Source organism: Alphaproteobacteria bacterium SS10, from assembly GCA_019192455.1.
GTDB lineage: Bacteria > Pseudomonadota > Alphaproteobacteria > TMED2 > TMED2 > TMED2.
Window position 1 is genome coordinate 1 of the sequence record JAHCML010000007.1, and the last position, 57,671, is coordinate 57,671.

Genomic DNA, 57,671 nt, shown 5'->3' on the forward strand with positions numbered 1-57,671 from the left:
CCTCAACCTCCTGGCCACGTTGGACCAAGTCTTCGGGGCTGGAGGCGTGGTTGATGCGTTCCGCGTCCTGCTCGATGATTGGCCCCTCATCCAGATCCGCCGTCACATAATGGGCGGTGGCGCCGATCATTTTCACGCCGCGCTCATGGGCGCGGTGATATGGCTTCGCCCCCTTAAATGCTGGTAGGAATGAGTGGTGGATGTTGATGATCTGGCCGAAATACTTGCTGGCGAAATCATCACTCAAAATCTGCATATAGCGGGCGAGGACCAACAGTTCGGTGCTGGTGCGTTCCATCAACTCAGACAGCCGGGCCTCTTGCTCGGCCTTGTTGTCCTTATTCACCGGGGCCAGGTGGAATGGGATGCCCAGACGCTCAACATCCCCGCGCGTATCCGGGTGGTTGGAGACAACCGCCTGAATATCGAGGGGCAGCACACCGGTCCGCACGCGGTACAGAATGTCCTGCAGGCAGTGATCGAATTTTGAGACCATGATGATGGTCTTCAAAGGTTGGCGCCGCACATAGACATTGATGTCGGCGCTGAACTCTTCGGCGAAACCGGATAGCAGCTTGGCCATGTCGTCTGGTGTCATGCCCTCCGGCACGGCGCATTCAACCCGCAGGAAAAACTTCCCCACGCCATCATCGCGATGTGTACCGGGATCGGGCTGGAAGAACTGTGAGCTCTCCAGGATGTTGCAGTCATGGCCGGCCAAGGTGGTGCTGACGGCCATCACGATGCCTTTGCGGTCCGGGCAGGTGATATTGACGATAAGAGACATGGGCATGTGCTGGTTCGGGTTGCTGGCCGATGGGGACCCATTGGCCAAAAGCGCGGAATACAAGGCGATAACTAATAACTGACGGCGGGCCAAGAAGAATGAGGTCCCGATGCCTGAGATAAGTCGAGGGCAGGCCCCGTCCAGCATCAGTTGAACAGTGCTCTACCTGGGCTGTGACCGGGTTAACGGCTTGTACAGGCCGGATCGTCAGACTGGCTATTCTAGCTGATTTTCCTGTCTGCCCGTTTTCAGCGTATGCTTGTCGTGCGCTGGGGTTTGCCTAATTGGGGAAGGCAACAAGAGTATGAGTAGTTTTTCCGATGGTCAGGCGCGCGTCGCTGTGCCGACCAATGATCCGTTTGATCAATCCTATGTGGTACAGCCGGGCACTGGCTTTGACGCCGTGGTTGGTGTGTTCACCGATGCCAGCCGGGGCACCGGCGCCGTTCTAAGCAATAACCAATATGTGCTGACCGCTGCCCATGTGGTGTTCGGTGAGGCGGTAGGCCCGATGCAGATTGCGGTCGACCTAACCTCTGGTCGACAGTTTGTTGATGTGGTGGAGGTGTTCATCCACCCGGATTACGCACCAGATTCCACGGGCTACAGCTCTGCAAATGATATTGCCATCTTGCGCCTCGCCACACCTGCACCAGTTGCGGGTTATGAGATTTATCGCGGTAGTGATGAGGTCGGCTCTACCTTTACCCTGACGGGCTATGGCGTTGCCGGTACTGGTAGTAATGGCACCGTCACCAATGACCCGGGCGATGGGGTCACCAAGCGTACTGGCCAGAACCAGTATGAAGCCGTGGATGGTGAGACGGTCTTTGGCCTGGATGATTTCCTCGGCGACCCGACGCCCGATGGCTCCTTGCTATTCTATGATTTCGACAATGGCTTCTCCAGCGGCGATGCGCTGGGTCAGGAGTTTGGGCTGTTTGGCATCGGCCTTGGATCGGCGGAGGTGAACTCAACCCCTGGCGATAGTGGTGGCCCCAGCTTTATCAATGGCCAGATTGCCGGTGTTGTGTCCGGTGGTACCGACTCCTTCGTTGATGTATCGCCCAGTATCGATTCCTCCTTCGGGGAGATTTCCTTTGATACCCGTGTGTCATTCTATCAAAGCTGGATCGATGGGATTGTCGGCACCTCGACCCCGGTAGACCCGACACCCGATCCAACACCCGTGAACCCGGGTGATGATCTGTTATTTGCTGATCTGTATGGCGGGGTGATTATCGCTGGCGACGGTAATGACACCGTCTTTGGTGATATCGGCAATGATATTGTCTATGGCAATCAGGCGAATGACGTCATCTATGGTGGCGGCGGTGCCGATATTCTCTATGGCGGCAAGGACGTTGATGTTCTCTTTGGTGGTGACGCCGGTGACGTCCTTTACGGGAATAAGGAAGCCGACCAAGTTTATGGCAATCAGGGGGACGATACCTTCTTCGGTGGCCAACTCTCCGACACCATGTTTGGTGGCCAGGGTAATGACGTCCTGAACGGGAATAAGGGCGATGACTTCCTGATCGGTAATCTCGGTGCCGACCTCTTCGTCTTTGGCCGCAATGGCAGCTTTGACGTCATTATCGATTATAACGCGTCTGAAGGTGATGCGATTACCGGTTCGGCCTTCACCTCGGCAACGCCAATCACCGCCACCGCTGACGGCCTGATCTTAAGCAATGGGGCGGAGGGTGTATTACTGCTCGGCCTGCAAGTAGGCGATACGGTGGTTGTTCTTTAGACCGGGCGTCTGTGCCTAGCCCTTAGATGCTGCCGCGCCAGGGGCAGGCATGATCATGCAGGTGGTGTTGGCATGGGCATAAAGCTTGTCATCATCACCAAACAGCTTTGCCTCAGATGTCGCCATGCGGCGGCCCCGATGGATTATATTGCCAATGGCCCGAACGCGGGTCAGTTTTGATGTGATACCCCGCACATAATTCACCTTCAGCTCAAGCGTTGTATAGACCTCATCGGCGCCAAGGGTTGTGTGGATACAGCAAGCTACTGCCGTGTCCAGAAGCGTGGCGGCGATCCCGCCATGGACGGTGCCAATCGGGTTGTACTGGTACTCCCGCACTAGCATTGAGACTTCAACCTTACCAGCCTCAATCATATCGAACTGTATCTCCAATAGATCGAAGACTGGCGGCTTCGGGCTATCCGGATCCAACGCGCGCTTAAGGAAAGTCAGGCCATCCTCAGCCATGGCATGGGCGGCGAGGGGGGCGGGGTCGTGCCAGGTCAGCAGCCGCTCACGTTGTTGATCACTCATCTGTTCTGTTTCCCCTGGGTTGCCGACACATGGTTGGTGGTCACCGATGCGCGCGGGCCACGTTCCCGGGCATAGGTGCAATCAATCTTCGGTCCGATCTGGTGATCGGAGCGGCACCATGACAGGATGGGTATTGTCATGCAACTAAGTGACAGTGTTTTCAGCAACCGACATCAACAAAGATAACGCCATGCAACGGACCAGCTTTGCCGAACTTGATTGCCCGATCGCCCAATGCCTCGAGGCCGTGGGGGATTGGTGGTCGATGATGATCATCCGTGATGCCATGCTGGGAGTGCAGCGGTTTGAGGATTTTCAGGATCGCCTCGGCATTGCCCGCAACATCCTCTCACAACGCCTTAAGAAGCTGGTATCGGAGGGGGTGCTTCGCCGCCGGGAGTATCAGCAGCGGCCACGCCGGGTTGAGTATGTGCTGACCGGCAAGGGTCGCGACCTGTTTCCCCTAATCGTTGCGATGATTGAGTGGGGGCGGAAATGGGGTAAGGATGATCTGGGCAAGACCCAACAGCTGGCCTTCCCAGACACCGGCAATCTGGTGCGCGCCATGTTCGTTGATAAGGATGATCAGCGGCCGATTGATCTATCTAGCGTGGTCTTGATGGATACGACCGAAGGCAAGCCAGTGCGCCCGGCAACCCGGCGCTAGCTCACGATCTAACTGGTAAAGGGATCTGACTATGGGCCGCCAACGGCACGGCGTGGTGGTTCATCACCTGGCGCTGCTTTGCCCAGATCGGCCTTCTTAGCGCGCTGTTCCGCGAGCCAGGCCAAAACACCTTCGGTGCTAACCACATGCTGATCGGCGCCGTAATCCCCTTCATTAGCGGCGGCACCTGGATCAATCTTTGGTGCTGCACCTGGGCGCATCTTGCTTGCGGCCTCAACCACAACATCAACACCGATGCGATCTTTAAACGCCTTCTCAACGGCTGTGTCTTGCTCCATCTCCGCCAGTAGACCGGCTAGCTGGACCTGCTTGGGGTCGCCGCTATTGATCATCTCTTCCCGCTTTTGAACGGCAAGTTCGGTCAGGCTGCTGAGATAGGCATCGCCGTTCTGCGCGTCCTCAAGGTTGATTGAGGTCATCGCCAGATATTCAAGATCGGTTTTACCGATCCGGCCTTCTGGGCGGGTACGCTTGGCGTAGTCGTTGTTTGGAATACCGTAAGAGCTGGCGATCTGTGCCGCCTTTTCATCTTTAGACAGGCTCTGCCCGACATAGAGGGCGCTCTCAGGGTTGGCCATATAGGCCATGGCCGGCACGCTCTTACCGCGGCCGATATTGGTCTCAACGATTTGGGGGCGATAGATGTCTTCCATGCCCTTCGGCGTTTCTTGCCGATGCACCTCATCCAACATCTTATCGGCGCTGCTCTCTGGCGCGAAATAGACGGCACCCGGAACGACGGTGCCTTCGGACACGTCTAGGCCAAGGGTCAGGCCGGGCTTTTCCTCAGTGCCGCGATAGAAGATGTCTTGAACGGCAAAATCACGACGGAACCCGGTAATCGCTGTTTCGTAGCGATTGGTCTGGCCTGGTGGTGGATTTGCGCAGAGGGAGCCGTAGGCGAAAATAAAAATACCACGCTCACCGGTCACAGGGTGCGTGGTCATTAGGTCGTTCAGGTCAGGCTTTTCGCCGCCAGCCCAGCTGCGTCCGATCGCCGGGCCATCTGTCCCGTTATCGCCGCCGCCACCTGGTGCCAAATCCTTCGCCATGAACTGCCTCAAACCTCGTTAATCTCATGATCTAGGGTAGGTTGCTTTTAAGAAAGCGCGAATTTGCATTGCTAATATGCGTGCATCGCATAGATCAAACGAGGTTTCTGATGGGTCTTAGCGCGCTGAAATCACTGAAAAACAGCCAACACTTGATCCTTACCGGCACCTAGCCTATAAGCCTGCGGTCCCATGCAGCTTAGCTGTATCAGGGATATCAACCGGATCACGGGCGAGAGGCGGCAGCATAATCCATGCTGTAGCGCCTGGGCATGCCTCGTAATCCTTGAATTTCAACCGTTTAGCACGGAGATCGAAATGCCCAAAATGAAGACGCGAAGCAGCACGAAAGGCCGCTTCAAGATCACGGGTAGTGGTAAGGTTAAGGCGCGCGCCGCCTTCCGTCGCCACATGATGGAAAACAAATCCAAGAAGATGAAGCGCCAATCACGGTCGCCTTTCATCCTCGAAGACGGCGATGCGCGCCCTGTGAAGCGCCACATGATGCCGTACGGCAAAAAGTTTCAATAAGGAGCGCTGAGACATGGCACGTGTAAAACGCGGCGTGACGACTCACGCTCGTCACCGCAAGATCATTAAGGCTGCTAAAGGCACCCGTGGTCGTCAGAACAACACCTTCCGCGCAGCTAACCAGCGCGTGGAGAAGAACGGGCAATACGCCTATCGCGACCGGCGCCAGAAGAAGCGTCAGTTCCGCGCCCTGTGGATCCAACGGATCAACGCTGGCGCCCGCGCGAATGGCCTAACCTATTCCCGCCTCATGGACGGCTTGAACAAGGCTGGTATCGAGCTGGACCGTAAGGTTCTCTCTGATATCGCTATCCGCGACGCCGCGGCGTTTACCGCCCTGGTCGAGCAGGCGAAGGCTGCCCTCGGCCAGGCCGCATAAGCCTAAGATCGCCGAGCATTCGGTTGCGGTGCGGGTTTAGATGCCCGCCTGCCCGAAACAAACATGGGAGCAATCCCGATTTTAAGGGTCTCGGCCACCGCCGAGGCCCTTATTCTTTGCCTTAAATCACACCCAACAGATGCGTTGACGCCATGCTTGATGAAGCCCAGGCCCTAAAGTCCGACCTCCTTACCAAGATCGATGAAGCCGCCGATCTTGCCTCGCTTGAAGATGTGCGGATTACCGCCCTCGGTAAAAAGGGCAAGCTAACCGAACTGATGAAGGGTTTGGGCAAGCTCGACCCCGAGACGCGCAAGGAAACCGGCCAAGCGCTGAATCAGATTAAGAATGCCATCGCCGAGGCGCTGGAAACCCGGCAGGAGAGCCTGAAGGGTGCTGAGCTTGAAGCACGGCTTAAGTCTGAGACGCTCGACATGACCTTGCCGATCCGTCCGGAGAGCCAGGGCCATATCCACCCGATCAGCCAGACCATCGAAGAATGCGTCGCGATCTTCGCTGAGATGGGCTTCGTCGTTGGTGAGGGGCCAGAGATTGAGAATGATTGGCTGAACTTTGGCGCGCTCAATATCCCGCCAGAGCACCCGGCCCGTCAGATGCACGACACCTTCTACATGCCACCTGAGGAGGGGGCTGCCCCGGGTGAGGAAGGCATGGAGCGTGTCCTGCGCACCCATACCTCGCCGGTGCAGATCCGGTCCATGAACTCAATGAAGCCGCCGATCCGCGTGGTGGCCCCGGGCCGGACCTATCGCTCTGATTACGACATGACCCACACGCCCATGTTCCACCAGATCGAAGGTCTGGTGATCGATAAGGCAACCCATATGGGGCACCTCAAGGGCTGCCTGGAAGAGTTCTGCCGAACCTTCTTTGAGATCGATGATCTGCCCTTGCGCTTCCGCCCAAGCTACTTCCCGTTCACCGAACCGTCTGCCGAGGTGGATATCGGCTGTAAGCGTGGCGGCGGGAAGCTTGAGCTGGGTCCCTATGGAGACTGGCTAGAGATCCTTGGCTGCGGGATGGTCAATCCCAAGGTGCTTGAGAATTGCGACCTCGACCCTAACGAGTATCAGGGTTTTGCCTTCGGTATGGGGATCGAGCGGATTGCCATGCTGAAATACGGCATCCCCGATCTTCGCACCTTCTTTGAGAGCGATCTCCGCTGGCTGAAGCATTACGGCTTTGTCCCGCTCGCACGCCCTAATGTCGCCTTCGGTTTGTCCGGTTAAGTTGCCGGTTTAAGGACTAGATCAAATGAAATTCCCCGTTTCCTGGCTGAAACAGCATCTCGATACCGATGCGACCCTGGATGAATTATCGGTCGCCCTGACCTCCCTCGGGCTGGAAGTCGATGGCATCGACAACCCAGCTGAGAAGCTGGAGCCATTCCGCATCGCCTATGTGGAAGAGGCCACCCAGCACCCGGACGCTGACAAGCTGAAGGTTTGTAAGGTGAACACCGGCGATGAGGTGGTGCAGGTTGTCTGTGGCGCGCCTAATGCGCGGACCGGGATGAAGGGTGTGTTCGCCCCATCCGGCACCCATGTACCCGGTACTGGCCTCGACTTGAAGCCAACCAAGATCCGGGGTGTTGAGAGCAATGGCATGCTCTGCTCTGAGCGCGAGCTTGAGCTGTCCGACGATCATGAGGGCATTATCGACCTGCCAGAGGATGCGCCGGTTGGTGCCGCCTATGCCCCTTATGCAGGTCTAGACGACGCGGTGATTGAGATTGGCCTGACGCCGAACCGTGGTGATTGCGCCGGCATCTACGGCATCGCCCGCGACCTGGCCGCCAAGGGCATCGGCAAGCTAAAGCCCCTGGATCAGGAACCAGTCAGAGGCGCGTTCCTAAACCCGATCAGCATCACCATCCGCGATGATGCGAAGCACGGTTGCCCAGCCTTCGCTGGTCGTTTGATCAAGGGTGTGAAAAACGGCCCGTCCCCGGATTGGGTTCAGGCTTGGTTGAAGTCGGTTGGCCTTCGCCCGATTTCGGCACTGGTCGACATCACCAACTTCTTCACCATGGCGCTGGCCCGCCCGCTCCACGTCTATGACGCGAGTAAGCTCAATGGCGGCATCATTGTCGGCATGACCGATGGTAGCGAGAAGTTCGATGCCCTGAATGATAAGAGCTACGAAGTGCCGGCCGACCTGGTCAGCATCAATGATGAGGCTGGTTTCCTCGGCCTTGGTGGCATTGTTGGCGGCGTCTCCTCCGGTGTGGATGAGAACACCACCGATGTGCTGCTCGAATGCGCACTGTTTGACCCGATTAAAATTGCCGAGGCCGGTCGCGCCTTACAGATCGACAGTGATGCCCGCTACCGGTTTGAGCGTGGTGTTGATCCAGCAACCTTGGCGCTGGGCACTGAGCTTGCCACTAAGATGATCATGGAAATCTGTGGTGGTGAGCCGAGTGAGGTCACCATCGCTGGCGCGATCCCGGCCGATGACCGGGTGGTTAGCTATCGCCCCAGCCGCACCGAGACCCTCGGCGGCTTGGCGGTTGATGAGGCCGAACAGAAATCCATCCTCGCCGTTCTCGGCTTCACCGTCGATGACAGTGGTGCCCAATGGTCGATCAAGCCGCCAAGCTGGCGCCCAGACATCCATGGCGAGGCTGATATTGTTGAGGAAGTGCTGCGGGTTCACAGCTTCGACAGCATCCCGCCGGTTCCGATGGATCGGGATAAGGTCGTGGCCCCCATCGCCGTCGGCTTAGAGCGTCAACGCGCCGGTAAGGTTCGCCGCACCCTCGCCACCCGTGGCATGGATGAGGCTGTTACCTGGTCCTTCATGGCGCCCGCCCATGCCGATCTGTTCGGTGGTGTTGGTGATGACCTTAAAATCGTCAACCCGATCTCAACCGACCTCGCGGTCATGCGCCCCTCTGCCCTGCCGAACCTGATTGAGGCAGCCGGCCGTAATGCCGATCGCGGCATGGGTGATGTCTCAATCTTTGAGGTTGGTCCCGCCTTTGAAACAGCGGATGAGAAGGGGCAGCGCCTGGTCGCCGCCGGCGTTCGCCTTGGCCATGGCCGTCCGCGCCATTGGGCCGATGCGCCGCGTCCGGTTGATGCCTTTGATGCCAAGGCTGATGCCCTGGCCGCCCTGATTGCTGGTGGCCTGCCGACCGACAACCCGCAAATGACTGCGGATGCCAGTGCCTGGTACCACCCCGGCCGCTCCGGCGTGTTCCGCCTGGGCAAGAATGTGCTGGCTGAGTTTGGTGAGGTGCACCCAAAGGTAGCTGAGGCGTTCGATATCGATGGCCCGCTGGTCGCCTTTGAGGTTTATATCGATGCGATCCCGCAGCCGAAGAAGTCATCTGGCCCGGCGCGCCCGCTCTTACAGCGGTCAGCGTTCCAACCAGTGGCCCGCGACTTCGCCTTTGTGGTCGCCGAGGATGTCAGTGCCGATGCCGTTCTGCGCGCCGCACAATCTGCGGATAAGAAGCTGATCACGGGCGCTGAGCTGTTCGACGTCTATACCGGCAAGGGTGTGCCAGACGGTCATAAATCCCTCGCTATCTCCGTCACCCTGCAACCGGTTGAGGCAACCCTGACCGATGCAGAGATTGAGGCGGTGGCCAAGGCCGTCGTTGATCGGGTGACCGAGAAGACGGGTGCGGCCCTACGCTAGGCCCATCGAAACGATACTCGCCAAGGTTGCAGGCTTTCGCTGGGACCCGATGGGGTTTTGACGCTAAACTGTTGCCGTAACGGTTGCTGGACCCATTAGACACGCCTACGCCATTTGTGATGACGAAGGATAAGCCCGACAATTTGCCGGATGAGACGGATAGTCTGTTCGACAGCTTGCGTCGTATGGGCAGCCGACCCGCGCCCGGCAAAGCCACGTCCACGCCGCCTGAGAAGCCAGCCCGGCCGAAACGACCATCCAAACCAGTTAAGGATGAGGATGTGATCGACCCGCCAGCGGGGCTGGATCGGCCTGTCTTTAACCAGGTTCGAAGCAGCGAAACTGTTAAGAAAAAGCGGCGCCCCGAAGCGTTCGATGAAGACCAGGCGGGCAAGACGTTAAGCCGTCGAAAGGTCGACCGCGACGGCACGGAGCGGCGCCATGCCAGCCAGGTGATCCCACCGGATGAGAGTGCCCACACCAGACGCTCTCGCCTGATCCGTGAGTTGGAAGCAGGGCGCGAGGCTGAGTTTGATGACGATGCCGAGGCAAACCCACTCGCCGACCTGATCCGTGCCACGCCAAAGTTGCCCGATGCCGCAAAGAAGGGTGAGGACGCGCCGAAGGAGAAAGCGGCGCCTAAAAAGGCGAAGGATCATGACAGCCTGATGGACCTGGCCCAGGCCCGCACGCCGATTGAAGAGTATAAGCGCCGCCGCAAGCTGCTGACCTATGATTTGGAGCTGACCCCAGAGGGGTTGGACAGCCGTTATGTGAAATATGACCGCAAGAACCTGGCCAAGGTTTTTGCCGAGATGCTGGCCGCCCGGCAGTTTGACACCTTCTCAACCGATCGGGTGTGGCGTGCCTCTCGGATGGAGAGCCGCATCACCTTCCTGAACGCGGTGATGGCCATTCATTCAAAGATCTATGGCTATCAACCGGCGAAGCTTGATGACCGGTTCTATGAGGACATCACCAACTACCCAAGCTCAGCTAGCAACCCAACTGGGATCACCAGCTATGACCGTGAGCGTGGGATGATCCAGCTCTACCCCACCTTCTGGAATAATGGGGTCAATTTCCCTGACATGATCAGCGAGGTGATTGAGCAGAACACCCGCAACCATGTGCGCCAGATGGTGCAGCTCTATACCGTTGGGCAGCTGAAGCATGATGACCCACGCTTTGGCCAGGCGGCCCTGTTCAATGTGCAGATTGAAACCTATGACGAGTTGGTCAATGCCCGCACCACCGAAGAGGTGAAGGCCGGCAAAAGGGTGACCACTGCCATGTTCATGCCGGATCACGAGAAGGGCTTTGATGACTATGCCAAGGCCTGCGCCGCTAGGATTAAAGAGCGGCTGTTTGAAGTGATTGATGATCCCAGTGACAGCGATGACCGGGGCGGTCGATGAGCCAGCTAATCCCATTCCCGAAACTGCTATCGATCACCATCACGACCGAGGATGGGGAGGCGCGGGCCCTTGGTACCCTAACGCTGGGTCGTGGCCACAAGCTGACCATTCACAAGGCTGAAGGCGGTGCGGATGTGGTCCTTCAGCGCATCTGCGATAAGTATAATGACGTGGATCGCATTTCCCGCGATGCCCCAGCGCCAGACGGCAATCCAATGGAGAGCTGGTCCGAAATTGTTGGCCGCCAGGACGATGCCTTCCCAGAAGCATTGATCGATAAGATGCAGCGTGATTTTGGGCTGATTGTTGAGCCGGTGCGCTAGGCCTTTCGGGGCCTGCTTGACGGCAATGTGCTCATCCCGCCATTCTTAACCCATGCAGGATTACGCACAGCTAATCCCACCAGCGCTTGAATTGCCGGTCATTTGGGATGTGGATCGGGTTGAGATTGCCGAGGGCGAACGTCGCTATCGGCGCCTTGGCCGTGTCCGGCTGAACCAAGATCATTCGCTTGAGATTGTCCCGACCGACCGCGATACCGACCCGGTTCTGGCGCAGAATGTCGCCCGGCTCAATCAGCTGGAGGATCTGACCGTACCAGCAGGCCGCGATCCAGAGACGGGCCACAAGATCGCGATCGGTGTCAGTCGTGGCACCGATGGTTTTGATGGCCTTGTAAAGGAGGAGCTAGCCAGCCTCCAATGGTTACTAACGGAAGTTGCCGCCGATGGCAGCTGAGACCCCGACGATCGAGGATCTAACTCAGCGCTACCAAGCACGCGCTGCGGCCGGGCGTGTGGGTGAGTTGCCAGATCAGCAGACAACAGCAGATATTCTTAGGGATCGAACAAACAGTACCGACCGGCGTCATGCGCTTGCTGTTGCCATCATTAATGGCCTAACGATGGAAGAGTTGGCCGATCTGCCCGTAACGCTCCAGCAGCCCATCGTGGAGGAGACCAAGGATGATGGGTATGAGCCAGGTGGTCCGCGGGATACAATCCTGCGCGCTGTGGCCCATGACCCAAAAGCCCTCCTGGCTGACACGGCGGCGCTTACGCATTTCGTTGGCAATGTTGGCCGCGACCCGGAGCTGCAAGCGGCAAGAGAGAAGTGGCATGATCTTGAACCAGAGGCGCGCTGGACCGCGCTGCAAAAGGTGGCCAAGTATCATGCCCAAGCCTTTGACTACCCACTGCCCCGGCTACAGGCCTATCGGAAGCCAAGACAGCCATTTGATAGCCAGCGCTTCATCTATGAGTTTGGCGAGTTTCAAGGGCCGGTCATGGGTGGTGGAGCTGATGGCATCTTGCGCTTCAACATTGATCCGGATCACACCAGCAGCTTCGAGCAATCATTTGAGCATATGACTCATGAGCTGACTCATGGTTACGATGTCAGCCAACAGCAGCGTTTTCGGCGGGGCGAATTGCCGCCTAAGACACCACGCGCCCGGCAGATTGCCCGGATGCAGACTGATTTTGCTGACGGCATTCCCCATCGAGCGCAGCGCCGAATGGCCGGGCGTATCCCCTATGAGTACCAGGCAACCGAACAGCGTGCTGTGCTGTCTGCCAAGGCAGCTGTTGCCAGCCTGAAAGATCCGAATGTGCGGGTGGGTATGATCCTCGCCTCAGCGCTGAGGCGTCATGACGATATGGCCGCGCCAGCGGAGCCGGTGATCAAGAAGCTGCCTGAGGGCGTAGAGATACCGCGTGGGCATCTGGCCGTGACGGTTGAGAAAACCAATCTGGAAAAATGGCGGGACAAACGGGCGCCTGCTAGTGCGCCTCAGCCCAGCTTTGGGCCTGGTTAGCATCGACCACCAGCGGCACGTCCAGATGGGCCGCGCCGGACATTACCTTCTTAATCAACTCGATGGCCTTCTCGCCCTCGGCCTCCGGCGCTTCAAAGATCAGTTCGTCATGAACCTGCAGCAGCATCGTGGTCTCAAGCCCAGCCTCAGCTAGGGCCGGTGGTAGGGCAATCATCGCACGCTTAATGATATCGGCGGCGGTACCCTGAAGCGGCGCGTTAATCGCCTGCCGCTCGGCAAAGCCACGCATGGCCGGGTTCTTGTCCTGGATGCCATTGATGTAGCAGCGGCGGCCGAACAGTGTCTCCACATAGCCGTGCTCGCGGGCAAAGGCTTTCTGGTCTTCCATGAACTCGGTCAATTCTGAGAACCGGCCCAGATAGGCGTCGATATACTCCTTCGCCTCACCGTTGCTCACTTGGATTTGCTTGGCTAGGCCGAAGGCGCTGATGCCGTAGATAATGCCGAAATTGATTGCCTTTGCCCGGCGGCGGAGTTCGCCCGTCATCTCATCAAGTGGGACGTCAAAGACTTGGGATGCGGTCGCTGCGTGAATGTCGATGCCATCCTTGAAGGCCTGTTTCAAGGCTTCAACTCCGGCCAGATGGGCGGCGAGCCGCAGCTCAATCTGTGAGTAGTCGGCAGCGATCAGCACCTTGCCTTTAGGCGCCACAAAGGCGGTGCGGATCTTCCGTCCTTCCTCTGTCCGGATCGGAATATTCTGCAGGTTCGGATCGGAGGAGGAGAGGCGGCCGGTATTGGTCGCCGCCATGGAGAAGGAGGTGTGAACCCGGCCCCCCGTGGGAGAGGGCACGATGTCGTTCTGCAGCGCGTCTGTATAGGTGCTCTTCAGCTTAGACAGCGATCGCCATTCTAAGAGTTTGGCCACCACCTCATGTTCATCGGCAAGCGGCTCAATCACGTCCGCTGCGGTAGACCAGGCGCCGGTCTTACTTTTCTTGCCGCCGGGCAGGCCCAACTGGTCGAACAGCACTTCACCCAATTGCTTGGGTGAGCCAAGATTGAATTCGGTGCCCGCCAGCTTATGAACCTCGGCCTCAAGGACCTGTAGGCGTTTTCCGAAATCGGCACTCATATCCATCAGGGTTTTGGCATCAACGGCGATGCCGGCCAATTCCATGGCGCCAATGACTGGCACAAGGTGGCGTTCGATACGCTCATAAACCGTGGCCATGCGGTCCTGAACCAGTCTGGGTTTTAAGATGCTATGTAATCTTAGCGTTGCCTCGGCATCCTCGGCGGCATATTTCGTCGCGGTGGGGATGTCGACGTGATCAAAGGTGATCTGTTTCTTGCCCTTACCGACCACGCTCTCATACTTCACCATCTCATGGCCAAGATAGTGGAGGGTGAGGGCGTCAAGGCCATGGCTTTGGCGGCTACCATCCAGGACATAAGACAACAGCATGGTGTCGTCTATGGGATTGACCGAAATGCCCTGACGCTTCAGCAGCTGCCAGTCATATTTGAAGTTGTGGCCAATCTTCAGGACCGAAGGGTCCTCCAGCACGGGCTTCAGCGCGCCGATCACCTGATCCATCGGCAGTTGCTTAATGTCATCGCCGTCTTGGGCATCCAACAGATCACCACCTTGCTGGTGATTGATCGGGACATAGGCAGCACCCGTTGGCTTCGCGGCCAGGCAGATGCCAACCAGCTTGGCCGTCACGGTGTGTAGGCTGGTGGTCTCGGTATCAATCGCGAGAATGCCGGTGTCATAGGAATCCGCAATGATCGCATTCAGCGTGTCCAGATCAGTGATGGTTGGGAAATCGATATCACCAATTGGTGGGTTATCATCCCCCTCACTTTTGGTCACCGCCTCGGCGGCAACATCACTGACCGGGATGTCGCTGACACTACCGACGGTTAGTTGATCCACCACGCGCTGGGTCAGGGTCTTAAAGTTCTGATCGCGCAGGAAGCCGCCCAGGGTTTCTGCCGTGGGTTGCTCTGCGATCAAGCTCTCTAATGGTTCTGGCACCGGGCTGTTCTGGTCCAGCTCAACCAAGCGGCGAGAGATGCGCGCCTGCTCAGCGAACTCGATGAGGTTCTCACGGCGCTTGTTCTGTTTGATCTCACCCGCCCGCTCTAGCAGCGTATCGAGATCACCATATTCGTTGATCAGCTGGGCGGCGGTTTTAACGCCGATGCCAGGTACGCCGGGCACGTTATCGACGCTGTCGCCGGCGAGTGATTGGACATCGACCACACGTTCTGGCCCGACGCCAAACTTCTCCATCACCTCATCAAAGCTGGAGCGCTTGTTCTTCATCGTGTCGAACAGGCTGATCTTATCATCGACCAGCTGCATCAGGTCCTTATCGGAGGAGACGATGACCACCTCCTGATCCTTCGCCCGTGCTTGCTTGGCATAGGTTGCGATCAGGTCATCCGCCTCATACCCATCCAGTTCGATGCAGGGCAGAGCGAACGCCCGGGTTGCGTCGCGGATCAGACCAAATTGCGGGCGCAGATCCTCGGGCGGGTCATCCCGGTTGGCTTTGTATTCAGAGTAGATCTCGTTGCGGAAGGTGACCGAGCTGGCATCGAAGATGACGCCAATATTGTGGGCATCGAAATCGGTCAGCAGCTTCAGCAGCATATTGCAGAAGCCGTAAACAGCATTCACCTGGGTGCCGTCCGCGCGATTCATTGGCGGCAGGGCGTGATAGGCGCGGAAAATAAAGCCCGACCCATCAACCAGATAGAGGGGCTTGGCGGGGTCGTATTGGCGATCTGACATGTTGGCTAGGTCTTGGGCTTAGTGGTCCGCTTTCGCGTCTTCTTTAAGGATGAAGCGGCGACCGCAATAGGGGCAGTCCTTCCAGCCAACCTTCGCGATCGTCATGTATTCGATCGGATGGCCGAGGGCACCACCGCCACCATCACAGGAAACATGAACGGTATCGACATAGATGGTTTCGACTGGCTCGGACATGGGCGGTGGTTCCGGATGGTGTCAGCGGGCGGCTGCCTGCTGGAAGAGTGATGGGAATTGTTTCCCGCGATCTATATATGTGCGAGCTATATATAGGCTACGGCCAAGGCGATAAAGTCTGGCCTTGCTGAGTGTTTTGTTTGGATGCCCTAAATGTCAGCCACCACATCCCTGCCAGATTACGCCGTTGAGGTTAATGGCCTGGTTAAGACCTACCCGGCCCAGGGTAAGGCACCGGCCAAGGATGCGCTGAAGGGTATTGATCTGAAGGTTGAGCGGGGCTCGATGTTCGCCCTGCTGGGCCCAAACGGTGCGGGCAAATCCACCCTGATTAACATCCTGGCCGGTCTGGTCCGCAAAAGCAGCGGCAGCGCTAAGGTCTGGGGTTATGAGACGTTGAACCAATCCCGCATGGCCCGCGCTGCCATTGGCGTGGTCCCGCAGGAATTGAACCTGGATGCCTTCTTCACCCCGATGGAGATGCTGGACCTACAGGCTGGCCTCTACGGCATCCCGCGTTCTGAGCGTCGCTCTGAGGCGTTGCTTGAAACCGTTGGGCTGGGGGATAAGGCCAATACCTATGCCCGCAACCTGTCCGGTGGCATGCGTCGCCGCCTGATGGTGGCCAAGGCCATGGTCCACGCCCCACCCGTTCTGGTGCTGGATGAGCCAACCGCCGGTGTTGATATCGAGCTTCGTCAGATGCTGTGGGACAATGTCCGCGCGTTGAATGAGCAGGGGGTCACGGTGCTGCTAACCACCCACTATCTGGAAGAGGCGGAGGAGCTTTGCGACACCATCGCCATCATCAACCATGGTGAGGTTGTTGCCTGCGAGCCGAAGCGTAAGCTGCTTAGCCGGATTGACCAGAAAGAGGTGGTGATCACCCTCGACCGCGATATCGATGAGGTGCCGGAAAGCTGCCGCAGCTTTGAGGGTGCCACGATTGAGGGGCGCGAGATGGTGATCCGCTATCGCCGGTCAGAGGCGAGCATTGGCTCGGTTCTTGAGGCCGTCTCCCAATGCGGTATCGGCATTGTCGACCTCACCACCCGTGAGCCGCATCTGGAAGAGGTCTTCCTATCCCTTACCCGGCGGCAGGCTGCCTGATCGATGATGCGTCGCTGGTTGCTTGTCTGTTTGGTTGTCCTTAGTGCCTGTGCGCCGGATTTCCGGCCTGCCGGTCCGGCGATCCAGGCCCCTGTCCTGACCTTGAGTGAGGCACAGGACCAAAGCGACCCAGCTTTTATCACCGCCGCCGACGGTACCCAGCTGCCGCTAAAGAAATGGCCAGCGACGGGGGAGACCCGCGCGGTGGTGTTGGCCCTCCATGGGTTCACCGATTATCGGCAGGCCTTTGCCCTGCCAGCCGCTGCCTGGTCCACCGTGGGTGTGACCACCTATGCCTATGATCAGCGTGGTTTTGGGGCGGCTGGTGAACGGCTACGTTGGGCGGGGACCGAGACATACGTTAATGATGCGCGCCAAGCGCTTGCCCTGGTCCGGCGCCAGCATCCGGGCGTGCCGCTTTACCTGCTGGGTGAGAGTATGGGCGGCGCGGTCGCGATCCTGGCGGTGACCGAGACCAAGACTGCGGGCGATGTCGCCGATGGCCTTATCCTGATTGCCCCGGCGGTGATGAACCGACCAGCCCTGGGTGAGTTTGAGCGCACGGTTTTGGACGTCACCGCTAATCTGCTGCCCTGGGCGATGAGTGGCCGCCGCGGTGTTGGCTCATTGCCCACCGATAACATCCCCCTGTTGCGGGTGATGTCACGCGATCCCTTGATGCAGCGTGAGGTCCGGTTCGACCAGATTTACGGCCTGCTTTTGATGCTAGAGACGGCGACCCAGCGGATTGACCAGATCGATATGCCATCGCTCGTCCTGTTCGGCGGTAAGGACGAGATTCTGCCCGCCGGTGTCGCTGATTACTTCCGCGATACGGTGCCAGAGACGCTGGATGATGAGCTAATCCGGATTGAGACGATCCCCGATGCCTATCACATGCTGCTTCGTGATATCGAAGCCAGCGACCGGCATGAGCGGGTCGCCGCCTGGATGCTTGATGAAGATCGCCTCGCACAGCACGCAGAACTGAAAGCTGATTAAGGCTTAACCACCAGCCGTTCATCGGCCAGCGGTGGAAACAGGCCACGGCCTGCCGCTTTTACAAAGCGTTGGAAGTTTGGACATTCCAGATGGCTTGGCGCCGGGCAGTCTGCGGTATGGCGCAGGGCTTCACTAATCGCAGTGAGCTTCTTGATCGTACGGTCAAGCTCATCAGCCTTGGCCGTCAGCCGGCCGCGGTCCACGCTGGTGCCGGTTTGATTGGTGAACATGTCGGCGATTTCATCGAGGGAGAAGCCCGCCGCACGGCCCAGGGCGATCAACCCCAACCGCTCCAACACATCGGGTTCAAACAAACGCTTCAGGCCCCGCCGACCGGATGATTGGATCAGCCCCCGCTCCTCATAATAGCGTAGGGTGGAGGCTGGCTGTCCGGTGCGTTTGGCGACCTCACTGATGTCTAGCATTCTGGCGAGCATTTGCGTCTTGACCTCAAGTTAACTTGAGGTGGCAGGCTAGGGCCAATCCCGGTCGCGATGCAAGCGACCCATCCATTGGAGAGAGTTGAGATGAGCACCGACGCCCTTGTACGAACCCCGGAGGCCGCCGCCCAACATCGCAAGCGGCAACGCGCCTATTGGAATGGCGACGCGGCCACCACCTGGGTTGAGCAGGAAGAGATCCTGGACACCATGTTGTCCCCGTTCAATCACCTGCTGTTGGAAGAGGCGGCACGGGTGAAGCCCCGGCGCATTCTGGATGTGGGCTGCGGGTTTGGCACAACGACCTTGGCGCTGGCCAAGCAGTTGGGGGAGGCGGGTCAGGTCACGGGCATCGATCTATCCCAAACATTGATCAACCATGCAAAGCAGCGGATCGAGGGGGCAGCCGTCAAACCTCAATTCATCTGCGACGATGCGGGCGCCCATGATTTTGGGGAGCCAAGTTTCGACCTCTTGGTCTCTCGCTTCGGCGTCATGTTCTTCGCGGATCCCGTGACCGCCTTCGCCAATCTTATGCGGGCCGCGAAGCCTGGCGCCTCTCTCGCCTTTGTCGTCTGGCGACCGCCGGAGGAGAATGAGTTCTTAAGCTTAGGACCAACAATGGCGGCTGAACGCCTAGCGCAGCTGAGTATAGAGATGCCCGGCGCTGATATCAGTGACCCCGGCCCATTCTCCCTCTCCAAGGTTGATCGAACTGAACAGCTGTTTGAGACAGCCGGATGGGAGGATGTCCGGTGTGAGCCCCATGATCTGCCGGGCAAGCTGTCTGCTGATATGCTTGAGCGGTACTTGGCCAAGTTTGCGTCGATGCGCCAGGATTTGAGTGATGTTGACCCGGCCGAGCTGGCCTCGATCAATGCCGATATCTTGGCCGCGTATCAGAAGTTTGTGGATGGTGATGACGTGCCCTTTACGGCCAGCGTCTGGCTGGTCAGGGCGCGGAAGCCGGGTTGATACCCATCACCATCTCTACTGCCTCATCGAAGGGGCGGCGGGACTGCTGAACCCGGGCCATGATCCACGCCCCCTCAAGCGCGATCAGCATCCGTCGGCCAAACGCCTCGGCATCGCCCTGATAGTTGAGGCGCTTGGCGTGGGCTGCGCCGCAGGCAGCCCAGCTGTCAAAAGCAGCTGCCGTTGCCGCCTGTAGGCGGTCGGAGCCAGGGGTAGTGTCGAGGGCGATTGAGGTAATTGGGCACCCAGCCTGCCAGTTCGATTTCTCAAACAATGCGGCCAGGATATCAGCCAGGTTCTGGGCACCTTCCCGAACTGTTGCGACATCGGTAAACGACTCCTCAATCGCGCCGAGCACAATCTTGGCTGACCGTTTGATGGCTTGCTCGGCCAGCTGCTCCTTCCCATCCGGGAAGTGGTGATAGAACGATCCCTTGGGCGCGCCCGCCGCCTCAATAATCTCGGTCAGGCCAACACCGTGATAGCCGCGCTGTCGGAACAGGCCAGCGGCGGTGGTGATAAAGCGGTCTTTGGCGTCGGATTGGCGAGGCATATCAGCAGTTTGTAGTATTCTATGGTGATCGGTCTAGTTTGGCATTATTATGGCAATCACCATAGAACAAAGGATGCGCCATGTCTGCCCGTACAGACTATCCGGCCAAAGCCATTACAATCGAGAGCCAGGGATATCAACTTACCGGGCAGATAGCAGTGCCGCCGGAGGGTGAGGCCGAGCTAGCAGTCGTGATCCACCCGGCAACCGGGGTGCCGGCCCGCTTCTACCGGCACTTCGCCGCTTGGGTCGCGCGTGAGCACCAGGCCGCCGTCCTAACCTATGACTACCGACAGTTTGGCGCCTCGCTTGGATCCATGCCCATGCGGGAGGCCGATGCCACCATGACCGATTGGGGCGTGGCCGATCAATCGGCGGCCTTGGGCGCAATCTGTGCCGCTTATCCCGACCTCCCCGTCTGGGTCATTGGTCATTCCCTCGGGGGCATGTTCCTGGCCTGGCATGATGATGCCCATCGGGTGACCCGGCAGATTTCGATCGCCTCGGGCCCGGCCCATCTCTCAACCCACCCGGTCAGCTTTAAGCCCATGGCGTTCTATTTTTGGATGCTTGGCGGCCCCGCCTTCACCAAGATGATGGGCTATATGCCGGGGCGTCTAGCGGGCTTGGGGCCTGATCTACCAGCCGGGGTTTATTGGCAATGGCGCCGTTGGTGCACTTCCCGCCAGTTTTACGAGGTCGATTGGGGTGGCCCAATTCCGCAGCCAGACTTATCGCGGGCGAAGGCCGATCTCACCATTATCGGCATCACTGACGATCCGATGATCCCGGTTCGCCAGACTGAGAAGCTGGCCCGGTTCTACCCGTCCGTGGCCAGCGTTACCCGGCGTCAGGTCAGCCCGGTCGATGCGGGGGTTAAGCGGATTGGCCATTTGAATGTGTTCAGCCGCACTTGCCAGCAGGCCTGGCCAAAACTGGTTGCGTAGTGCTGGTCAATCCCAGGACGCCAGAACGCTTGGCATTTGCGGGCCCGCTGGTTATGGTGCGCGCCGCGCCGGACGGCATGGCCGTAGCCCGCGCGAGATGCGCCCGTAGCTCAGCTGGATAGAGCGTTGGCCTCCGGAGCCAAAGGTCAGAGGTTCGAATCCTCTCGGGCGCGCCATTTTTCACCAACTTCAGACTCGCTCAACATCTTTTTCAGATGTGATCGATATGGGCTGGTTTGAGCAAACCCAGTGGCGAAACCGGCATCTAAGCTGATTTCGGTGATCTTTCGATCTTTTCATCATCGCGGGCAATCTCCGAAGTCAATTTGACCTTCATTCCTCCGACTGCAACGACACCAGCAAGAGCTTAACCTACTAAATTGTGTAGTTATTAATCTGAGCATGCCTCCACTATATTATCCAAACATCTCATGTAGCGTTAAGGAATGCCGAGAATGGCCAGCATTATCGATGGAATATACGGAATTTATGAGGAGTATTCAGATCTAAAAGAAGAAATATTTGCAGAGGAAATTGGTAACATTGAAGGTTTTCTCGAAGAGATTGCTGATCTGGTCAGCCTTGTAGATTTGGTGCTGATGTGTATAGAGCCTGATAGTAAAGAGGATGTTAGCTATAAAACGGCTCTCGTTATTGCTTGTCCTGGCAGATACAGCGATGAAGCAATCTGGAATTTAGAGATAAGCCTTCAGACCAGTCTCGAACTCGTGCCCCACACCTACAGTGATCGTCTATTTAAGCTGTTTGAAGATCGGGCCAAGCCACACGGATACAAACCTTTGGAGCCGAGCACAGTGGCGGCCTCGATGTTTGCTCGTTCATTCATGATAGGCAAAGGCGTTAATCGTAATTCGCCTATCTATTCGAACAGAGCGTGGAACCGCATGTTGTCGATGATTGAGGTTACGTACTACAGAGCAATCTTTCCTTTAATGCTGCAGCACATCAGCCCTAAGGGGCAATCAACCCATTAGAGAGTGCCACAGCGACAGCATGGGTTTTGTTGTAAACTCCCAGTTTATTCTGGGCAGACTTCAAGAAGAACGCGACCGTTGGGGGTTTCACATTCATTATATCAGCGGTCTCAGAGGCCGTTTTACCCCGAGATGCCCAGCAGAGGGCCTCTCGCTCTCTATCAGTTAACATAGCACCTGTTTGCTCACTTCTGACTAAATCTTCGACGGGATGTTCTGGCCGCAAATCAACCATTCGTTGATGAAAATATAGTGCCGATAGCCAGAGCTCTGGCGGGAAACGCTGGTTCAGCTGGGTAAAGTTCATATCCTTTTCAAAGTATAGGCTGATGAAGGCTGAAGAGCGTGCACCTGAGGGCTCCATACGGTGAACTGGAACAATTATGCCGTTCCTAAAACCATGATCATTTGCAAGGTCCAGGATCTGTCCCGCTGAGTTACGACGGCCGGGCGACCTTGTTTTCGCGACATCAAACTCCGGACAATCGAACCAGTTGAATGGCGATTGAGAGTTCCAAGATCGTCGGATAACTGGATCAACATCGAGAAACCCGGCCTCTACATAGGAAGAGATAAAGTCATCTCTCACCGTAGTCTCAAAGTAAGGCTCACTTTCAGACCTGCTGATGACGCTAGATGTATCAACATAGGACATGCTGGCTACATCGAAGTTCCCAGAAATTTTAGACATTTCTGACAAAACGCCGGAGACCGACGTAGCCGTTTCAAGGCCGCCTAGAACCTCATCTATAATCATACCGCCCCCTCATACCCCGATAAAACCTATCTTTTTATGGAGTGTTTGAGAAGCTTGGGATTTGCGAATCTCTCAGCTTGAGCCAGCTACGGGAGCATCAACGTGCATACAATCGAGTTTGAATCTACGACCCGCCCAGACCTTATGGCGCTAGCCTGGCGGTTAAGGTATCGGGTCTTTAATCGCGAGCTAGGTTGGGCAATTAAAGACCAAGACCTTTTGGAGATTGATGGCTTCGATAACGATGCGTCTCACTTCGCCGTAGTAGAGGGATCACAGCTAGTCGGTTATTGGCGAGCGATCAGAACAGACAGGCCATACTTATTAGACACCGAGTTTCCAGAGCTATTTGGCGACAGACCACCGATTAAATCTTCGGATGTTTGGGAGATTAGCCGTCTGGTGATTGAGCCAGACCATCCGGATCGACGTCAGATTGGTAGAGCCCTGGCTAGTGGATTTGTGAAACATGGTCGGGATCATTCAGCTAAGTCTGTGATTGGAATTACTGACCCAAGGTTTCATCTGTTCTTAAAGCGTTGCGGGTTTGAAATGCAGACTCTCACCCGGCCGCATCATGTTGGTGAGAGCTCTCGTGGCACTGTAGAAGCGCTGATCTCCGAATGTCCGATCAACAATAAGAATATTAAGGCTGCTGATCTTGTCAGTGGTGATTTTGCTCAAGCAGAGGAAGCTTTGCAATGAGCAGTATGAATGAAGTAATGGCTGCGCAACTAGCAGCTACCGGCGACGCTGTTTCAGATGTTGATCCACAACAATTTGTTGAGTCTCCGATATCAGCGATCGAAGACCTTACCATCGGTGTAGAGGGGCCTGTTCAGACAGATATTCTGGGCGGAACAACCACACTGGTCGCGCGACCTGATCATTTCAAAGAGGTTTTGGTCACAAATGCTGACGCCTTTGAGAAGGGCGCTGAACAATCAGTCATGCGGAGCCTCTTGGGTGATGGGCTGGTAACTTCCAATGGGAAGCGCTGGCAGGTTGCTAGGACGGCTTTACGAAGCTTTTTTTCGGCAAAGAACCTTAACCAGGGCATGTCCATTGCGTTTGGTGAGCTAAACAAGTCGGCCGCCGACATAACCTTGCACCCGGGCAGGCGTGTAAACGCTCACAGGTTTGCCGGGGAGTTGGCGCTAAGAATGACAGCTGCTGTGCTCTTTCAAAAGCAGCTCGACGAAGAGCAAGCTGCAAGTATCTACCGTGCATGCTCAACGGCCCATCACTGGTTGACCATGAAGCTTTGGCAACCTGAGGTTGCAGAGAAAGACGAGAAAGGTGCTGCAAACTATGCCGAGGCGGTCGCGTCTGTGCGGGCCATCGTGTCCTCCATGAGAGATGAAGAGAGCGGTATATTCGAAGCCCTAGAGCCAGTTCATGCTCAGTTCGGTAGTGAAGGAGTCTTCGATGAGCTGCTGACATTGTTGGTTGCAGGCTTTGAAACAACTGCGACTGTCTCTGCCTACGCTATCTACGCGCTTGCGAACCGCCCCGATCTTTGGCCATGGCTGAGAGAGGAGGCTGACATACTGCTTGATCGAGCAAGCGATGATGACGCGTCCTACATTCGAGACGCTCCACGAACTAGAGCATTCGTTAACGAAGCGTTGCGCTTGTATCCGTCAGCCTGGTGGTTCGCACGAAGGGCTAAACAGGATACGCAGATCGCAGGGGTCAAAGTCTCATCCGGAGATTCTGTACTTTTATGCCCATGGTCGCTTCACCGGCAACCAGATCTTTGGAGCAAAGCACTAAGTTTCGAGCCCGCAAGATGGGGCGTAAGTGCCGTAGACAAGTTTGCTTACCTTCCTTTCGGAGTGGGCGCGAGAAGCTGCATAGGCCAGCACTTAGCGTTAACTGAGATGACTGCGATGGTCAGCGCCTTAGCAGGAGCTTTCGATCTGACTCCTCTTTCAGGGTCTCTAGAGAACCATAGACCAGTCGGCGGGATAACTCTTGGGCCGTCCGATAGGCCCATGGAGGTAGCCTTCTCAATCAGATCACCGTCCCCTCTTCTCTCGCCAAGAGGTATCAATTTATGAGTCGCTCAGGATCAAAAACTAATAATAGGAACCTAGATATTGTAGAAAACATGTCTGAAGAGAAGCCTCTAATAAGCAAATCTAGGCTTGAGCAAAGAATACTAAGATGCTGTAGCAATGTATTTGATACAAATATCTCAGATGAGATGAAGTATGCTCTTGGTAGAATATACAATCAGCAGCTTGTTGGTAGAAATATAAAAATACATGGGCGTCGAACTAGTATGAGGCTGACTCCGGCATCATGGACATCTCTCCGAGAAATTGCAGATATAGAGAACACTACTATAGATGAAATTGTGAGTGTAGTATCCGACATTACACTCAATGAAACATCTGTTACTAGCGCAGTTCGAGTGTTCATTGAGGGATACTATCGAGAGAAAGCGCGTCTCAGTGAGTGGGACAAAATATTATAATTCGTCATATCTAACATGGGATTGACAGAAACACTTTTAATGATTGAGCTCCACTTGTTGGCAAGCGATCACTTTTAACTGAAGCTTAATAGGCATAAATACTCCTGACGGCGGATTAGGAGGTTGGGAGTTCAAATACTTTTGGGCGTGCCATTTCTTTCTTCAGTCGAATCATCGCGTGCCTTGCTAGTGCAAGATAAGCCCTTGGTTGATCGCCAGTGCCACGGCCTGTACTGTACGGGTGGCATCTAGCTTCTCAGCGGCGGTTTTGAGGTAGGAGTGCACCGAATGGGTGGTTATGCCCATAATCTTTCCGGTTTCCTCAGTTGTCTTGCCCTGGGCCGCCCAGTTCAGGCAATCAAGCTCCCGCTCACTTAAGCTGGACCCAGCGACGGGTTTGTCAGCCGTCCCCGGCCGATCATTCAGCGAGGTCTCGACCTCTGCACTGGTCTCGTTATTGATCTGGGCCGTCCTGAAGCTCAGCATCCGGTCGTGATAGAAAAGCGTGGTGGCGTTCAGCGCGTGCATGGCAACCTTCATCCCCGGTGCCGCCTCCCAGCTTGCGATGCCATCCTCATCAACCATCGCGCCATCGGTCCAGTACAAGCTGACGAAGCTTGAGCGGCCGCGCCGTGTCCCCGTTGGGTTGGGCGTGTGGTTCGGGATGATGAGCCCGTTATAGAGATTGTGGTTGTGGGACAGCTCAAGGATCTCGCGCGCCTTGGTCTTCCGACCCCGGCTGTAGCGCCGTGCCTGCTGATACTCCCGGCAGTCATACCAACCGAACGGCGCGTTATAATTGAACGCCATCCTCAGGACTGGGTCCACGCTTAGGAACCGTGCCTCGTTATAGGTCTCGAGGAACTCATCTGGCAGGGTGGAGACGAAGAAGGGCAGCGGCTCACTCACCCGCGGAATATGCTCCAGCGCGACGTAGGAGTGGTAGCCAAAGCCGAGACCGCTAACGATGTCACCATAAGCGGTGGTTAGATCATCCATCGTCTCGGCCGCTTCCAGCCGTTCCAGCCAGGTCAGGCTTTCACGGGCGAGATGGCCCAGATCGCTCAAACGCTGTCGATGGTCACTACCGTTGGCCCCGCTGCCACTGGGCACACACCTGCCGCGTTCGTTGCCCGCGTCACCTGCCATGATTGTGCTCCCCAACACATCATTCTACCGCTCAACGCTGCATATCATCCTGTGCACCGCCGCAGATTGCAAGGGCCGCTTTGAGGCAATCGCACGGCAAAAAACCTAACCCCTTGGAATCACGAGCAATAAGCCAGAACAAACAAAAACCCCTATTTTTCGGGGGTTCTCGAAATTGAAGCTCTCACTTAATCTGACCTCTGGTGATTGAGCAAAATTAAACAAGTCAGTTATAAAACTCAAAATTTGAATAAAATATAATCAATTACTGGCCGAATAATTACCAAATAAAGGGCTGGCAAAAAAATATAGTTAAATATGAAAATTGGACCATACCAATCCACTGTTTTAAAAAAACAGTTTAGAAGAATGAAATTAATAACAAAAACACTAAGATATAAATAGTAAATATATAATGAAGAGATAAAATTTTGATTAGAGTATAAGGCCAGAATGAATCCAACATATAAAAATACAACAAGTATAAAGCCATTTATAATAAAAGATCTAGATTTTCTGTTTTCCTGAAAATTATCAGCTCTATCTCGGAAAAAACTTTGGGATTTTATCATGACATCATCCAGTTCTTTGGTCGAGCTACTCAGCTTTGAGGACCCCGTTAAAGATCTAACGACACTCGAACTAGTCGCGTTAGAAAACAACAATCCCACTGGTTCTGTACTCGATCAACTTGTTTCTGAGTATACTCAGTTACATGATGAAAGTCTCGATCGGCTGCTAAAAAGTCTCGACGCAGTTTTTGATTCCAGTTCTGTGCTAGATGAATTTTTCAATGCAGCGTCAAACTCTCTATCATCTGTTTTATCAGACCTTCAAAGTGGGAAAATCACAAAGTTAGAAGCCGCATACAAAATAAACTCACTGAACAATATTCTTAATTATTATCAAGGATTTGTGGGAGAGAGGGGGCTTGTTCCTGATCTATATGATTTTTATGCTTCAAATCAAGGTTTTACGCAACAATATATTGATAAAGCAAATTTAAATTATCAAAAAATACTTTCGGAAACTGGAGAGTCATTTACAGATGACGGGTTCGCACAGTATTTAGCAAACAATACAAAGAACCCTGATTTCGCTCAGCTACAAAAACTTGTGAAAGGTGCATCCGTAGCCGGCAGAATTGGTGACGTTCTAAACGTTGTGAATGTCGGTGCCGAGGTCTTACAAGCGGCAAACCAGGAGGGCGTTGATGCTGCTTTTGATATCATCAATGAAGAGGGATCCGTAGTTGTTGGGCAAATTGCCGGTAGCTATGTAGGTGCCAAGATAGGATTGGCCGCAGGTGGGGTGATTGTAACGTTTGCGTTCGCACCTCTCAGCGTTCCTGCAATTCTTACACTGGGCCTGTTCGGCGTTGTTGGTTCAGCTGCTGGTTCTCTGTTTGGTGAAGCGGTTGCACAGCCAATTATTGGTGATGATCTGGAAGACTTTTTTAGGCTAGTCACCGGAAATCAAGACTTTGAAATTCTCGCTGATGCCGCTGAAATTTTCGACTACTCCAGCCTAACGTTTGATTATGTCGGTACTGAAAGTGGAGATTTTTACGAATCCATTCTAACCAGCGACGGATCGGCGCTTTGGGGAGAGGGTGGAAACGACACGATAATTGGCGGCGGTGGTGCCGATACGATCGTGGGGGCTACAGGGGATGATAGCCTTGCCGGTGGCTTAGGCGACGATTTCATCCTCGGATCGGAGGGTAACGATAGAATTGATGGTGGTGATGGCACTGATGAACTTCATGGGCGTGCTGGGGATGACTTCCTTACTGCTCGTCTAGGGGAGAATTTCCTGATCGGTGGCCTTGGCAGTGACACCTATCAGGTGCCTGCCGAAGTTATTGCCGCCGGAAATCACATCATTGCTGAGCGAGACCAGGTTCTGGAGTTTGGTGATGATGACACCACGGATCTCCTGATCCTCCCTGGCGATAGCAGCTTCATCGATCTGGTTATTCAGGGAAACATCACTGGCGGGATCATTATTGAGAAGGCCACGTCAGATCCCATGGCCGATGTGCCGGTGGATGTCTTCGGTGGGTTTGAGCTCGGTACCCAGCAAGACCTCGTCTTCAATTATGTCGACGGTGGTTCCGTTTCCATCATTGGTCACTTTGTCAAAGAGTTGCCTTTTAACGAGAACCAGCCGCTTCGGGTCGAGAAGTTGGTGGTTGGTGACCCCGACAATCCGAGCTTTGAATTCGAACTTAATGCCGAGAACGAGAAGACCTTTGGCGAGGGCGCTCGGGGGAGTGACTCTGCCGATCTTATGGTCTCTGGGGCCAATGACGGCCTGATCTATGGCTTTGGCGGCGACGACCTCATTCTGGGTAGCCAGCAGAACCATAATGAGCGGTTCTATGGCGGCGATGGTGCCGACACTATTCTGGGCAATAAGGGGGCTGACGAGCTCTTTGGCGGCACCGGGACGGACTACCTCTCCGGTGATTTGGGTGCTGATACCTTTGCTGGGACGTTTGCCGAGCTAGAGGGCGATCGCATTGTCGATTACCAGCCAGGTGTCGACATTATCCAGGTCAGTAACGGTAAGGGTCTGCTGGCTGAAGATTTTAGCTTCAATTTTGATAGCGGTGCCGGTGTGACCCAGGTCAGCTATCAGATGGGCCTGCAGTCCGGCAGCTTCTTCGTCGATGGCGAATACAACCGCATCGATGTCGACAATGGCGATCTGGAGCTATCTTTCGAAAGCCTTAGTCAGCCAACAATCTACATTGGGTCCGATGATGTCGCTGGATTTGGTGAACACTCATTCCTCTATTACTCGCCGACCGGTGACATTCAAGAGGGGGCAAATAGCGGTGCGCGCATTATCCGTGGTGGGCCGGGCAATCTGCCGGACGCGGATTTTCAATTCTTCGCTTCGAATATTGGAATTGAGATAGCGAATGCGGATCTATCCGCGGATGCGCTCGACTTTGATGCGCCAGTTCTAAGCGTAGTATATGACGACCCGGCTCTAACTTTTGCAGATCCAGATGGTGACGGCCTTGCCCCCACTGTGATCAGTGGTGAGTCTGGGGCGTTTGGTTTCAAGCCAATTGTTGTTGGTTCTCTTGCGACGAATTTATGGGCAGACCTTGAGGATTTTGCCGCGAGCCTGGGTACGTATCAGTCCAATCTCAGTATTCCTGGTGCCCGCGATATCTACTTCGCGGTTGAGAATTACAATCCTGTTGGGACCAATTCGAACTCCGTTATCAACACGGTTCTATCGTCGATCGATATCGATCTTCGGGATAATCTGCCATTTGAGCGTGGCTCCATCACGGAAGATCAAGAAGCCATCCAGTTTGTTGGTAATCTGGGGCTTCTGGACAGTCTCGGTGATGACACCTTCTACACCTATTTCAATGAAAACGCGGTTACCGGCGGCGCTGACCTACAGCGGACGGTTTTCAAATCTGCCGGTGGCGATAACACAATCGTGCTGGAGTATGGTGGCGCTGTTGATATTGAGAATGATCAATTTTTGGATAGTAATAATACTATAATTATTGAGGGATGGAATTTTTCTGAAGTAAATCTTGAAGGTCCTTCTGATCTAGACCTCAACTATCGAGTTCTTGATCCGGATGAGAATGCAGTAAGCAACGATATAGTATCTATCTCAAATTTTGGCATCGACCTGCCTTTTATTGGAGTTACTTTTAACTCTTTAACCTGGGGTGGAACGCACTTTTTATTCCAATTCGATGATCTAGTTACCGCGCCAGTCAGTGGTCGGGATGATATTCTAAATGCTGAGGCAGCAAGAACTGTTGCGCTATTTGATGGCGCCGGTGGTGATGATGAGATCATCGGCGGTGCTTTTGAAGACACCATCGCCGGTGGTGATGGCGATGACAGCCTGTCCGGCGGCATGTCTGGCGACACCTTGGCGGGCGGTGCGGATGATGATCTGTACTTCTCCCGGCTTCGGGATTTTGATGGCGATACCCTCATCGACTATGAGCAGGGTGAGGTTGTTCGGGTCAGCGATAATGCCTTCCTGACCCTTGATAACTTTACCTTCTTCTTTGATGGCACCTCGACCCAGGTGACCATTACCACCGAGGACGAGAGCGCGACGTTTACCGTCGCCGGCAACTACAACTCCGTTGATATCACTGGCGCCGACCTGGTGTTCGAACTCGTGCCATCACTCAACATAACCGGCACCGTCATCTCTGAGGTTATCTACGGTGGTCCGCTCGGTGATCAGCTGTTCCCTCTGCTTGGCGATGACACGGTGAATGGTCTCGGCGGCGATGACCTGCTGGATGGTGGCGGTGGTGCCGACATCATCATTGGTGGCCAGGGCGCCGATACCATTACCGGCGGTGAAGGGGCGGACACGGTTCAAGGCACCTTGTCCGATCTCAATGGTGATGTGATTACCGACTATCAGGCTGGCGACGTAATCGAGGTAACTGATGCGCCCGACCTTAGCGATAGCGACATCACGCTGACCCCAAGCGGTGGTACCACCACCGTTACGATTGCCGATCCAGGTGGTGACATCACGCTGACCCTAGACGGGGAGTTCGACACGGTCTCAGTCAGTGGTCCCGGGGCGATTAACCTGTTCCCGGTGGGCTTCAACTTCACACCTGTTGTGACCTCCGGCCAAACGCTAAGCGTTGTTGAGAATGCCTCCGTCGGGGCCAATGTGGGTACGGCGCAAGCAGTCGATGATAATGCTGCTGATACACTTCAAGCTTGGCAGATTGTCGGCGGGGCAGACTCCGCCCTGTTTGAGATTGATGGGGCGACCGGTGAGATCACCGTCGCGACTGATGCCATCATTGATTTTGAGGCAGATCCAGATCTGGAAGTTGTGGTGGCTGTGTCTGATGGCACGGTGACGTCAGCGGCAGAAGCGATTGCGATTGAGGTCATCGACTTTAACGAAGCGCCGATTGCTGAGGATGATGCGTTCAGCATTGAGCTTGGCGGGGCCGTCAATGGCAATGTCCTGGCCAATAATGGGGCGGGCGAGGATAGCGATCCGGATGCTGGGCCAGCACCGACCGTTGTTGAGGAGACGGTTACCTCCAATCAGGGGATTGCAGTCACCCTCTTGGCCGATGGCAGCTTTACTTATCAATCCGACGGCGCATTCACCGGTCTTGATAGCTTCACCTATACGCTGACTGATGGGGTCTTCACCGATACCGCGACGGTAACCATTGATGTGACGCCGGCGGGCGTCAATGCCGCGCCGGTTGTGACTGCTGGGCAATCATTCACAGTGGATGAGAATGCGGTCGGCGGCACCCCATTGCTACCCCTGGCTGGTGTCATGGCCACGGATGCCAACCCCGGTGACACCTTGCAGGGCTGGGCCATTACTGGCGGTGCTGATGCGGCGCTGTTCGACATCAATGCGACGACGGGCGAGCTTTCCGTCGCGGCGGGCGCCTTGCTTAACTTTGAGGCCGATGCGGATTTAGAGATCGAGGTTGTGGTCTCAGACGGCACGGTACTGTCCGTGGCCCAGGCCGTGGCGATCCAGCTCAATGATGTGAATGAGGTGCCGATCGCCGCCGATGATAGTTTTGCCGTGGTGTCTGGTGCCACGCTTAACGGTGACCTGTTTGCCGATAATGGCAATGGCATTGATGATGATGTGGATGCGGGCGACAGCTTTGATGCCCTGGCTGAAACGGTTACGACGAGCCAAGGCGGCACGGTTACCATCGAGGCCGATGGCAGTTTCTCATACCAGGCCCAGGCGGGCTTTGTCGGTGTTGACAGCTTTACCTACACAATTGCGGATCAGGCTGGCCTCACCGACCAGGCAACAGTCTCGATCAATGTGGTGCCGTCAAACGACCCACCGGTTATCAGCTCCGGCCAAACCTTTGCCATTGATGAGAATACCGCCGGCGGCACCGTGTTTGGTCCGGTTCTGGCGAGTGATCCCGATATCGGCGACGTGCTTCAGAATTGGACGGTTGTTGGCGGTGATGGTGCGGCCCTGTTCGGCATTGATGCGATCACGGGGCAACTTATCGTGGCCAGTGGTGCGGTGCTGGACTTTGAAAGTGGCAGCAACAGCTTTGCCCTTGATGTCACCGTTTCCGATGGGTCTCTGACCTCGGCGGTTCAGACTGTCTCTGTCACTCTAAATGACATCAATGAGGCACCAACGGCCGAAGATGATGCGTTTAACGTCGTCGCAGGCGAGCTCCTATCCGGGGATGTTACCAGCAATAATGGTAACGGGGCTGACACTGACCCAGATTTCGGCGATGTGCTGACCATTACGGCTGGTACCATTAGTTCCGCCGCCGGCTTCGACGTGGTGATCAGTAGCGATGGTGGTTTTGACTATCTCGCTGATGACACCTTCTCCGGCGCGGACAGCTTTACCTACACAGTTACTGATAGCGGTGGCCTCACCGATACGGCGACCGTCACAATCAATGTGGAGGCGGAGAATACGCCGCCTACAATTACGACCACATCATTGGCGATCAATGAGAATTCCGCCATTGGCACGGTTGTTGGCACGCTGGAGGCGTTTGACCCGAATAGTGGCGATATCCTGGAGAACTGGGAGATCCTGCCAACCTTCGGTAGCGATAGCTTCACCGTTGATCCAAACACAGGGGTTGTGACCTTTGTCTCCGGCAGCCTCAATCATGAAGTTACATCGCAGATAAACATTCTGGTGACCGTCTCCGATGGCACCGATACCTCGGCGGTTGAGAGCGTTCCGATTGTCATTCTGGACGTGAATGAGGCGCCGATTGCGCAGCCCGATACTGGTTTCTCAATTCCCCTGGGCGAGACAATCTCCGGCAATGTGCTGGTCGACAACAATGCTGGCGTCGATACCGATCCCGATGAAGGGGACACGATCTCAGCCATCGCTGAGGAGGTGACATCTCTTAATGGCGGTACGGCAACCATCGATGCTGACGGCAACTTCCTGTACCAGGCACCACTTAAAGCGGTTGGCCCAGACCAGTTCACCTACCGCATTAGGGATGCTGCTGGTCTCGAGACCACTGGTACAGTCTCAGTCGACGTATTGGATAACCCGGACATCTTCATTGGCGGCCCCGATGACGATCTGTTCGATGGCGATGACTCGGTCAGCCCAATCGGTGATGAGAACGATCCAGACCTTGCCTATGGCAATGGCGGCAATGACGAGCTCGATGGCGGTGATGAGAACGACACCATCTATGGCGGTGACGGCAACGACACCCTGACCGGGGGTGACGGCGCTGACCTAATCTACGGTGAAGACGATGACGATCTGATCTATGCCGATGCTGGGGCGGACACGGCTCATGGTGGTGCCGGCAATGATGTCATCTATGGCCTTGATGGTGATGACACGTTAAGCGGCGAGGATGGCGACGACCTTATCTATGGCGGGTTTGGTAACGACCTGATTGATGCTGGCGCTGGTGCCGATACGGTTTGGGGCGACTTCCAGGACGGGAATTTCGTTGGTGGCGCTGACACCATCTATGGCGGCACCGGCAATGACCTGATCTACGCCAACCTGTCGACTGATCTGGTCCATGGCGGTGATGACGCTGACAGTGTGTTCGGCGGTCAATCTGCTGATTTGCTGTTTGGCGATGGCGGCAACGATCTCCTAAGCGGCAATCGAGAGAGTGACACAATTGTTGGCGGTGGCGGGGCTGATACCATCTTCGGTGATGTCGTTATCAGTGAGGCCGGTGGCGATAGCCTTCTGGGGGGCAATGGCACGGACCTCGTTTACGGCAATGAAGGTAACGATACCGTCTATGGCGAGGCTGGTAATGACACCCTTTATGGTGGCCAGGGCTTCGATGACATCTATGGCGGTGATGGCAGCGACCTAATCTTCGGTGGGGTTGCGACCGATACGATCCGTGGTGCTGCCGGTGATGACACGATCATCGATTTCGATGCCAATGGCGTACTGTTCGGCTTCACCGGGGATGACATTATCGTCGGTGGCTCTGGCGCCATTGTTGATGGCGGTGGCGGCAGCAACCTGCTGATCGGTCTTGAGAACACAGTGATTTACGGTGTTGGGGACAATGATCTGATCATCGGCTTCGACAACGCTGCAATTAAACTCGGCAATGGCGGTGGCATCATTACCGGCGGCGGCGGTTCTGTTGAGTTCAATGGTCAGTTAATCACCCAGGTTGTTGAGGGCGTCGGTGGCGGCTTCACCGTCAATGGCGTTGATGCCGTCTTGCAGGGTGACCGGGTGATTATTGGTGACGCTAACCCAATCATTATTGGAGATATTGCGAACTACAATATTTCTGTTGTTTCGCTGCCTGAGGCAGGGAGCATATTTGATGAAACAACAGATACTATATTCGGCGATATTGTCATCGATGTGGATGGCAACGAGAATTTTGAGGATGTTGCCGACCTGCTCTCTGGCGGTGCCGCCAATGAATTTATTAGCGGTGGTGAGCTCAGCGACACGATCTACGGCGGTGCTGGTAATGACCTGCTTCAAGGCGGCAGCGGTGGTGATCGCCTGTTTGGTGGCGTTGGTGATGACTTGATATTGATTGATGATGGCGGTGATCCAAGTGTCGATATCGCCTATGGCGGCGACGGACAGGATCTAATCTCCATGAATGCCGGTGGTGATATTGCCTATGGCGGTCTCGGTCGCGACACGGTGGTTATCACAGATGTCGGGACATCCATTTCGCTAGATGCAAAAGTATTCGACGTAGAGCAGGTCGCAATTCGACAGATAAGTGACCTGCCATCGACGATCAGCTACTTCGCTGATGACGACATCACTCTGTCGGTCGAAATGGATCAGGCGACGGTCAACACCGGCACTGCCAACGAACACATTCTAATTGGAACGGGCCTTGGTGCCGAATTTGCCGTCGTTAACTCCGGCGCTGGCCATGACGCTATCTTTATCAATGCGACCCAGAGTGTGTCCGTTAATGCGGGCAGCGGACATGATGAGGTTCAAGTCGATGGTGGTGCTGTTGCGACCCTAACTGGTGGCGCGGGAGATGACGATCTGACGACTGGCGCCGGCAATGACTTCCTGATTGGTGGCAGCGGTCGAGATATTCTCGATGGTGGTGCCGGTGCTGATGCATTTATTGGCACGCTTGCCGACCTTGATGGCGATATCATCTACGGATTTGAGAATAACGACGTTATTCAAATCCTTGACCAGTTTGGATTGACTGAAAACAACTTCAAGCTGTTCCAGGCTGATCAACTTACCTTCCTTCAGATTAGTGCGGGCACCACCCTCTCAACGATGGTGTTTGCTGGTCAATACGATACGATCAATATCATTGACGGTGGGCCGGGCACGGTTTTCCAAGTTATCAGCTCGGCTGATCAGCTGGACCTCATCGACGGTACATCTGACGATGACACCCTCATCGCCTCACCGCGTAATGAGAGTATTGATGCTGGCGCTGGCGATGATTTCATTGATGCCGGGGCCGGTGATGATGTGATCAATGGCGGTACTGGCGATAACCTGTTTATCGGCGGTGCGGGCGCGGATCTGCTACTTGCTACAGGTACCGAGGACATCATTGTCGCCTCGGTCCCTGATGTCGATGGCGATACGATCAGCGGCTTCGACAGCGATGACTTCCTATTGTTTGAGAATGCTTTTGGCCTGTCTGTCGCAGACTTCTCAATAACTCAGAGCGGGAGCAACACGGTTATCACCGTGGATGATGGTAACCAAAGCTCGTCCTTTGAGTTGGTTGGTTTGTTTGATGTGGACGCGGTCAACGACTTCACAGACGATCCGGAATTCGGCGGCACAATCATCGACCTGATCCAGCTCACCCAAATCGGCGATACAGTAGTTGGCACCGAGCTGGCGGATGAATTGGACTTCGGCGCTGCCACCGCTTCGTTGCTGATCTACGGCCTCGAGGGTGATGATGAAATCCTCGCGGGTGTCGGCGCTGATACAATCTTCGGCGGTGCTGGTGATGATGTACTGCTAGGCGGCCTCGGCAGCGACTTTATCGATTTGGGTATCGGTCAAGACATTGCTGGTGGCACGTTGGCCGAGCTTGATGGCGACACGATTGTCGGCCTCGGTGCCGATGACGGTGTCGGCCTTATCGACGGTGATGCCCTTACACTAAACGAGGTCACATTGACCGTTATCGGTTCGAATACCGTGGTTGATCTGACGCTTGGTGGCTCAGCTGCCAGCTTTACCTTGGCTGGTGTGTTTGATGATGTTGCCCTCGTGGATGATCCAGAGGCCAAGATCCTCACCTTCGTGCCGGGTGAGGATACCAATGCAGCCGCTGGTGACACGATTTATGGGACATTGGCCGATGATCTGATCGACCTGATGGGTGGCGGCGCCACGATAGTCGATGCAGGCGCCGGTGCTGACACCGTTACTGTCGAGAATGGTGACAACCTGCTGTTAGGTCGCGCCGGTAATGACATCCTGATTGGGGCTGATGGAGACGATAGCCTTGAGGGTGGAGCAGGCGCTGACTCGCTTATCGGGGGCCTGGGCAATGACGTCCTGATTGGTGATAGCGGCGCTGATACGCTGGATGGCGGCAACGGTGACGACCAACTGGTTGGTGGCGCTGGGATGGACCTTATTCAGCTGGGCGCGGACCAGAATACCGTGATTGCTTTGGAGCTGGATGAGTTGGCCGGTGACACGATTTCTGGCTTCACCGCTGACGATCAACTTGTTCTTGCGACCCTGTCTGGCATTGATGCTAGCGCCATTACCTTAACCAGTGGCACTGATCGAACGGATGTCACAATCAGTGCTGGCGGCTCCAGTGCGAGCTTTGTCTTGGCAGGTAACTACCTACTTGATCAAGTCGTTGAGGACTTCAGTGATCCGATCTTGGGTGGCACCTTTGTCACCTTCACTGAAGACACGGGAACGGGTGGCGGCGATACCGTTAATGGTACGGCTGGCGATGACGTCATCGATGTGCCAGCTGGTGGTGCCACCTTTATTGATGCCGGGCCTGGTGCCGACACTGTGACCACCACTGACGGTGACAACGAAATCCTAGGTCAGGGCGATGACGATTTGGTGATTGCCGGCATCGGTGATGATACCGCCCGGGGCGGGGACGGTGATGACATCGTCTATGGCAACACCGGGAATGACGATGTCCGCGGTGAGAATGGCGACGATACCGTCTATGGCGGGTCGGGTGCCGACACGGTCCATGGTCTTGAGGGCGCCGATCAACTGTTTGGTGAAGACGGAACCGACACTCTCTTTGGCGGCAATGGTGCTGACATCTTGGATGGTGGCGCTGGTGATGACGTGCTGTGGTCTGATGCCGGGGATGATCTGGTTTATGGCGGCGCGGGTAATGACACCCTGCGCGGTGTGACCGGTGCCGATACACTCTACGGCGACGCTGGTGATGACCTATTCTACAGCGGCTCCGACGCCAATCTCGCTTATGGTGGCGATGGTGACGATTACCTTCGTGGCCAGGCCGGCAACGACACCCTATATGGCGGTTTGGACAATGACCGTATCGATGGTGAGAACGACAACGATGTTCTCTTCGGTGATGCGGGTGTCGATACGCTAGAGGGTGGTGACGGCAACGACCTGCTCGATGGTGGGGCGGATAACGACGTCCTCTACACCGAAAATGGCGACGACACCGCATTCGGTGGTGATGGCAATGACAATGTCTTGGGGCAATCCGGTAATGACTTGCTCTATGGCAATGCCGGGGTCGACACCCTGCGCGGTGATGTTGGTGATGACACGCTTTACGGTGGCGGTGATCGCGACGTTATCTTCGGCAACACTGATAATGACGTAGCGTTTGGCGGCACGGGTGAGGATGACATCCGCGGCGGCACTGGCCAGGACACGCTTTACGGTGGGGCAGATAATGACAAGCTGCGTGGTGAGGCAAATGACGATGTACTAATCGGCGAGTCAGGCCGCGATCAGCTGATCGGTGGTGATGGCAATGATGTTGCCTATGGCGGGGATGGTAATGACACCATTTGGGCTGAGGGCGACAACGACATCCTCTATGGTGGTGCCGATAATGATCGCCTGTTTGGCCAGGATGGTGATGACACCATCTCCGGTGACGGTGGCAATGACACCATGCAGGGTGGCGCGGGCGCTGATCTCTTTGTCTTCGACTTCAGTGGCGGCCTGACCGGCAGCGATATCATCCAGGATTTCTCACTGACTGAGGATAAGATCCAGGTGGTCGGTGTTGATGCCCAAACCCTAGTTGCCAATACGGCTGATGTGGGGGGCAATGCGACAATTACCCATGCCGGCGGTACCATCCGGCTTCAGGGTATCGATGTCGCTGATGTTGATGCCAGCCTGTTTGTCTAAGCACGATGTATGGCCACTCCCTTGATCAGGGGGGGGGCGCATCACCAATGGCTTAACCCGTGGCGCGCGCCATCTCATCAGTCGTTGACCAATTTGAGTACCCCTTTAGGCCCACCTATGCAGGGCTTGGAATGCCATGGTAGGCTTAGCCTTTATGTGGTCTGACTAACTGGGGCGCTTACTGATGGAAGACGAGACAATCCTGGTCATTTCTGAATCATCCGCTGTTGGGGATGAGATTACCGGCATGCTCGCCAATGGCTGGTTCAAATGCGAGTTCATCAACGCGACCCAGCAGGTGCCCAACCATCTGAACCAGGCACTCAAAACCACCGAGATGCCGCTGATCATCGACCTTGAGCTCAATAACCCAGTTGCTAAACAGCTGGTACGGGGCATCTTGCAAGCAACCAAGCTGGACCGCGTGATCGCGCTGGCCAAGGATGAGTCCCAAACGTCTAGCCTGAAGACTAAGGGCTTCGTTCATGTCGCGGCCAAGCCGGTGCGGGGCCATGTGCTGATGACCCTGATCGGTGAGTGCGTCGGGGAAGAGGAAGAAGAGGCTTAAACCGCCTCAACCCATTTCTGCTGCTTCTGCTGCCCTTACCGCATCCATAAAGGCGGTAAGCTTTTGCCGATCGAGCTGATCATCGGTCCGGACACCCGAACATAGGTCCAGGCCAAATGGGCGGACCTTTCTAATCGCCTCGCCCACATTCTCTGGCTTCAGGCCGCCAGCCAGGAACACTGGCAGCGGTGATCGGCGCACAAACTCGGCACTTATATCCCAATCATGAACACGGCCCGTGCCGCCCAGCTCTGGCGTTGTGGCGGATGGCTTACCGCTATCCAGCAGGAACGCATCAACATGCGGTGCGTAGAGATCGATTAGGTCGAGCGCCTGGTCATCCTCAACATGGATTACCTGCACTCGCTTTACGTGATGGCGGGGGAGGTGCTGGTCGAGTTCTGCATAGGCAGCCACATCGATATGGCTGACGATTTGCACCGTGCTGGGGTGCACCTGATCCACATGGTTCTTAATGCCCCGCCCGGTGGTCTCAGAAGTCAGAAGGAAGGTTGATATTGGCGGCGATGCCATCCCGGCGATCTGTGCCGCCATTTGGTCATCGATGACCCCTGGTCCCGAAGGCATGGCGCCCACCAGCCCCAACGCATCCGCACCTAGTTCAATCGCCAGCTGCATTTCCTCGGGGTTTTTGATGCAGCAGATTTTGACCCTGACCTTACCCATTTTTATGCCGTTTCTTGCGGTCTGTTTTGCTGTTTTTTGTCATTGGTAAAACCTATCGCCGACTTAAGAAAATTAAATTGGAACTTATCGCAGCCCATCGGTATAGCCAGGGTACCCGCGCAAGAGTTTTGCGCGTCTCACATTGAAAAAACGGAGAGGATCCAATGGACGGCGATAATGTAAAAATGAGCGGCTGCCCCGTCATGCATGGTGGCAATACAGGCATGACCAGCAGCCCCACCCGTTGGTGGCCACAGGCCCTGAACCTCGACATTCTGCACCAGCACGACACCCGCTCCAACCCAATGGATGCCGACTATAATCACCGTGAAGCGGTGAAGGGCTTGGACTTCCAGGGCGTTTGGGATGACACCCATAAGATCCTGACCGAGAGCAAGGATTGGTGGCCAGCCGATTGGGGTCACTATGGCGGCCTAATGATCCGCATGTCCTGGCACGCCGCCGGGTCTTACCGCCTCGGCGATGGCCGTGGTGGTGCTGGTACCGGCAACCTCCGTTTTGAGCCGCTCAACTCCTGGCCGGATAACGGCAATCTGGACAAGGCACGTCGCCTGCTTTGGCCGGTGAAGAAGAAGTACGGCAACGCCCTGTCTTGGGCTGACCTGCTGGTTCTGGCTGGCACCATTGCCTACGAAAATATGGGTCTGAAGGTCTTCGGTTTTGGCTTTGGCCGTGAAGACATCTGGGGTCCAGAGAATGACATCAACTGGGGTGCCGATAGCGAGATCCTCGCCCCAACCAATGAGCGGGTCGGCAACATCGAAGATGCCAACTCCATGTTTGGTCCGTTGGCTGCCTCCCATATGGGTCTGATCTATGTGAACCCAGAGGGCGTGAACGGCAATCCAGACCCAGCCGAGACGGCGAAATACGTTCGCATGACCTTCGCCCGCATGGCGATGAATGATGAAGAGACCGCCGCCCTCACCGTTGGTGGCCACACCGTTGGTAAGGCCCATGGCGTTGGCAACCCGGACAAGATCGGTGCCGAGCCTGCCGGCGCACCAATCGCCGATGCTGGCTTTGGCTGGCACAACCCAGACCTGGATGTGAGCAAGGCAAACACCGTCCACACCTCCGGCATTGAGGGTGCCTGGACCACCAACCCAACCAAATGGGATGATGGCTATCTGAAGCTGCTGTTCGGTTATGAGTGGGAGCTGACCAAGTCACCAGCCGGTGCTTGGCAGTGGGAGCCGGTCGATATCCGCGATGAGGATATGGTGCCGGACCCATCCGACCCATCGAAGAAGAACAAGCCGATGATGACGGATGCGGATATGGCGATGAAGGTCGATCCGATCTATCGCGAGATCTGTGAGAAGTTCCACGCCGATCACGACTACTTCTCCGAGACCTTCGCCCGCGCTTGGTTCAAGCTGACCCACCGGGATATGGGCCCGATCCAGAACTACCAAGGCCCATTCGTGCCGCAGGAAGAACTGATCTGGCAGGACCCAATTCCAGCAGGCCCAACCGGCTATGACGTTGAGGCGCTGAAGGCAAAGATCGCGGCGAGCGGCCTAAGCCAGACCGAGATGATCAACACCGCTTGGGATAGTGCCCGTACCTATCGTGGTTCCGACATGCGTGGCGGTGCCAATGGTGCCCGCATTCGCCTGGCGCCTCAGAAGGACTGGGCCGGTAACGAGCCAGAGCGTCTCGCCAAGGTCCTCGCCGTGCTTGAGCCACTGGCGAAGGAAGCTGGTGCCTCCATCGCTGACACCATTGTCCTGGCCGGTAATGTCGGCCTTGAGCAGGCGATCAAGGCTGCTGGTCACACTGTGGCGGTGCCATTTGCGCCAGGTCGTGGCGATGCCACGGATGAGCAAACCGATGCTGAGAGCTTCTCCGTCCTTGAGCCGGTTGCCGATGGCTTCCGTAACTACATGAAAGAGAAGTATTCCGTATCTGCTGAAGAGCTGCTGCTCGACCGCGCACAACTGCTCGGTCTGACCGGTCCTGAGATGACTGTCCTGATCGGTGGTATGCGTGTACTCGGCACCAACCATGGTGGTACCAAGCACGGTGTCTTCACCCAGCGTGAGGGCCAGCTGACCAACGACTTCTTCGAGACCATCACCGATATGGACTTCGTCTGGCTCCCCGTGGTCAGCGATGGCAGCTACCAGCTGCGCGACCGTAAGTCGGGCGAGGTGAAGTACACGGCAACTAGCGCTGACCTGGTCTTCGGTTCGAACTCCGTCCTTCGCGCCTATGCTGAGCTTTACGCCCAGGATGATGCGAAAGAGAAGTTCGTCCGCGACTTTGTTGCTGCCTGGACCAAGGTCATGAACGCCGACCGGTTTGATCTGGCGGCCTAAGCGCCCCAGCATCTAACTGCGATAGTTTAGAAACAGCCCGTGGCATCCGCTGCGGGCTGTTTTGCATTTTGCAATAACTTGGCATGGTGCTTGCGAGACGCCAACGCGAAGGCGGGAGCGGTCCAATGAAAAGGATCGAACCATGGAACCCATTTCGGGCAATTTACGGCTAGAGAACCGACTACTTAACCACCAACGTCCACCAACCCCGGTAACGGAAAAGCCAGAACGGGCAAGGGCCGACGCATTTCCAACAGACCCAAGAACGGGCACTCCTAAACTAGGCAGCTTAGGGCCTGGCGCTGACAAACCGGCAGATATCACGGATGTGGTGAAGACCATGAAGACGGTCGACCCTGCACCGGGTTTAAGCATGGCGATGATGGTGCTGAACAACCCAGATGATGGCGCTATCGATGCTAATGGCGATAGCATCGTGAACATTCTTGATATCGTTAAGAACAGCCAGGTTGCGCAGAATGCCCAGCCAGCGCCTCAAGCGGGCGATGAGGCTGCCTATGCTGATATCAAGAATGTGGTTGCATCAATCTCTGCAGGTGAACCGGTGGAGACGATGAACAGCATGGCCTGGATGTTGAACCAGTCATCGACAGCCCCGTCAGATGCCCCGTTAGATGCTAATGGCGATGGTGAGATCACCGTCCAAGATGTGGTGATGAACAGTGCAAAACCGGACATGCCAAGCATCCTGAGCGTGGTGCAATCGGCTGGGTCAGGTGACCCGGCGATCACCATGCAAAACATCGCCATGACGCTCTATGGCGCCAAGACCCCAACGCTTGATGTGAACCAAGATGGTGCCGTCACCATCTTGGATATCATGAAGACGATGGGTAATGCCTAGTAAAGGCGAGCTTAACGCCTAACTCGCGCTTAATCCGCCCGGCTGAGGCCAGATAGAAAATCGATCAGCGGGTGCACGGCCAGGCCGAACTCAACGGCCTGGTCGATTACTTTTCCTGACGTCCAATCGGCCATCTCCGCCGGCGGTTAGCTCTACTTCACCGACAGGCGTAGCAGGCGTCATCTGCGGACTAGGTGTTGCTCCCTATGCCTCGAAGCGGTAGCAAACAAGCCTGTCAGCGTTGTCTTACTGATCCATGGATAGCCAATGGACTACCGCAGTTTTCTGAAGCATCTCCACGAGACTAGATCACCAAAGCGGTACTTTGAAATTGGCGTCAGAACCGGACAGAGCATGTGCTTTGCTAAGCATGCGGCGATCGGCGTTGATCCAGTGGTCGATATTCAAGAGCCGATGCAGGCGAGAGTGTGTCTCTTTGCCATGACGAGTGATCAGTTCTTTAACGACTATGATGCCCGAGCCCTCTTTAACGGCAAAGGCGCGGACATGTCGTTGATCGACGGAATGCATCTCGCCGAGTTTGCATATCGGGACTTTGTGAACACCGCTCGGATCAGTGCAAAAGGTTCGCTGGTGATCCTGGATGACGTATTGCCAACTGACATTGATATTGCCGGGCGCGACTGCACAGACTCAAGTGCCTGGACCGGTGATGTCTACCGCGCCTTAACGGCGATAAAGGTGAACTTCCCAACCCTCAAAATGGTTGTCGTGAATATCAGCGGTAAGGGCCTCGCCTTTATCAAAAGCCCCAATCTTACAGACGAAGAATTGGATGCCGACAGCAACCGGGAAACCGCGGAGGCTTTGGAGAACACAGATGTTTATCGCGTGAACAGCGTTGAAGAATTGTGCGCGCAATATCGGCGCGTAGGTTGCCCTATTCTTTCGCCAAAAGAGGCCGTCACTTGGCTCAAAGGCCGAACCTTTGTCATCTCCTAGTCCAGCCTGGTTGGGCTTCAGCTAGCAGGGGCTGTTTCGACAGGCCATCGTCAATGATGGCTAGCGGCGACCAAACCTCTCAACACTAATCCGCGCGGCTAAGGCCTGAGAGGAAATCGATCAGTGGGCGCACGGCCATGCCAAATTCAACCGCCTCATCGATGACCTTGCCCGACTTCCAATCAGCCTTCGGAATATCCCGGCGGGTAATCAGGCTGGTCAGCTTGATCGCCTTGGCAAAGCGATGATCAGCATGCTCGGCATAGCCACGTGGCATTGAGGATAGGGACATGGAGTAGTCGAGGGCGAGGCCAGCCTTGGCCAGGCTTTCCTCCATCCGGGCAAACCGATCTTCATGCTCGACGATCCGGTTGCGGATGGGCGCCAGCGCCTTGGCCGTAAGGTTGTAGCGGCCAGCGGCGACGAACCCGCCGGTCCGATCAATCTGCAGATAGATGAACGGCTCCGCATCATCACGGGTGCCGCTGGGGCTTAACAGGCCAGCGATATTGGTGCGGTAGGGTGTCTTGTCTTTTGAGAACCGGGTATCGCGGTTCATCCGGAACATCGTCTTCTTACCGCCTTGGAACGGCATGTCCCGGGCCTGCAGCTGAAACGAGATGCTGCCCAGCATCGCGATAAAGGGGTCGAGCAGGTGCTCGCCGATCTCTACCTTGTGCGGCAGATACCATTCACGATTGTTATTCGCGGCAAGCTCAGTCAGCAGGGTGAAAGATCGGGCAGAAAAGCCCAGTGCGTTCTTACTCATGGCGCGCACCTTAGCGTTTAGTGCAACCAGCACAACACCGATCGGTATGTTGGCTGTCTGGATCGGTACTGCCTCAGCATCTGCAAGGATCGGTAGCTGCGTATACCGGTCAGCTTTTTCTGCGGCGCTGGGGCAATTCGTCATTGTATGTCGACGAATTATTTGAGTTAATTTTCAGTAGGTTTAGAGAATTTTTATCTGGAGTTCATATTGCTCGATATCGGCCGTTTGGCGTTTCTAGCACCATGCTTAAAACTGCTTCTGGGGAGTGCGTTAGGCCTCCTCCTCGCCTTTACTCTGCCAGTCAGTAACGCACTCGCTTTTCCCGCACCTGAGGTGTGGTGGCAGCTGCTTGCCCATGTGCAATCTGCGACCGCTGCGCTCGGGTCAATCAATGGCCTGATCGGCCTGACGACCGCCTCCACCGTCACGGCCGGTGCGGTTTATGGGCGACGCCTCCGCCGCCTTGGCTCCGCACCTCAAAGCCGTAGGTCCAAGCCCATCTTTGCGTGTGTGCTGGTCGCTGCCTTGACCGTTCTGGCCCTTCAGCTCGCCAGTGAGTTAAGCCATCACGAGGATGTGGTCCTCAATCGTAAGCCACCACATGTGGTCGATACCTCCGCCGTGTTTTTCGCCTTGGACGAAGCCGGCCAGGCTGTTCACCCCAACGGCATCCACCCTGACGGCCTGACGGCGTGGTTGGGCAGCAATGAATATCGAGCAATCCTTTTCGCACCGGCACCGGAGGCGATCCCCAGATGGCCTGAAACCCATGCGTCGGTAATCCAGTTTCCAGCCGACGGACAGGCGATTGATTTGGATGCCATGCTTGCGGAAGTGTTGGCGATCCATAACCAAGATGAGGGTCGGACCCTACTGATCGATAAGAGTGGTTTTCTGGCTGGGCGCCTCGCCGTTATGGCGGGTGGGCATGATCAGGATCTGCATTTCATCATTGGGGGGGAGGATGCCCTGGTAGCTTGGGCGCGGGACTTGCCAGCCGCCCCACAAGCTAGCCCTGGACTTGTAGCTAGGGCTTTAGAGGTCCGCGATCAGCTTACCGTCATCGATAGCCGTAAGCCCTTCGAGTTCTACGATAGTGGTTACCTTTATGGTGCCAATCGCATGACACTAGCCGAGTTTGTGTTGGCAGCGATGGATCCAGATCGGGTGGCGGCTTGGCGCTCTCAAGCCATGCTCATCACTGGATATGATAGCGCCCAGACCGAGGCGATCGCTGCCCTGGCCAACACGCTCGACATCGATGTCCGATATAGCGCCAGGTATTCTCTGCAGGCCGCGCAGCTGAACATCCCAAACTATCGTAATCGCGATACGGTGCTCGGCTGGCGGGACACGGTTCGTGAGGTCATCGGCAACGAAGCAACCTGGCTAATCGATAGTCGCAGTACCGAAGCTTATAGCCGTGACAAACTCCGGCTCCCGCAAACAATCCATATTCCGGTGCTGGAGCTGAGTGAGGGTGAACTGGCCCAACGCTTGGCGGCGCTTGATCTAACCCGGCGCTATCTCGGTAGTGCCTATGCCCAGCTTGATGGCTTCCAGCTTCGTCGCATTGGATATGAGATTAGCCAGGCCGGCGGTAATTGGCTCGGCACCACAACCGCAACTGCCGCCATCCCACCATCCTTGTTGGATGAGGTTGAGAGCTTTGCCAACCCGTCCGGGATCTGGCCGCTTGATCTACTCTTCGCCGTACTCAAGTTTGAGCTGTTTGCCCTGACCGATGGCATCGCCCNCTATCTGCGTGGTGGGGCGCAGGTTGAAGCATCCTGCCACGCGTTGTTCGACGCCATACTGCAGCCCAATCATCCTCGGGCCATGCTGGTCATGTCCGTGGTGTTTGGTTTCCTGTTTGCCATGGCCTTGAATTGCCTTGCCGTCAGGTTGCGATACCTACGCGGTTGGTCTCTCGACCCCAAAGCTATTGCCTTGCCGGAGCTGGTCCTCCGGCTGCTGGTTACTTTGATTATGGGGTTGGTCTTCCTCAACTATCTCAGCACCTCTGGCACGGTGGCCGCCGGCCTACCCGATGCCGCGATCAGCCCGGTTAAGCCCTATTGGCTTTTATCGGTTCTGGCCTCTATCGCCATCGGGGTTCAGTTGTTGATGCGGGATGATGGTGGTCGTCTGAAGCATCTGGTCGCTTGGGTTCTCGCCGCCGGCATACTCTGGCTCGTACTGAAGTCGGTCCCCGCCGCATTCTGTGCCTTCATTCTAGGGATTGGTTTGGCGGGACTAGGCCCCAGCCGTATTAAGGCTATTCTGCATCGTGTTGGCCCCCGGCCTGCGCCAATGGTCCTCGAGAATGGCAGTGTCAGTGCGTTGGCACCTGGCGAGGAGACGCAGACCGGCATTCATAAGATCGATAACCTGTTTCATGCGGCGCGGCTGTTTCCGGGCTCGGTGTTGTCGGGCCTGTTATTCCGTCTGCCAGACAACAAGCTCGCTGCTTTTTCCGGCTCACAGACGGCCCAGGCCTTGGGCGATCTATCACCTAGGCGGGCAATCTTCCGATCAGCCATGCCGAATGAGGACGCGTTGGGCAGCGAACCGGGTCGCTATGAAAGCCAGGTTGCCGACCTGTCTGGACTGGTCACCATTGAACCCTTCACCCAGGTGACGCGTGACACCCCGCGCAACCTTTTGGTCCAGCCAGCACTTAATCAGCTGCAGTCAGGCCATGTCTTGTCCAGGTCACCAGATGATCCAGACCGTATCTTGGTCGACGTCCTCTACGATGCCGCTGATGGTCATGATGGTCAGCCAGCGCAGCATTCATGGAAGTTGCCCCGGGGTTTCTTCGCCTTCATTGCCTGGGCGTTTGAGCATCATCCAAGCCGGTTTGAGCTGTTGTTCCAGCTGCGCCGATGGGCACTAGCACTTGAGCATGAGTTCAGCACAACCGTGATGCTCGAATGGGTGCGTGACCAGCGCAAACCATGGTTGGTTCAGGTCCGCCCGATGGAGGAGGTGAACCTCTTCGATGCGGATACTGCTTACGCCCTCGGCACCCAGCGTGGCGTGCCTCGCTTGTCCAACTGGTCACGGCGTGATCTTGATCAGCTACTGCCCAATGCCAGAACGCTGCCAGCAGATGTGGTGGTCGCGTCCAGTGGCCCAGCTATCACCTACAGCCATGGTCGCCTATGGCAGCGGGTGCCTTTGTGGGCGCGGGTGCCTAGGCTTCCTTGGCCTGTCTTGTTCCATCGCCAGTTGGTGATGAAGCTGGATGCCTTGTTTGACCGTCGCCAAACCCAGCAAGAGCGCCTGACCGCGACGAACTTCTCCTACCTCTCGCTCGTCAACCTGCAGCATCTGGTGGTTGATGTTCTGTCCGCGGTGAAGGAGGAGACCATGCCATTGATCTGGCAATGGGATCGCCTAACCTCCCGCTATGCTGAGACTGTATTGCCCTATCAGCCGGGTTATGAGGGGGCGCTCACCGCTGATCATCTGGCTGCCGTGTCAGGCTTGGATGACCCAAGGTCGTTGGCAAAGTATTTTGGTCATCGTGGTTCCATCGATCTTGATGTGTCCTGCCCCCGATTTGGGGAGTGGGTAACCAGCGAGTGCCCTAAGGATATCAAGGATGCGATTGATAGCCTGCCACCACCGATCCGCCCCTTAACCTTCAGTGACGTTAAGCAGGACCTTCACGACCTCTTGGCCAGGGACTACGCGTTGCTGCGCCGTGCCTTCCTAGAAATTGGTGCGCGGTTGGGTTTGGGTGATGCGGTTTTCGATCTACCCCTGACAGCGGTTTTAAGCGCTGATCTTCACTCCTCCCACGAGCTTCAGCGGTTGGCGGGCTGGCATGCCAAAGCGGGCCAGCAGGCAGCACAGTTCCAGATCCCAGATACAGCCTATGGCTGGCAGCTAAGCTGCCCCAAATTCTCTTGCCAGACGGAGGGATGCCCCAACGGNCAGCAGCCTGAAGGGCCCAAAGTTCTCTCCACGATCAATGAGCCGGTGGCCGGCAAGGTCCTCAACCTTGGCCGCGATACAAAGCTGGACCGGTCGGCCCTAACAGGCGCCATCGTCATCATCAGAACAGAGCGAACCGATCTGTACGGGTATCTGGATGATGTGGCCGGTGCGGTGATCGTCAATGGTCGCGTAACCAGTCATCTGGCCATCGCCTTCAGAATGGCCGGCAAGCCAGTTATCGCAATGACGCCAGGCGAGCTAGCAGACTTCAAAGACGGCGACACCGTAACGTTGAGCGCAAACGGTCTCACCGCCTAACTGCCGGACAGCTGGCGGAACGTGTCTAGTTATTCGAAAAAGAAATGGCGCGCCCGGGAGGATTCGAACCCCCAACCTCCTGATCCGTAGTCAGGTGCTCTATCCAGTTGAGCTACGGGCGCTTTGGCGCGTCGCTAAATTTGCATCATGGATGCAATGGGGAGAGGCGGCGCAGCCAACCCGGGCAATCGGTTTGTTCAACCCATGCTCGAGCGAACGGGAACCTAGCTAAGCCGCCCTCCTTTGGCAAGGGGGGATCACAGGTGATTTTATGCTGGCCGCTATGCAGTGGCTGTGGGCACCTATCACCGGTCCAAAAACCGCAAACTGGCCCGTGGCCTTAATCTGAAAGCGATCCAATAAATCGACAATAAATAGATAAAAGTTTTGCGAAAATAACAGATAAAAAGATTTATTTGTATTTCATTAACTAAATCGCGACCCTCTTTATTAGTTGCTGCCTAGGCATGGTTTTTTGATGTGTTCAAGCAGTTAAGATTATAATTGCCATTGAGGGTTGAGGCAGATGATCCGAGCCGCGGTCTATGTCCCGAACTACGAGAACCTTAGTTTGTCCAAGGCGGTGATCGATGGATCTAGCCGGATTGATGCCAACCACACGGCCGATATTGAAGAAGTTGAGCGGCTGTTGCGCGATCATGATTGCCATATCCTGACAATCTTCTCCCCCCGCACCATGGCTGATGTTGGTCGTATCCTGGAGGTGCTGACGCCTTACCTGTTGCGTTGGAGGATCCCGGTAAGTGTGATCGGAACCGCGCCCACGCTCGACCAGATTAAGCGGATGCGCACGGCTGCGATCACCGATTACTCAGTGCTGCCACTTGGACCCAACGCGATTGCTTGGCGCCTAACCCGCGCCGTGATGGACAATCCTGATGGTCAGGGCTGGATGACGGTGCCGTCTTGGGGGGCAGGGGTTTCTGAGAACTTAAGCGAACGACGCAAGCATCTGTTTTCCAGCAACCCCTTCGCACCTGGCGCTGGTGCGGCACTAGCACCGGCTTAAACACCGGCCCACCTAGTCGTAGAAGCCGGCGATCTCGAAGCCTTCTTCAAGTTGTCGGACATAGACAATCATCGGCGCAAAGAAGCCGTTTCGCTCAAAAACGATATGGACGAAGAAGTCATCTTCCTCCAGGCCGATAAGATCGGCACCCCGATCACCGATATAGAACTCGCTGGTGCGTAACTCAGAGATCCGCATGGTGGAAATGCCCACTAAGCGATCATCGACACGCTCTGGGATGACCTCGTTTGGTGGGCCGCTAATTGGTGCTGGTTCGCCAAAAATGCGGTTTAGCTCATCAATATTTTCCAGCGGGAACTCATCGGCATAAAACGGCGCCCCAACCATGGCCCGAAGCCGTGGTCGGTCAGAGCGGTAAAGATAATCAACAAACGTCACCGCCATGGACTGGGCGAGCAGGGTGGGGGATGAGGTAGCAAAGCCCAGATCCTCACCGAAAAGCCGGGCTAGGAACTCCAGATCGCTCGGCAGCTCGCCCTCTCCCGCTAGTCCAAGGAGCATTTCTGGGCTCGGCAGCCCATTGGGGCCGACGGCGATACCGGGGCCGATCAGCTGTCGTTCGCCAGGCTCAACAGGCGGGGGTGGTGGTGGCGCCTCAAAATCACCAAGCTGGGCCGGAAGCTCAGGCGCTGCCGGTGCGGGGGCTTGTGGAGCAATTGGCTCTAAGGTTGCTGGCAGGCTTGGTGCCGCAACGGGGGCGGGTGCTGGTGCGGCTTCGCTTTCAGCTGCCGATTGCTCACTCTCCAGAGATTGGATCATACGGTTCAGATCCAAAGAGGGTGGGGAGTTCAGCGGAACCGAGGGTGCCTGCGCATGGGCAACCAAAAGCGGCGCACTGGCGAGCGTGGCAACCAAAACTGAGAGGCGACGTGTCTTGACGGGGGTCATGGCCCGATTAAGTCCAGATTGCCGCCACTTTGATTGAGCCACTATTCCACCGCAAAACGTAGTTTAGCGCCTCGGCCATGGTGCCGGAGACGAGGATTGAGCCGACGACAAAATCATCCTTGGTCAGCTCTAGCCCGTCAAGTTGGGCGCTTGACGCCGGGTCGAGAGCCTTAAACTCATCGACGGTGGCAATGACCTGATAGGCCAGGGAATAAGCGGGTGCCTTGGCCAGTGGCTCACCCTCTTTAGCTAGGGCATCGAACCATCCGGCTTTGATCGCCTCTAGATAGGTCAGGACCTCATCCTCAAATCGGAAAGGCAGGCTGACCATCTGGGTTAGGCCCGCAACGTCGCGGCGAAGCGCGGTTTCTAAGAAGAACCGGCCGGTATGGGCGGCGGCATGCTTCTTGGGTGAGTTGCTACCCGCATCCCCTTCAACCGTGCTTTGGGCCTGGCCTGCGTCCACCCCAACACTGGTCAGAAGGGATGTCAGCTCGTCCGCAGCTTGGCGACGACCATCAGCGGTCAGAAACTTCTTTTCCGCCTCGGCAATCTGCTCAGGGGTTGGGCCCGCGGGCGCTTCAGTTTGGTCGCTTGGCATGGCGCTTGTCTTCAACTCACTTGAGGCCGGGTTGGGCAATCAACCCAAGGCCATAACTCAGGACGTATAGAGGCGGTTTGAAAAGCCGGTGTCAATGGCGGGGCCATTGATATCCACCCTGGGGGCTGAGTTAGAAATCTGAGCAGATCTCGGCGGCGGTCACTGGTTCGCTCGCGCCTGTGTTCAGCATGGCTTGGTCTGGGAACTGCGCCTCGCACTGCTCAAGAACCCTAAGTTCACTTGCAGAGAATAGGCGTTCAGCATTCCGTTCATCATTAACGAAGGCGGCGGCGGCTTGCTGGCGCCCTTGCTGACACAAGCCCTGCACATGCTCCATATAAGGGCGCATGGTCTGCATCATTGACGACATCCAGTTGGGGCCCAGGCCATTGCTTAGGCATTGGTTATAGGCCGCCATGCCATCCAAAAAGCCTGATTGCAGCTCTGGTGGCACCGGTAGGCCCTGCTCTTTCAGTAGCTGCTCAACATCGCGAAGTTGGCTCTGGAACTCGGGATTGTTGATCATGTCCTGCAGCTGCTGAAGCTGCTGCTCAGAGGCGGTGTCCTGGGCCAGGCCAGCACTGGGCGAAACGATAAAGGCCGCACAAAGGATACTCAGCGCTAGCGCAAGGGATCGTAGGCTCATTGGTTGTAAGGTTCCGATTAAAAGTTTGCTGGGCCAGACGGTAACCATCAGCTGGGGTCTGATCAACTCCAGCCGCTGATGGCCTTCACTTCCAGGAATTCCTCTAGGCCCCATTTGCCACCCTCGCGGCCATTACCAGATTGGCGCATACCGCCAAACGGGCTGTCCATGGCGCGGAATGAGCCATTGATTGACACCATGCCGGCGCGCATGGCCCGGGCAATGCGCTGTGCTTTCTCCATATCGCTGGTCTGGACATAGTTGGTCAGGCCGTAGGTGGTATCGTTGGCGATCTCAATCGCATGGGCCTCATCATCAAATGGCATCATGGAGAGAACGGGGCCAAAGATCTCCTCCCGGCCGATCCGCATGTCATGGGTGACATCAGCGAAGACGGTGGGTCGGGCAAAGTAGCCGCGATTAAATCCCTCAGGGCGACCAACGCCGCCCTCTACCAAACGGGCGCCTTCATCGATCCCGCTCTGGATCATGTCCTGCACCCGTTCAAATTGCTGGGCAGAGACGAGGGGGCCGATATGACGGCCACTTTCCGCCGGGTCTCCCACGGTCGTGCTGCGCGCAGCCTCAGCGGCGACCTGAACCGCATCCTCATAAACGCTGCGCTCAACCAGCATGCGGCTTGGCGCGTTACAGGATTGGCCCGTGTTGTTGAACATCTGGATGGCACCGCGCTTCACAGATTTCTCAATGTCGCTATCAGCGAAGACGATATTCGCCCCTTTACCGCCCAGCTCTAGCACCACGCGCTTCACCGTATCGGCGGAGGATTTGGTAACGGCGATACCGGCGGCGGCGGAGCCAGTAAAGGACATCATGTCGATCTTCGGATGGCGGGACATGGCATCGCCAACCTCGGGCCCGGTGCCGTTGACCAGGTTGAACGTACCCGCTGGGAAGCCAGCCTCATCAATCATCTCCGCGAACAGTAGCGCGCTCATCGGTGAGACTTCGGAGGGCTTAAGCACGCAGCAATTACCGGCGGCGAGGGCAGCGATCACCTTGAGTGCGATCTGGTTCAGTGGCCAATTCCAAGGCGTGATCAAGCCGCAAACCCCAATCGGTTCATGGATGATCATGTCTGCCCTGGTATCGCCATTCAGGTGATACTCAAACTCGAACGCCTCCAGGGTTTTGCGGAAGTACTTGATATGCGCCTGGCCAACCCCGGTTTGCGCGCGGGTTGCGAGGTCGATTGGTGCGCCCATCTCAGTTGAGATTGCCTTGGCCATTTCATCCTTGCGGCGCTCATAGATCGCATCGAGCTTGTCGAGTAGCGCCAGGCGCTCTTCCTTGCTGCTTTGGCCCCAGGCTGGGAAAGCTGCCTCGGCCGCAGCAACCGCACGATCCACATCCGCCGCCGTACCGCTGGAGATGGTGGCAAAGGCCTGCTCATTCGCCGGGTTAATCACCTCCATCGGGTTCGGGGTGATCGGGTCGACCCATTGGCCATTGATGTAGAATTGGGTGCTGTTGGACATCGCGCTCACTCCAGGCGTCAGAAGGCGGGGCACTACATATCGGTGAGCGGGCGCGGATTGACCAGTGCAATATCTAGGCGCGAGACCTGAATTGCGCAGAAAGGCCAATCCGGGATAAGCCTTAGGGCATTATGCGCAGCCTCACCAACGTCGCCACCTTCGTTCAAGTCGCCAATGCCGGCAGTTTTGCCGAGGCGTCGGCGCGGCTTGGTATCTCCACCTCCGCGACCTCAAAAGCCGTTCAAAAGCTTGAGGAGGAGCTGGGTGTAAAGCTGTTTCACCGCACCACGCGGTCGGTATCGCTGACGGTTGAGGGGGAGCGGTTCTTCGAGGGCGCGTCCCAGTTGCTGGACGATATGGACAGCCTGACGACCGAGATCGCGGACAGCACCAGTGAACCGCGTGGCAAGCTTGTCGTATCCGCCCCTGCTGTGTTCGGTCGCGTTTGGCTGACTGAGCGGGTGCTGACCTTCATGGAGAAGTTCAATCAGGTCGAGATTGAGCTGAACTTTGATGACCGGCAGGTGGATTTGGCCGCTGACGGTGTCGATCTCGCGGTCCGCTTGGGCTCGCTCGCCGATAGCAGCAACCTGATCGCCCGCAAACTGATGGACGACACCATCTTCACCTGTGCATCGCCGGGGTACATCGAGCGGCGCGGCCGGCCGGATGTGATCAGTGATCTCGCCCAGCATTGCTGCATCCATTACCGCGTCAAAAGCACGGGCCGGTTCTTCCCGTTCATTTTTCACTGCCATGGTGAGACCCGGCGCGAAACCTTCAAACCACGGCTGGTGGTGAACTCTGTTGATGCGACCGTACAGGCGGTGGAACGCGGCATTGGTATTGCCCAACTGCCAGCGTTTTTGGCGCTGCCATTGCTGCAGGAAGGGCGGTTAGTGGAAGTGCTGAAGACCGTGCGGATCACTGACTTCCCTTACAATATGGTCTATCTGAACCGGCAGATGGTCTCCCCCAGGATCCGCGCCTTGGTGGATTTCTTAGCGGCTGACCCGCCCAGCGTGGAAAATTGGCATCGAACACATGCTCCTAATTATCCACTTAATGGAAATAAATAAGCCACTAATAGGCGTTTTTTCTAAACCATAAACTCCTTAATTATCTCCCCAAGCCCAGACGGCGTCGGGCCACCCCTCATGGGTTCGCCGCCGATGGAGACACGAGGAGTTAGTTAAATGCAGAACCGTTCACAGTTAATCACAGGCGTGGCCGTAGGCGCATTGATCGCCGGCTTTGCCATGACCGCCGCTGACCGGGTTAACTGGTCAGCGCTGGTTGGGTCATCCGCCAACGCATCGGCCCCGGCAACCGCCGCAGTGCAAGCGCCGCAGGTTCAGGTGGCCACTGCGGAAACCCAAGAGATTGCCCAGTGGGATGAATATACTGGCCGCTTCCACGCCGTGGATGAGGTCGATATTCGCGCCCGGGTATCAGGCTATCTCGAAGAGATCCATTTCACCCCAGGCGATGTGGTTGAGCAGGGCGATCTGCTCTTCACCATTGATCCCCGCCCATTTGAGGCAGCCCTTAAGCAGGCAGAAGCCGCCGTGACGGAAGCGCGCGCGGCCCAGCGCTTGGCACGTTCCGAGCTGGAACGGGCGCGTCGCCTCGTCGGTCAGGGTCATGTTAGCCAATCCGTCTATGACACCCGTCAGCAAGAGGCCGATAGCGCCTCTGCTAGCCTCGCAGCCGCTCAAGCAGCGGTTGAGCAAGCGGCACTCGATCTGGGTTTCACCCAAATCCATGCGCCGGTGACGGGCCGCATCTCTGATGATGCGATCAGCGTCGGTAATCTGGTGGCCGCTGGTAGTGCCGCGCAAGCGCTCACCACCATCGTTTCCACCAACCCCATCCACTTCGTCTTCGACGCCACCGAACAGCAGTTCCTGCAATATGTTCGCGGCGCCGGCGCCGATAAGTTGCGAGATATGGCCGCCACCATCCCGGTGGATGTGACGCTGATCGATGAAGCCGAGTTCGCCCATGCCGGGCATATCGACTTTATCGATAACCGTCTTGATCAGGGCACCGGCACCATTCGTGGCCGGGCTGTTCTGAACAATGATGATGGCATGCTGACGCCTGGCATGTTCGGCCGTCTGCGCCTTGCTGCCAGCCAGCCAAGCGATCTGGTGTTGATCCCCGATCACGCCATCGGCTCTGACCAGACCCGTAAGTTTGTTTGGGTGGTTGATGGCGACAACACGGTGTCACGCCGCGTCGTGACCCTTGGTGGTCGTCATCAGGGCCTACGCATCATCGAAACTGGCCTTTTCGCCGGTGAGCGCATCGTCACCTCCGGCCTGCACATGGTCGGTGACGGAGTCACCATCGACCCTATTGAAGCACCGGTTCAACTGGCCTCGCGGTAACCCGCGAGCGCCGCCGGCGCTTTATCCATCAGATTTGCCCTAAGGCTTTCAAGGTGAGGACAAGACCATGAAACTGCCCCAATTCTTTATCGATCGGCCGATCTTCGCGATCGTGATCTCGGCCTTCATCACCATCATTGGTGCCCTGTCATACTTTACCCTGCCTATTGCGCAGTACCCTGAGGTGGCACCACCCACCATTCAGGTTAGTGCACAATATCCAGGCGCCAGCGCTGAGACGATTGCCGAAACAGTCGCCACCCCGCTGGAACAGCAAATCAACGGTGTCGAGGGCATGATCTACATGACCTCACAAGCGACCGGCGACGGCAATCTGACGATCACTGTTACCTTTGAGCTGGGCACCGATCTGGACCAGGCCCAAGTGCTGGTACAGAACCGTGTTGCCATTGCTGAACCACGGCTGCCGGAAGAAGTCCGCCGCCTCGGCATCGCAACACAGAAGGCATCGCCTGACCTGCTGCTTGTCGTGCACATGTTCTCGCCCGATGGCAGCCGCGATGATCTGTTCATCACCCAAAACGCCCAGCGGGTCAGCGATCAGCTGTCACGTATCGGCGGTGTTGGCAGCATCACGATCTTTGGTGCCCGCGACTACGCCATGCGTATCTGGCTGGACCCTGAGCGAGTGGCCGCCCTTGAGATGACACCAGGTGAAGTCCTGGCTGCCATCCGGGCCCAGAATGCCCAGGTTGCCTCCGGTGTCCTGAACCAACAACCAACCCCAGACGCCGCCGCGTTTGAGTTGAGCTTGCAAACCAGTGGTCGTATCGCCGATCCAGAGGTCTTCGAGCGCATCATCATCAAGCGTGGTGATGATGGCCGGATTGTTCGCCTCGGCGATGTGGCCCGGGTTGAGTTGGGCGCCGAGAATTACGCAACGCGCGCCTATCTGAATGAGAATTCAGCAGTGGCAATTGTCATCAACCAGCGCCCTGGCAGTAATGCCCTGGCAACGGCTGAGGAAGTTCTAACCACCGTCGCTGGCCTGTCTGAGGAATTTCCAGAAGGTCTGGCCTATGACGTGATCTACAACCCAACTGAGTTCATCTCCGCCTCCATTGATGCGGTGGTGCACACCATGGCGGAAGCTGTGTTGTTGGTGGTCGCGGTTGTACTGCTATTCCTTGGCACCTGGCGTGCTGCTGTGACGCCGATCTTGGCGATCCCAGTTAGCCTGATTGGCACCTTCGGTGTCATGGCCGCCATGGGTTACTCCATCAACAATCTATCCCTGTTCGGCCTGGTTCTGGCTGTGGGCATCGTGGTTGATGATGCGATCATCGTGGTCGAGGGGATTGAGAAGCATATCCGTGATGGTTTGGCCCCACGGGATGCCGCCAAGCGCACCATGAAAGAGGTGTCCGGTGCTCTGGTTGCAACCGCATTGGTGCTGGCCGCCGTCTTCATCCCGACCGCCGCGATTGAGGGTATCTCAGGCCAGTTCTACCGCCAGTTTGCGGTGACGATCACGGTTGCCACGGCTATCTCGCTCTTGGTGTCACTAAGCCTATCACCAGCTTTGGCTGCTATGCTGCTGAAGCCCCATGACGCTAACCGGCAGCCATCGCTGCTGATGCGTCCGGTGATCTGGTTCTTGGGTAAGTTCAATGCATCGTTTGACTGGGCCTCTGGCAAATACGCCACCGTGACCCGCAAGCTGGTGCGTGTGCCACTGCTAATGCTGGTTGCCTATGGTGGCCTGATCCTGGCGACCGAACACCAGTTC

The 57,671-nt window shown here is 56.2% G+C and carries 43 protein-coding genes and 2 tRNA genes (1 of these 45 running past the window's edge); 29 read left to right on the forward strand and 16 right to left on the reverse strand.

The window, feature by feature from the left end; all coding sequences use genetic code 11:
- Positions 1 to 787, reverse strand: a 787-nt coding sequence (purU, locus tag KI792_12210; protein MBV6633781.1) for a formyltetrahydrofolate deformylase, incomplete at its 3' end; no start/stop codon positions are given.
- Positions 788 to 1,091: 304 nt separating this feature from the next.
- Here purU and KI792_12215 point away from each other — a divergent pair.
- The gene (locus KI792_12215) at positions 1,092 to 2,543 is read left to right on the forward strand and encodes a trypsin-like serine protease (protein MBV6633782.1); all 1,452 of its coding nucleotides are present in this window, start codon (positions 1,092 to 1,094) and stop codon (positions 2,541 to 2,543) included.
- A gap of 15 nt (positions 2,544 to 2,558) precedes the next feature.
- On the opposite strand, the gene KI792_12220 is transcribed toward KI792_12215, so the two are convergent.
- On the reverse strand, positions 2,559 to 3,011 hold the full coding sequence (locus KI792_12220; GenBank protein MBV6633783.1) for a PaaI family thioesterase: 453 nt from the start codon (positions 3,009 to 3,011) through the stop codon (positions 2,559 to 2,561).
- Between the two features lie 256 nt (positions 3,012 to 3,267).
- Here KI792_12220 and KI792_12225 point away from each other — a divergent pair, with 256 nt between their 5' ends.
- Positions 3,268 to 3,744, forward strand: a complete 477-nt coding sequence (locus KI792_12225) for a helix-turn-helix transcriptional regulator (protein ID MBV6633784.1) — start codon at positions 3,268 to 3,270, stop codon at positions 3,742 to 3,744.
- Positions 3,745 to 3,773: 29 nt separating this feature from the next.
- On the opposite strand, the gene KI792_12230 is transcribed toward KI792_12225, so the two are convergent.
- Positions 3,774 to 4,817: a gamma-glutamylcyclotransferase gene (locus KI792_12230; protein MBV6633785.1), complete on the reverse strand. Its 1,044-nt coding sequence runs from the start codon at positions 4,815 to 4,817 to the stop codon at positions 3,774 to 3,776.
- A 318-nt stretch (positions 4,818 to 5,135) separates the two neighbouring features.
- Here KI792_12230 and rpmI point away from each other — a divergent pair, with 318 nt between their 5' ends.
- The 8 genes from rpmI (at position 5,136) to KI792_12270 (ending at position 12,630) form a co-directional block, all read left to right on the forward strand.
- A complete protein-coding gene (gene rpmI, locus KI792_12235; GenBank protein MBV6633786.1) occupies positions 5,136 to 5,348 on the forward strand; it encodes a 50S ribosomal protein L35 in 213 nt (70 codons plus the stop codon).
- A 13-nt stretch (positions 5,349 to 5,361) separates the two neighbouring features.
- Positions 5,362 to 5,727, forward strand: coding sequence for a 50S ribosomal protein L20 (gene rplT / locus KI792_12240; protein MBV6633787.1), 366 nt, complete (start codon positions 5,362 to 5,364; stop codon positions 5,725 to 5,727).
- A gap of 152 nt (positions 5,728 to 5,879) precedes the next feature.
- Complete coding sequence (gene pheS / locus KI792_12245) at positions 5,880 to 6,977, forward strand: phenylalanine--tRNA ligase subunit alpha (GenBank protein MBV6633788.1); 1,098 nt, start codon at positions 5,880 to 5,882, stop codon at positions 6,975 to 6,977.
- Positions 6,978 to 7,002: 25 nt separating this feature from the next.
- On the forward strand, positions 7,003 to 9,396 hold the full coding sequence (pheT, locus tag KI792_12250) for a phenylalanine--tRNA ligase subunit beta (protein ID MBV6633789.1): 2,394 nt from the start codon (positions 7,003 to 7,005) through the stop codon (positions 9,394 to 9,396).
- A gap of 119 nt (positions 9,397 to 9,515) precedes the next feature.
- Positions 9,516 to 10,814 (forward strand): hypothetical protein, encoded by a 1,299-nt coding sequence (locus KI792_12255; GenBank protein MBV6633790.1) that lies wholly within the window; start codon positions 9,516 to 9,518, stop codon positions 10,812 to 10,814.
- Positions 10,811 to 11,137: a hypothetical protein gene (locus KI792_12260; GenBank protein MBV6633791.1), complete on the forward strand. Its 327-nt coding sequence runs from the start codon at positions 10,811 to 10,813 to the stop codon at positions 11,135 to 11,137. The genes KI792_12255 and KI792_12260 overlap by 4 nt, the downstream gene beginning before the upstream one ends.
- Before the next feature lie 52 nt (positions 11,138 to 11,189).
- Positions 11,190 to 11,552, forward strand: a complete 363-nt coding sequence (locus KI792_12265; GenBank protein MBV6633792.1) for a hypothetical protein — start codon at positions 11,190 to 11,192, stop codon at positions 11,550 to 11,552.
- Positions 11,542 to 12,630 (forward strand): hypothetical protein, encoded by a 1,089-nt coding sequence (locus KI792_12270; GenBank protein ID MBV6633793.1) that lies wholly within the window; start codon positions 11,542 to 11,544, stop codon positions 12,628 to 12,630. The genes KI792_12265 and KI792_12270 overlap by 11 nt, the downstream gene beginning before the upstream one ends.
- Here KI792_12270 and polA read toward each other — a convergent pair.
- A complete protein-coding gene (gene polA, locus KI792_12275) occupies positions 12,596 to 15,397 on the reverse strand; it encodes a DNA polymerase I (protein ID MBV6633794.1) in 2,802 nt (933 codons plus the stop codon). The genes KI792_12270 and polA overlap by 35 nt on opposite strands.
- Positions 15,398 to 15,415: 18 nt before the next feature.
- Positions 15,416 to 15,592: a zinc-finger domain-containing protein gene (locus KI792_12280; protein MBV6633795.1), complete on the reverse strand. Its 177-nt coding sequence runs from the start codon at positions 15,590 to 15,592 to the stop codon at positions 15,416 to 15,418.
- A gap of 153 nt (positions 15,593 to 15,745) precedes the next feature.
- On the opposite strand from KI792_12280, the gene KI792_12285 reads away from it, so the two are divergent.
- Positions 15,746 to 16,702, forward strand: coding sequence for an ABC transporter ATP-binding protein (locus KI792_12285; protein MBV6633796.1), 957 nt, complete (start codon positions 15,746 to 15,748; stop codon positions 16,700 to 16,702).
- 3 nt (positions 16,703 to 16,705) lie between these two features.
- On the forward strand, positions 16,706 to 17,704 hold the full coding sequence (locus KI792_12290) for an alpha/beta fold hydrolase (protein ID MBV6633797.1): 999 nt from the start codon (positions 16,706 to 16,708) through the stop codon (positions 17,702 to 17,704).
- On the opposite strand, the gene KI792_12295 is transcribed toward KI792_12290, so the two are convergent.
- Entirely contained in the window at positions 17,701 to 18,141 is a 441-nt protein-coding gene (locus KI792_12295; protein ID MBV6633798.1) for a helix-turn-helix domain-containing protein, read from the reverse strand. The genes KI792_12290 and KI792_12295 overlap by 4 nt on opposite strands.
- 90 nt (positions 18,142 to 18,231) lie before the next feature.
- On the opposite strand from KI792_12295, the gene KI792_12300 reads away from it, so the two are divergent.
- Positions 18,232 to 19,119 (forward strand): class I SAM-dependent methyltransferase, encoded by an 888-nt coding sequence (locus tag KI792_12300; protein MBV6633799.1) that lies wholly within the window; start codon positions 18,232 to 18,234, stop codon positions 19,117 to 19,119.
- Here KI792_12300 and KI792_12305 read toward each other — a convergent pair.
- On the reverse strand, positions 19,097 to 19,672 hold the full coding sequence (locus KI792_12305; protein ID MBV6633800.1) for a TetR/AcrR family transcriptional regulator: 576 nt from the start codon (positions 19,670 to 19,672) through the stop codon (positions 19,097 to 19,099). The two genes, KI792_12300 and KI792_12305, sit on opposite strands and share 23 nt — an antisense overlap.
- A gap of 80 nt (positions 19,673 to 19,752) precedes the next feature.
- Between KI792_12305 and KI792_12310 the strand changes: the two genes are divergently transcribed.
- The 3 genes from KI792_12310 to KI792_12320 all read left to right on the forward strand — a co-directional run bounded on the left by KI792_12310 (position 19,753) and on the right by KI792_12320 (position 21,614).
- On the forward strand, positions 19,753 to 20,619 hold the full coding sequence (locus KI792_12310; GenBank protein ID MBV6633801.1) for an alpha/beta fold hydrolase: 867 nt from the start codon (positions 19,753 to 19,755) through the stop codon (positions 20,617 to 20,619).
- A gap of 99 nt (positions 20,620 to 20,718) precedes the next feature.
- Positions 20,719 to 20,795: transfer RNA gene (locus KI792_12315), tRNA-Arg, on the forward strand.
- Between the two features lie 279 nt (positions 20,796 to 21,074).
- Positions 21,075 to 21,614 (forward strand): hypothetical protein, encoded by a 540-nt coding sequence (locus KI792_12320; GenBank protein ID MBV6633802.1) that lies wholly within the window; start codon positions 21,075 to 21,077, stop codon positions 21,612 to 21,614.
- On the opposite strand, the gene KI792_12325 is transcribed toward KI792_12320, so the two are convergent.
- The gene (locus KI792_12325) at positions 21,592 to 22,371 is read right to left on the reverse strand and encodes a LuxR family transcriptional regulator (GenBank protein MBV6633803.1); all 780 of its coding nucleotides are present in this window, start codon (positions 22,369 to 22,371) and stop codon (positions 21,592 to 21,594) included. The genes KI792_12320 and KI792_12325 overlap by 23 nt on opposite strands.
- Before the next feature lie 144 nt (positions 22,372 to 22,515).
- Between KI792_12325 and KI792_12330 the strand changes: the two genes are divergently transcribed.
- Genes KI792_12330 through KI792_12340 form a run of 3 tightly spaced genes read left to right on the forward strand, consistent with a single transcriptional unit; the run spans position 22,516 to position 24,853 of the window.
- Positions 22,516 to 23,076: a GNAT family N-acetyltransferase gene (locus tag KI792_12330; GenBank protein ID MBV6633804.1), complete on the forward strand. Its 561-nt coding sequence runs from the start codon at positions 22,516 to 22,518 to the stop codon at positions 23,074 to 23,076.
- Positions 23,073 to 24,434 (forward strand): cytochrome P450, encoded by a 1,362-nt coding sequence (locus tag KI792_12335; GenBank protein MBV6633805.1) that lies wholly within the window; start codon positions 23,073 to 23,075, stop codon positions 24,432 to 24,434. The genes KI792_12330 and KI792_12335 overlap by 4 nt, the downstream gene beginning before the upstream one ends.
- Before the next feature lie 50 nt (positions 24,435 to 24,484).
- The gene (locus KI792_12340; GenBank protein MBV6633806.1) at positions 24,485 to 24,853 is read left to right on the forward strand and encodes a ribbon-helix-helix domain-containing protein; all 369 of its coding nucleotides are present in this window, start codon (positions 24,485 to 24,487) and stop codon (positions 24,851 to 24,853) included.
- A 186-nt stretch (positions 24,854 to 25,039) separates the two neighbouring features.
- Here the strand turns inward: KI792_12340 and KI792_12345 are convergent, their stop codons facing one another.
- Positions 25,040 to 26,002, reverse strand: a complete 963-nt coding sequence (locus tag KI792_12345; GenBank protein ID MBV6633807.1) for a LuxR family transcriptional regulator — start codon at positions 26,000 to 26,002, stop codon at positions 25,040 to 25,042.
- Between the two features lie 1,116 nt (positions 26,003 to 27,118).
- On the opposite strand from KI792_12345, the gene KI792_12350 reads away from it, so the two are divergent.
- Complete coding sequence (locus tag KI792_12350; protein ID MBV6633808.1) at positions 27,119 to 38,377, forward strand: tandem-95 repeat protein; 11,259 nt, start codon at positions 27,119 to 27,121, stop codon at positions 38,375 to 38,377.
- Between the two features lie 184 nt (positions 38,378 to 38,561).
- The gene (locus tag KI792_12355; GenBank protein ID MBV6633809.1) at positions 38,562 to 38,945 is read left to right on the forward strand and encodes a hypothetical protein; all 384 of its coding nucleotides are present in this window, start codon (positions 38,562 to 38,564) and stop codon (positions 38,943 to 38,945) included.
- A gap of 6 nt (positions 38,946 to 38,951) precedes the next feature.
- Here the strand turns inward: KI792_12355 and KI792_12360 are convergent, their stop codons facing one another.
- On the reverse strand, positions 38,952 to 39,632 hold the full coding sequence (locus KI792_12360) for a phosphoribosylanthranilate isomerase (GenBank protein ID MBV6633810.1): 681 nt from the start codon (positions 39,630 to 39,632) through the stop codon (positions 38,952 to 38,954).
- A 164-nt stretch (positions 39,633 to 39,796) separates the two neighbouring features.
- On the opposite strand from KI792_12360, the gene katG reads away from it, so the two are divergent.
- The 3 genes from katG to KI792_12375 all read left to right on the forward strand — a co-directional run bounded on the left by katG (position 39,797) and on the right by KI792_12375 (position 43,805).
- The gene (gene katG, locus KI792_12365; GenBank protein ID MBV6633811.1) at positions 39,797 to 41,977 is read left to right on the forward strand and encodes a catalase/peroxidase HPI; all 2,181 of its coding nucleotides are present in this window, start codon (positions 39,797 to 39,799) and stop codon (positions 41,975 to 41,977) included.
- A gap of 142 nt (positions 41,978 to 42,119) precedes the next feature.
- Complete coding sequence (locus KI792_12370; GenBank protein MBV6633812.1) at positions 42,120 to 42,842, forward strand: hypothetical protein; 723 nt, start codon at positions 42,120 to 42,122, stop codon at positions 42,840 to 42,842.
- A 267-nt stretch (positions 42,843 to 43,109) separates the two neighbouring features.
- The gene (locus tag KI792_12375; protein ID MBV6633813.1) at positions 43,110 to 43,805 is read left to right on the forward strand and encodes a class I SAM-dependent methyltransferase; all 696 of its coding nucleotides are present in this window, start codon (positions 43,110 to 43,112) and stop codon (positions 43,803 to 43,805) included.
- 85 nt (positions 43,806 to 43,890) lie between these two features.
- Here the strand turns inward: KI792_12375 and KI792_12380 are convergent, their stop codons facing one another.
- Positions 43,891 to 44,574, reverse strand: a complete 684-nt coding sequence (locus KI792_12380) for a DUF2461 domain-containing protein (GenBank protein MBV6633814.1) — start codon at positions 44,572 to 44,574, stop codon at positions 43,891 to 43,893.
- A 210-nt stretch (positions 44,575 to 44,784) separates the two neighbouring features.
- Here KI792_12380 and KI792_12385 point away from each other — a divergent pair, with 210 nt between their 5' ends.
- Complete coding sequence (locus KI792_12385) at positions 44,785 to 48,843, forward strand: hypothetical protein (GenBank protein MBV6633815.1); 4,059 nt, start codon at positions 44,785 to 44,787, stop codon at positions 48,841 to 48,843.
- 45 nt (positions 48,844 to 48,888) lie between these two features.
- Here KI792_12385 and KI792_12390 read toward each other — a convergent pair.
- Positions 48,889 to 48,965 (reverse strand) — tRNA-Arg (locus KI792_12390).
- Between the two features lie 404 nt (positions 48,966 to 49,369).
- On the opposite strand from KI792_12390, the gene KI792_12395 reads away from it, so the two are divergent.
- Entirely contained in the window at positions 49,370 to 49,873 is a 504-nt protein-coding gene (locus tag KI792_12395; protein MBV6633816.1) for a hypothetical protein, read from the forward strand.
- A 12-nt stretch (positions 49,874 to 49,885) separates the two neighbouring features.
- Here KI792_12395 and KI792_12400 read toward each other — a convergent pair whose 3' ends face one another.
- The 4 genes from KI792_12400 to KI792_12415 form a co-directional block, all read right to left on the reverse strand.
- Positions 49,886 to 50,782 carry a hypothetical protein gene (locus KI792_12400; GenBank protein MBV6633817.1) on the reverse strand — a complete coding sequence of 299 codons (897 nt, stop codon included), beginning with the start codon at positions 50,780 to 50,782 and terminating at the stop codon, positions 49,886 to 49,888.
- A 7-nt stretch (positions 50,783 to 50,789) separates the two neighbouring features.
- The gene (locus KI792_12405) at positions 50,790 to 51,383 is read right to left on the reverse strand and encodes a hypothetical protein (protein MBV6633818.1); all 594 of its coding nucleotides are present in this window, start codon (positions 51,381 to 51,383) and stop codon (positions 50,790 to 50,792) included.
- Between the two features lie 130 nt (positions 51,384 to 51,513).
- Positions 51,514 to 52,029, reverse strand: coding sequence for a hypothetical protein (locus tag KI792_12410; protein ID MBV6633819.1), 516 nt, complete (start codon positions 52,027 to 52,029; stop codon positions 51,514 to 51,516).
- A 62-nt stretch (positions 52,030 to 52,091) separates the two neighbouring features.
- Positions 52,092 to 53,528: an aldehyde dehydrogenase family protein gene (locus KI792_12415; protein ID MBV6633820.1), complete on the reverse strand. Its 1,437-nt coding sequence runs from the start codon at positions 53,526 to 53,528 to the stop codon at positions 52,092 to 52,094.
- Positions 53,529 to 53,659: 131 nt separating this feature from the next.
- Between KI792_12415 and KI792_12420 the strand changes: the two genes are divergently transcribed.
- The 3 genes from KI792_12420 to KI792_12430 all read left to right on the forward strand — a co-directional run.
- Positions 53,660 to 54,607 carry a LysR family transcriptional regulator gene (locus tag KI792_12420; protein ID MBV6633821.1) on the forward strand — a complete coding sequence of 316 codons (948 nt, stop codon included), beginning with the start codon at positions 53,660 to 53,662 and terminating at the stop codon, positions 54,605 to 54,607.
- Between the two features lie 117 nt (positions 54,608 to 54,724).
- The gene (locus tag KI792_12425; GenBank protein ID MBV6633822.1) at positions 54,725 to 55,921 is read left to right on the forward strand and encodes an efflux RND transporter periplasmic adaptor subunit; all 1,197 of its coding nucleotides are present in this window, start codon (positions 54,725 to 54,727) and stop codon (positions 55,919 to 55,921) included.
- A 67-nt stretch (positions 55,922 to 55,988) separates the two neighbouring features.
- Positions 55,989 to 57,671, forward strand: the 5' portion of a protein-coding gene (locus tag KI792_12430) for a multidrug efflux RND transporter permease subunit (GenBank protein MBV6633823.1). The gene runs 1,524 nt beyond the window's last position; 1,683 of the gene's 3,207 nt are visible here — the first part of the coding sequence; it begins with the start codon at positions 55,989 to 55,991; the stop codon falls past the right edge of the window.

Excerpts from the sequence above, each read along its gene's own strand:
- KI792_12215 (MBV6633782.1), top strand. The coding sequence starts at position 1,092 with ATGAGTAGTTTTTCCGATGGTCAGGCGCGCGTCGCTGTGCCGACCAAT.
- KI792_12220 (MBV6633783.1), bottom strand. The coding sequence starts at position 3,011 with ATGGCTGAGGATGGCCTGACTTTCCTTAAGCGCGCGTTGGATCCGGAT.
- KI792_12225 (MBV6633784.1), top strand. The coding sequence starts at position 3,268 with ATGCAACGGACCAGCTTTGCCGAACTTGATTGCCCGATCGCCCAATGC.
- KI792_12230 (MBV6633785.1), bottom strand. The coding sequence starts at position 4,817 with ATGGCGAAGGATTTGGCACCAGGTGGCGGCGGCGATAACGGGACAGAT.
- rpmI (MBV6633786.1), top strand. The coding sequence starts at position 5,136 with ATGCCCAAAATGAAGACGCGAAGCAGCACGAAAGGCCGCTTCAAGATC.
- rplT (MBV6633787.1), top strand. The coding sequence starts at position 5,362 with ATGGCACGTGTAAAACGCGGCGTGACGACTCACGCTCGTCACCGCAAG.
- pheS (MBV6633788.1), top strand. The coding sequence starts at position 5,880 with ATGCTTGATGAAGCCCAGGCCCTAAAGTCCGACCTCCTTACCAAGATC.
- pheT (MBV6633789.1), top strand. The coding sequence starts at position 7,003 with ATGAAATTCCCCGTTTCCTGGCTGAAACAGCATCTCGATACCGATGCG.
- KI792_12255 (MBV6633790.1), top strand. The coding sequence starts at position 9,516 with ATGACGAAGGATAAGCCCGACAATTTGCCGGATGAGACGGATAGTCTG.
- KI792_12260 (MBV6633791.1), top strand. The coding sequence starts at position 10,811 with ATGAGCCAGCTAATCCCATTCCCGAAACTGCTATCGATCACCATCACG.
- KI792_12265 (MBV6633792.1), top strand. The coding sequence starts at position 11,190 with ATGCAGGATTACGCACAGCTAATCCCACCAGCGCTTGAATTGCCGGTC.
- KI792_12270 (MBV6633793.1), top strand. The coding sequence starts at position 11,542 with ATGGCAGCTGAGACCCCGACGATCGAGGATCTAACTCAGCGCTACCAA.
- polA (MBV6633794.1), bottom strand. The coding sequence starts at position 15,397 with ATGTCAGATCGCCAATACGACCCCGCCAAGCCCCTCTATCTGGTTGAT.
- KI792_12280 (MBV6633795.1), bottom strand. The coding sequence starts at position 15,592 with ATGTCCGAGCCAGTCGAAACCATCTATGTCGATACCGTTCATGTTTCC.
- KI792_12285 (MBV6633796.1), top strand. The coding sequence starts at position 15,746 with ATGTCAGCCACCACATCCCTGCCAGATTACGCCGTTGAGGTTAATGGC.
- KI792_12290 (MBV6633797.1), top strand. The coding sequence starts at position 16,706 with ATGATGCGTCGCTGGTTGCTTGTCTGTTTGGTTGTCCTTAGTGCCTGT.
- KI792_12295 (MBV6633798.1), bottom strand. The coding sequence starts at position 18,141 with ATGCTCGCCAGAATGCTAGACATCAGTGAGGTCGCCAAACGCACCGGA.
- KI792_12300 (MBV6633799.1), top strand. The coding sequence starts at position 18,232 with ATGAGCACCGACGCCCTTGTACGAACCCCGGAGGCCGCCGCCCAACAT.
- KI792_12305 (MBV6633800.1), bottom strand. The coding sequence starts at position 19,672 with ATGCCTCGCCAATCCGACGCCAAAGACCGCTTTATCACCACCGCCGCT.
- KI792_12310 (MBV6633801.1), top strand. The coding sequence starts at position 19,753 with ATGTCTGCCCGTACAGACTATCCGGCCAAAGCCATTACAATCGAGAGC.
- KI792_12320 (MBV6633802.1), top strand. The coding sequence starts at position 21,075 with ATGGCCAGCATTATCGATGGAATATACGGAATTTATGAGGAGTATTCA.
- KI792_12325 (MBV6633803.1), bottom strand. The coding sequence starts at position 22,371 with ATGATTATAGATGAGGTTCTAGGCGGCCTTGAAACGGCTACGTCGGTC.
- KI792_12330 (MBV6633804.1), top strand. The coding sequence starts at position 22,516 with ATGGCGCTAGCCTGGCGGTTAAGGTATCGGGTCTTTAATCGCGAGCTA.
- KI792_12335 (MBV6633805.1), top strand. The coding sequence starts at position 23,073 with ATGAGCAGTATGAATGAAGTAATGGCTGCGCAACTAGCAGCTACCGGC.
- KI792_12340 (MBV6633806.1), top strand. The coding sequence starts at position 24,485 with ATGTCTGAAGAGAAGCCTCTAATAAGCAAATCTAGGCTTGAGCAAAGA.
- KI792_12345 (MBV6633807.1), bottom strand. The coding sequence starts at position 26,002 with ATGGCAGGTGACGCGGGCAACGAACGCGGCAGGTGTGTGCCCAGTGGC.
- KI792_12355 (MBV6633809.1), top strand. The coding sequence starts at position 38,562 with ATGGAAGACGAGACAATCCTGGTCATTTCTGAATCATCCGCTGTTGGG.
- KI792_12360 (MBV6633810.1), bottom strand. The coding sequence starts at position 39,632 with ATGGGTAAGGTCAGGGTCAAAATCTGCTGCATCAAAAACCCCGAGGAA.
- katG (MBV6633811.1), top strand. The coding sequence starts at position 39,797 with ATGGACGGCGATAATGTAAAAATGAGCGGCTGCCCCGTCATGCATGGT.
- KI792_12370 (MBV6633812.1), top strand. The coding sequence starts at position 42,120 with ATGGAACCCATTTCGGGCAATTTACGGCTAGAGAACCGACTACTTAAC.
- KI792_12375 (MBV6633813.1), top strand. The coding sequence starts at position 43,110 with ATGGACTACCGCAGTTTTCTGAAGCATCTCCACGAGACTAGATCACCA.
- KI792_12380 (MBV6633814.1), bottom strand. The coding sequence starts at position 44,574 with ATGAGTAAGAACGCACTGGGCTTTTCTGCCCGATCTTTCACCCTGCTG.
- KI792_12395 (MBV6633816.1), top strand. The coding sequence starts at position 49,370 with ATGATCCGAGCCGCGGTCTATGTCCCGAACTACGAGAACCTTAGTTTG.
- KI792_12400 (MBV6633817.1), bottom strand. The coding sequence starts at position 50,782 with ATGACCCCCGTCAAGACACGTCGCCTCTCAGTTTTGGTTGCCACGCTC.
- KI792_12405 (MBV6633818.1), bottom strand. The coding sequence starts at position 51,383 with ATGCCAAGCGACCAAACTGAAGCGCCCGCGGGCCCAACCCCTGAGCAG.
- KI792_12410 (MBV6633819.1), bottom strand. The coding sequence starts at position 52,029 with ATGAGCCTACGATCCCTTGCGCTAGCGCTGAGTATCCTTTGTGCGGCC.
- KI792_12415 (MBV6633820.1), bottom strand. The coding sequence starts at position 53,528 with ATGTCCAACAGCACCCAATTCTACATCAATGGCCAATGGGTCGACCCG.
- KI792_12420 (MBV6633821.1), top strand. The coding sequence starts at position 53,660 with ATGCGCAGCCTCACCAACGTCGCCACCTTCGTTCAAGTCGCCAATGCC.
- KI792_12425 (MBV6633822.1), top strand. The coding sequence starts at position 54,725 with ATGCAGAACCGTTCACAGTTAATCACAGGCGTGGCCGTAGGCGCATTG.